At 68.2% G+C, this 56,770-nt stretch carries 52 protein-coding genes and 5 pseudogenes (1 of these 57 cut by a window edge); 32 read left to right on the forward strand and 25 right to left on the reverse strand.

All coding sequences use genetic code 11. The annotated features are described in order from the left end of the window. Positions 1-141 precede the first annotated feature (141 nt). Positions 142-569 (forward strand): annotated as a pseudogene (locus A5709_RS25455) (metallopeptidase family protein). Continuing rightward, complete coding sequence (locus tag A5709_RS25460) at positions 566-757, forward strand: hypothetical protein (protein ID WP_067950205.1); 192 nt, start codon at positions 566-568, stop codon at positions 755-757. The pseudogene A5709_RS25455 and the gene A5709_RS25460 overlap by 4 nt, the downstream one beginning before the upstream one ends. A 7-nt stretch (positions 758-764) precedes the next feature. Here A5709_RS25460 and A5709_RS25465 read toward each other — a convergent pair whose 3' ends face one another. Both A5709_RS25465 and pheA read right to left on the reverse strand, forming a co-directional pair. Next, complete coding sequence (locus tag A5709_RS25465) at positions 765-1,451, reverse strand: histidine phosphatase family protein (protein WP_068123433.1); 687 nt, start codon at positions 1,449-1,451, stop codon at positions 765-767. Then, positions 1,448-2,398: a prephenate dehydratase gene (gene pheA / locus A5709_RS25470; RefSeq protein WP_067950201.1), complete on the reverse strand. Its 951-nt coding sequence runs from the start codon at positions 2,396-2,398 to the stop codon at positions 1,448-1,450. Before pheA ends, A5709_RS25465 begins: the two co-directional genes overlap by 4 nt. A 90-nt stretch (positions 2,399-2,488) precedes the next feature. Between pheA and A5709_RS25475 the strand changes: the two genes are divergently transcribed. Together A5709_RS25475 and A5709_RS25480 are read left to right on the forward strand one after the other, a co-directional pair. Further along, complete coding sequence (locus A5709_RS25475; RefSeq protein WP_068011324.1) at positions 2,489-3,292, forward strand: DUF2470 domain-containing protein; 804 nt, start codon at positions 2,489-2,491, stop codon at positions 3,290-3,292. Between the two features lie 45 nt (positions 3,293-3,337). Then, positions 3,338-4,522 carry an LCP family protein gene (locus A5709_RS25480; protein ID WP_068123436.1) on the forward strand — a complete coding sequence of 395 codons (1,185 nt, stop codon included), beginning with the start codon at positions 3,338-3,340 and terminating at the stop codon, positions 4,520-4,522. Here the strand turns inward: A5709_RS25480 and A5709_RS25485 are convergent. Together A5709_RS25485 and A5709_RS25490 are read right to left on the reverse strand one after the other, a co-directional pair. Then, positions 4,519-5,334 carry a glycerophosphodiester phosphodiesterase gene (locus tag A5709_RS25485; RefSeq protein WP_067944428.1) on the reverse strand — a complete coding sequence of 272 codons (816 nt, stop codon included), beginning with the start codon at positions 5,332-5,334 and terminating at the stop codon, positions 4,519-4,521. The two genes, A5709_RS25480 and A5709_RS25485, sit on opposite strands and share 4 nt — an antisense overlap. Continuing rightward, entirely contained in the window at positions 5,331-6,371 is a 1,041-nt protein-coding gene (locus A5709_RS25490) for a DUF4328 domain-containing protein (RefSeq protein ID WP_082953351.1), read from the reverse strand. Before A5709_RS25490 ends, A5709_RS25485 begins: the two co-directional genes overlap by 4 nt. A gap of 437 nt (positions 6,372-6,808) precedes the next feature. Here A5709_RS25490 and A5709_RS28575 point away from each other — a divergent pair, with 437 nt between their 5' ends. The 9 genes and pseudogenes from A5709_RS28575 to rraA all read left to right on the forward strand — a co-directional run bounded on the left by A5709_RS28575 (position 6,809) and on the right by rraA (position 12,499). Beyond that, positions 6,809-6,964: a hypothetical protein gene (locus tag A5709_RS28575; RefSeq protein WP_167385587.1), complete on the forward strand. Its 156-nt coding sequence runs from the start codon at positions 6,809-6,811 to the stop codon at positions 6,962-6,964. Positions 6,965-7,110: 146 nt separating this feature from the next. Next, on the forward strand, positions 7,111-7,734 hold the full coding sequence (locus tag A5709_RS25495) for a superoxide dismutase (protein WP_067944425.1): 624 nt from the start codon (positions 7,111-7,113) through the stop codon (positions 7,732-7,734). Between the two features lie 194 nt (positions 7,735-7,928). Further along, entirely contained in the window at positions 7,929-8,462 is a 534-nt protein-coding gene (locus A5709_RS25500) for a peptidase (RefSeq protein ID WP_065445986.1), read from the forward strand. A gap of 593 nt (positions 8,463-9,055) precedes the next feature. Then, complete coding sequence (locus A5709_RS25505) at positions 9,056-9,454, forward strand: helix-turn-helix transcriptional regulator (RefSeq protein ID WP_067944423.1); 399 nt, start codon at positions 9,056-9,058, stop codon at positions 9,452-9,454. Positions 9,455-9,590: 136 nt separating this feature from the next. Next, positions 9,591-10,247 carry a DUF6474 family protein gene (locus tag A5709_RS25510; protein WP_068010564.1) on the forward strand — a complete coding sequence of 219 codons (657 nt, stop codon included), beginning with the start codon at positions 9,591-9,593 and terminating at the stop codon, positions 10,245-10,247. A 7-nt stretch (positions 10,248-10,254) separates the two neighbouring features. Then, on the forward strand, positions 10,255-10,947 hold the full coding sequence (locus tag A5709_RS25515; RefSeq protein WP_082953352.1) for a YcnI family protein: 693 nt from the start codon (positions 10,255-10,257) through the stop codon (positions 10,945-10,947). Then, entirely contained in the window at positions 10,944-11,441 is a 498-nt protein-coding gene (locus A5709_RS25520) for a copper resistance CopC family protein (RefSeq protein WP_068123439.1), read from the forward strand. The genes A5709_RS25515 and A5709_RS25520 overlap by 4 nt, the downstream gene beginning before the upstream one ends. Positions 11,442-11,612: 171 nt before the next feature. After that, positions 11,613-11,744: pseudogene (locus tag A5709_RS29315) on the forward strand (hypothetical protein); the annotation flags it as partial. A 275-nt stretch (positions 11,745-12,019) separates the two neighbouring features. Further along, on the forward strand, positions 12,020-12,499 hold the full coding sequence (gene rraA / locus A5709_RS25530; protein ID WP_067944415.1) for a ribonuclease E activity regulator RraA: 480 nt from the start codon (positions 12,020-12,022) through the stop codon (positions 12,497-12,499). Here the strand turns inward: rraA and A5709_RS25535 are convergent. Beyond that, positions 12,496-13,965, reverse strand: a complete 1,470-nt coding sequence (locus A5709_RS25535) for an NAD(P)/FAD-dependent oxidoreductase (RefSeq protein WP_068123446.1) — start codon at positions 13,963-13,965, stop codon at positions 12,496-12,498. The genes rraA and A5709_RS25535 overlap by 4 nt on opposite strands. 76 nt (positions 13,966-14,041) lie before the next feature. Here A5709_RS25535 and A5709_RS25540 point away from each other — a divergent pair, with 76 nt between their 5' ends. The 3 genes from A5709_RS25540 to A5709_RS25550 all read left to right on the forward strand — a co-directional run bounded on the left by A5709_RS25540 (position 14,042) and on the right by A5709_RS25550 (position 16,892). After that, entirely contained in the window at positions 14,042-14,683 is a 642-nt protein-coding gene (locus A5709_RS25540) for a TetR/AcrR family transcriptional regulator (protein ID WP_068010574.1), read from the forward strand. 99 nt (positions 14,684-14,782) lie between these two features. Then, the gene (gene dinB, locus A5709_RS25545; protein ID WP_068123450.1) at positions 14,783-15,982 is read left to right on the forward strand and encodes a DNA polymerase IV; all 1,200 of its coding nucleotides are present in this window, start codon (positions 14,783-14,785) and stop codon (positions 15,980-15,982) included. A 151-nt stretch (positions 15,983-16,133) separates the two neighbouring features. Further along, the gene (locus tag A5709_RS25550; protein WP_068010579.1) at positions 16,134-16,892 is read left to right on the forward strand and encodes a YoaK family protein; all 759 of its coding nucleotides are present in this window, start codon (positions 16,134-16,136) and stop codon (positions 16,890-16,892) included. Positions 16,893-16,901: 9 nt separating this feature from the next. On the opposite strand, the gene A5709_RS25555 is transcribed toward A5709_RS25550, so the two are convergent. Then, the gene (locus A5709_RS25555) at positions 16,902-17,909 is read right to left on the reverse strand and encodes a PHP domain-containing protein (RefSeq protein WP_068123454.1); all 1,008 of its coding nucleotides are present in this window, start codon (positions 17,907-17,909) and stop codon (positions 16,902-16,904) included. Between the two features lie 25 nt (positions 17,910-17,934). Next, positions 17,935-18,363: a hypothetical protein gene (locus A5709_RS25560; RefSeq protein ID WP_068123456.1), complete on the reverse strand. Its 429-nt coding sequence runs from the start codon at positions 18,361-18,363 to the stop codon at positions 17,935-17,937. Between the two features lie 51 nt (positions 18,364-18,414). On the opposite strand from A5709_RS25560, the gene A5709_RS25565 reads away from it, so the two are divergent. After that, entirely contained in the window at positions 18,415-19,263 is an 849-nt protein-coding gene (locus A5709_RS25565) for an LLM class F420-dependent oxidoreductase (protein ID WP_068123460.1), read from the forward strand. Between the two features lie 364 nt (positions 19,264-19,627). On the opposite strand, the gene A5709_RS25570 is transcribed toward A5709_RS25565, so the two are convergent. Next, positions 19,628-21,094: a glutamate synthase subunit beta gene (locus A5709_RS25570; RefSeq protein ID WP_068010586.1), complete on the reverse strand. Its 1,467-nt coding sequence runs from the start codon at positions 21,092-21,094 to the stop codon at positions 19,628-19,630. Further along, positions 21,087-25,682, reverse strand: coding sequence for a glutamate synthase large subunit (gltB, locus tag A5709_RS25575; RefSeq protein WP_068123464.1), 4,596 nt, complete (start codon positions 25,680-25,682; stop codon positions 21,087-21,089). Before gltB ends, A5709_RS25570 begins: the two co-directional genes overlap by 8 nt. A gap of 634 nt (positions 25,683-26,316) precedes the next feature. On the opposite strand from gltB, the gene A5709_RS25580 reads away from it, so the two are divergent. Continuing rightward, the gene (locus A5709_RS25580) at positions 26,317-27,528 is read left to right on the forward strand and encodes a MinD/ParA family protein (RefSeq protein WP_068123468.1); all 1,212 of its coding nucleotides are present in this window, start codon (positions 26,317-26,319) and stop codon (positions 27,526-27,528) included. On the opposite strand, the gene sigI is transcribed toward A5709_RS25580, so the two are convergent. Next, positions 27,525-28,403, reverse strand: a complete 879-nt coding sequence (gene sigI, locus A5709_RS25585) for an RNA polymerase sigma factor SigI (RefSeq protein ID WP_067944396.1) — start codon at positions 28,401-28,403, stop codon at positions 27,525-27,527. The two genes, A5709_RS25580 and sigI, sit on opposite strands and share 4 nt — an antisense overlap. Positions 28,404-28,515: 112 nt before the next feature. On the opposite strand from sigI, the gene A5709_RS25590 reads away from it, so the two are divergent. Both A5709_RS25590 and A5709_RS25595 read left to right on the forward strand, forming a co-directional pair. Further along, positions 28,516-29,358 (forward strand): NAD(P)H-binding protein, encoded by an 843-nt coding sequence (locus tag A5709_RS25590; RefSeq protein WP_067944393.1) that lies wholly within the window; start codon positions 28,516-28,518, stop codon positions 29,356-29,358. Between the two features lie 14 nt (positions 29,359-29,372). Further along, positions 29,373-29,813 carry a nitroreductase family deazaflavin-dependent oxidoreductase gene (locus A5709_RS25595; protein WP_068010595.1) on the forward strand — a complete coding sequence of 147 codons (441 nt, stop codon included), beginning with the start codon at positions 29,373-29,375 and terminating at the stop codon, positions 29,811-29,813. Positions 29,814-29,840: 27 nt separating this feature from the next. On the opposite strand, the gene eccA is transcribed toward A5709_RS25595, so the two are convergent. From eccA to mycP, 3 genes and pseudogenes are all read right to left on the reverse strand, one after another. Continuing rightward, entirely contained in the window at positions 29,841-31,679 is a 1,839-nt protein-coding gene (gene eccA, locus A5709_RS25600; RefSeq protein WP_067944389.1) for a type VII secretion AAA-ATPase EccA, read from the reverse strand. A gap of 28 nt (positions 31,680-31,707) precedes the next feature. Next, positions 31,708-33,267, reverse strand: coding sequence for a type VII secretion protein EccE (eccE, locus tag A5709_RS25605; protein ID WP_068010599.1), 1,560 nt, complete (start codon positions 33,265-33,267; stop codon positions 31,708-31,710). Next, positions 33,264-34,452, reverse strand: a pseudogene (gene mycP / locus A5709_RS25610) (type VII secretion-associated serine protease mycosin); the annotation flags it as partial. The pseudogene mycP and the gene eccE, both read right to left, overlap by 4 nt. On the opposite strand from mycP, the gene eccD (A5709_RS25615) reads away from it, so the two are divergent. Next, on the forward strand, positions 34,349-35,185 hold the full coding sequence (eccD, locus tag A5709_RS25615) for a type VII secretion integral membrane protein EccD (protein ID WP_231987074.1): 837 nt from the start codon (positions 34,349-34,351) through the stop codon (positions 35,183-35,185). The pseudogene mycP and the gene eccD (A5709_RS25615) sit on opposite strands and share 104 nt — an antisense overlap. Beyond that, positions 35,170-35,727, forward strand: a pseudogene (locus A5709_RS27830) (type VII secretion-associated serine protease); the annotation flags it as partial. The gene eccD (A5709_RS25615) and the pseudogene A5709_RS27830, both read left to right, overlap by 16 nt. Here the strand turns inward: A5709_RS27830 and eccD (A5709_RS25625) are convergent. The 8 genes and pseudogenes from eccD (A5709_RS25625) to A5709_RS25660 all read right to left on the reverse strand — a co-directional run. Then, positions 35,681-36,175: pseudogene (gene eccD, locus A5709_RS25625) on the reverse strand (type VII secretion integral membrane protein EccD); the annotation flags it as partial. The pseudogenes A5709_RS27830 and eccD (A5709_RS25625) overlap by 47 nt on opposite strands. Continuing rightward, entirely contained in the window at positions 36,172-37,197 is a 1,026-nt protein-coding gene (locus A5709_RS25630) for a MinD/ParA family protein (RefSeq protein WP_156622511.1), read from the reverse strand. The pseudogene eccD (A5709_RS25625) and the gene A5709_RS25630, both read right to left, overlap by 4 nt. Before the next feature lie 131 nt (positions 37,198-37,328). Further along, positions 37,329-38,159: an ESX secretion-associated protein EspG gene (locus tag A5709_RS25635; protein ID WP_068123477.1), complete on the reverse strand. Its 831-nt coding sequence runs from the start codon at positions 38,157-38,159 to the stop codon at positions 37,329-37,331. 111 nt (positions 38,160-38,270) lie between these two features. Beyond that, the gene (locus tag A5709_RS25640; protein WP_067207998.1) at positions 38,271-38,561 is read right to left on the reverse strand and encodes a WXG100 family type VII secretion target; all 291 of its coding nucleotides are present in this window, start codon (positions 38,559-38,561) and stop codon (positions 38,271-38,273) included. Between the two features lie 52 nt (positions 38,562-38,613). Next, the gene (locus A5709_RS25645; protein WP_066953556.1) at positions 38,614-38,937 is read right to left on the reverse strand and encodes a WXG100 family type VII secretion target; all 324 of its coding nucleotides are present in this window, start codon (positions 38,935-38,937) and stop codon (positions 38,614-38,616) included. Between the two features lie 110 nt (positions 38,938-39,047). Further along, positions 39,048-40,235 (reverse strand): PPE family protein, encoded by a 1,188-nt coding sequence (locus A5709_RS25650; protein ID WP_067946478.1) that lies wholly within the window; start codon positions 40,233-40,235, stop codon positions 39,048-39,050. A gap of 30 nt (positions 40,236-40,265) precedes the next feature. Then, a complete protein-coding gene (locus tag A5709_RS25655; RefSeq protein WP_067946481.1) occupies positions 40,266-40,571 on the reverse strand; it encodes a PE domain-containing protein in 306 nt (101 codons plus the stop codon). Positions 40,572-40,915: 344 nt separating this feature from the next. Further along, positions 40,916-42,244 (reverse strand): sensor histidine kinase KdpD, encoded by a 1,329-nt coding sequence (locus A5709_RS25660; protein WP_067946482.1) that lies wholly within the window; start codon positions 42,242-42,244, stop codon positions 40,916-40,918. Between the two features lie 234 nt (positions 42,245-42,478). On the opposite strand from A5709_RS25660, the gene A5709_RS25665 reads away from it, so the two are divergent. The 5 genes from A5709_RS25665 (at position 42,479) to ctaD (ending at position 48,502) form a co-directional block, all read left to right on the forward strand. Then, on the forward strand, positions 42,479-43,081 hold the full coding sequence (locus tag A5709_RS25665) for a TetR/AcrR family transcriptional regulator (protein WP_067946484.1): 603 nt from the start codon (positions 42,479-42,481) through the stop codon (positions 43,079-43,081). A 27-nt stretch (positions 43,082-43,108) separates the two neighbouring features. After that, the gene (locus A5709_RS25670) at positions 43,109-44,320 is read left to right on the forward strand and encodes an acyl-CoA dehydrogenase family protein (RefSeq protein WP_067946487.1); all 1,212 of its coding nucleotides are present in this window, start codon (positions 43,109-43,111) and stop codon (positions 44,318-44,320) included. 45 nt (positions 44,321-44,365) lie between these two features. Next, on the forward strand, positions 44,366-45,583 hold the full coding sequence (locus tag A5709_RS25675; RefSeq protein ID WP_068123479.1) for a GNAT family N-acetyltransferase: 1,218 nt from the start codon (positions 44,366-44,368) through the stop codon (positions 45,581-45,583). Between the two features lie 21 nt (positions 45,584-45,604). Next, entirely contained in the window at positions 45,605-46,570 is a 966-nt protein-coding gene (locus A5709_RS25680) for an FAD-binding oxidoreductase (RefSeq protein ID WP_068123482.1), read from the forward strand. 195 nt (positions 46,571-46,765) lie between these two features. Then, positions 46,766-48,502, forward strand: a complete 1,737-nt coding sequence (gene ctaD, locus A5709_RS25685) for a cytochrome c oxidase subunit I (protein ID WP_067946493.1) — start codon at positions 46,766-46,768, stop codon at positions 48,500-48,502. 81 nt (positions 48,503-48,583) lie between these two features. Here the strand turns inward: ctaD and A5709_RS25690 are convergent, their stop codons facing one another. Further along, positions 48,584-48,865 carry a hypothetical protein gene (locus A5709_RS25690; protein ID WP_067946495.1) on the reverse strand — a complete coding sequence of 94 codons (282 nt, stop codon included), beginning with the start codon at positions 48,863-48,865 and terminating at the stop codon, positions 48,584-48,586. Positions 48,866-49,116: 251 nt separating this feature from the next. On the opposite strand from A5709_RS25690, the gene A5709_RS25695 reads away from it, so the two are divergent. Further along, positions 49,117-50,289 carry an MFS transporter gene (locus tag A5709_RS25695; protein ID WP_068123485.1) on the forward strand — a complete coding sequence of 391 codons (1,173 nt, stop codon included), beginning with the start codon at positions 49,117-49,119 and terminating at the stop codon, positions 50,287-50,289. A 13-nt stretch (positions 50,290-50,302) separates the two neighbouring features. Here the strand turns inward: A5709_RS25695 and A5709_RS25700 are convergent, their stop codons facing one another. Both A5709_RS25700 and A5709_RS25705 read right to left on the reverse strand, forming a co-directional pair. Then, complete coding sequence (locus A5709_RS25700; RefSeq protein ID WP_067946497.1) at positions 50,303-51,340, reverse strand: LLM class F420-dependent oxidoreductase; 1,038 nt, start codon at positions 51,338-51,340, stop codon at positions 50,303-50,305. Between the two features lie 11 nt (positions 51,341-51,351). Then, positions 51,352-51,774 carry a nuclear transport factor 2 family protein gene (locus A5709_RS25705; RefSeq protein WP_068012120.1) on the reverse strand — a complete coding sequence of 141 codons (423 nt, stop codon included), beginning with the start codon at positions 51,772-51,774 and terminating at the stop codon, positions 51,352-51,354. A 121-nt stretch (positions 51,775-51,895) separates the two neighbouring features. Here A5709_RS25705 and A5709_RS25710 point away from each other — a divergent pair, with 121 nt between their 5' ends. Next, a complete protein-coding gene (locus tag A5709_RS25710) occupies positions 51,896-52,483 on the forward strand; it encodes a PadR family transcriptional regulator (RefSeq protein WP_068123507.1) in 588 nt (195 codons plus the stop codon). Between the two features lie 35 nt (positions 52,484-52,518). On the opposite strand, the gene A5709_RS25715 is transcribed toward A5709_RS25710, so the two are convergent. Further along, entirely contained in the window at positions 52,519-53,238 is a 720-nt protein-coding gene (locus A5709_RS25715) for a CoA pyrophosphatase (protein ID WP_068123490.1), read from the reverse strand. 93 nt (positions 53,239-53,331) lie between these two features. On the opposite strand from A5709_RS25715, the gene A5709_RS25720 reads away from it, so the two are divergent. The 3 genes in view from A5709_RS25720 to A5709_RS25730 are tightly spaced (at most 41 nt apart) and all read left to right on the forward strand, a layout consistent with a single transcriptional unit that may run on beyond the window. Beyond that, positions 53,332-54,375, forward strand: coding sequence for an amidohydrolase family protein (locus tag A5709_RS25720; RefSeq protein WP_068123492.1), 1,044 nt, complete (start codon positions 53,332-53,334; stop codon positions 54,373-54,375). Positions 54,376-54,416: 41 nt separating this feature from the next. Next, positions 54,417-56,639, forward strand: a complete 2,223-nt coding sequence (locus A5709_RS25725; RefSeq protein ID WP_197520236.1) for a xanthine dehydrogenase family protein molybdopterin-binding subunit — start codon at positions 54,417-54,419, stop codon at positions 56,637-56,639. Beyond that, positions 56,636-56,770, forward strand: partial view of a xanthine dehydrogenase family protein subunit M gene (locus A5709_RS25730; RefSeq protein ID WP_067946505.1) — the beginning only. Its footprint extends 723 nt past the window's final position; 135 of the gene's 858 nt are visible here — the first part of the coding sequence; its start codon is at positions 56,636-56,638; its stop codon lies beyond the right edge, outside the window. Before A5709_RS25725 ends, A5709_RS25730 begins: the two co-directional genes overlap by 4 nt.

Here is a 56,770-nt window from a genome sequence, read left to right on the forward strand (position 1 = left end):
GACAAATCCGGGATGCCGCGCCCATAAAACCGGCGCGGCTGACCGGACCTCAGGCCCCGCCCCCCGCGGACGGCGGGGCGCCGCCGCCGGCCAACCCGGGGCCTGAGGTGCCGCCCGCGCCGCCAGCCGGGGGCTAGCCGCGTGCCCGCGCGGATGGATCCCCAGCGGTTCGACGAACTGGTGTCCGACGCGCTCGACCTGATCCCACCTCAGCTGGCGGCGGCGATGGACAACGTCGTCGTGCTGGTCGACGACCGCCACCCCGAGGACGGCGAACTGCTCGGGCTGTACGAGGGGGTCGCCCTCACCGACCGCGACTCCGACTACGCCGGATCGCTGCCGGACGCCATCACCATCTACCGCGAGGCGCTGCTGGACGTCTGCGATTCCGAGGACGACGTCGTCGAGGAGGTGGCGATCACGGTGATCCACGAGGTCGCCCACCACTTCGGCATCGACGACGACCGGCTGGAAGAACTGGGCTGGGCCTGACGGCCGGTCAGCCGCGCCGGTTTTATGGGCGCGGCATCCCGGATTTGTCCGCGGCCGGTGCTATGAACGGGTCATGAGTGCTGACTGCCGCGACTGCCGGGCAGGCTTAGATCACTGTCACGGCACCATCATTCGCCATTCCCTGCGCCGCGCGGAGTGCACGGAGCCGGATTGCTTCAGCCCCGAGCTGTTGCCGCACGCCTTCGTGATCGACTGCGACGCCGTCGGTTGCGAGTGCTTCGAAGCGGTCGCGCTGGCCGTTTGACCGACCGTCAGCCCATCGGGTCGGTGCTCGAGTGCACCGCGTCCCCGACGGGACTGGCCTCGGGCTCGGGGTAGAACGGCGGCGTCAGGGTGCCCCACCGCACGCAGCTCCACCGCCCGTCGGTGATCGGCGCCAGCACCACCGATTCGGCGTTGTCGAGGTGGTTGTCCAGCGCGAAGCCGGCGTCCACACCCGCCAGCACAGCGGCGGCCAGCCGGATCGCCGCACCATGGCTGACGACGACAATGTCGCCCGTCCAGTCGTGGTCGTCGAGGTAGCGCAGGCGCAACTCGGTGAGCACCGGGACATAGCGGTCCAACACGTCGTTGCCGGTTTCTCCGCCCGGCAGCGGGACGTCGAGAGCACCGTGATGCCATTGCTCGTAGATCGCGTTGAATTCCGCGACCGCGTCGTCGTCGCTGCGGTTCTCCAGCGCGCCGACCTGGACCTCGTGAATGCCGTCGACCTCGACGGCGGACATCTCGAGCTCGCCGCCGATGACGCCGGCCGTCTGCGATGCCCGAATCGCCACCGAGTGCGCCAGCAGCCCGGGCCGTCCCGCACCCCGCGCGAAGGCGCGGGCCTGATCGCGACCCAGCGGCGTCAGCTCCGCGCCCGGCGGCCGGGTGTCCAGCCTGCGTTCGACGTTGCCGTACGACTGGCCGTGTCGCACGAGCACCAACCGGCCGGTCACAACTCGATTCCCCCGGTCGCCGTTCCCGGTTTTCCTTCTCGTAGCCGCGCCAGCCAGCGGGCCGCCTCGTCGGCCGGCGGCGGCAGCACCCCGGCGGGCGAGCCCGTCGGCCAAGATCCCAGGTATCGCACATCGGCACAACGACGGTGCAGCGCTTTAAGTGCCTCGGCGACGGCGTCGTCGTCGATGTGGCCCACGCAGTCGGCGAAGAAGACGTAGGTGCCCAGCGCGGTCCGGGTCGGCCGGGACTCGATCCGCGTCAGGTCGATGCCGCGGATCCCGAATTCGGTGAGCGCGCCCAACAAGGCACCGGGGGCGTTTTCGATCCGCAGCACCACCGCCGTCCGGTCGGCCCCGGTGCGGGCCGGCGGCGGGCCCGGCAGGCCCACCAGGAGGAAACGGGTGCATGCGTTGGGCTCGTCGACCACGCCGTCGGCCAGCGCCGCGAGTCCCCAGTGGGTGGCGGCCAGGGGCGAGGTGATCGCGGCGTCCGCCTGTCCCTCGGCGACCTGCCGCGCCGCGTCGGCATTGGAATACGCCGGCCGGGGCTCGGCGTGGGGCAGGTTCGCGGCGACCCACCGCCGCACCTGCGCCGCCGCCACCGGAAAGGCCGCCAGGGTGCGCACGTCGTCGGCGGAGCGGCCGGGTTTGACGACGATCGTGAACGCGACGTCCAGGGTCGTCTCGGCGAAGACTTGCAGCGGCGAACCGATGGCCAGGCTGTCCAGCGTGGGCGTCACGGACCCGTCGATCGAGTTCTCGATCGGGACGCAGGCGTACTCGGCGCCGCCGTCGCGCACGGCGTCCAGCGCCGCGGCGGTGCTGTCGATGGGCAGTCGCCGCACCTCGTCTGACACCCGGCCCGGAACCAGACCGGCGGCCGTGATCTGCAACAGCGCCGCCTCGGTGAATGTCCCTTCCGGGCCGAGATAAGCGATGCGGACCACGCCCCAACCCTAGCGGCGGGAGGCGTCAAACCGCTCTTGCGGCGCCTTGCCATCTAAGTTAACTTAGGCTTACCTAATTTAAGGAGAACGGTGTTACCCCTGACCTGCCCCGCCCCGACGACCGCCGAACGTATCCGCAGCGCGTGTGTCCGAGCCGGCGGCGCGCTCCTGGCACTGGAATCCGCGCCCGCCCGCCAGGGCCCCGTCGTGACGCCCGTGCATCACCTGCTGCCCGACGGGTCCTTCGCGCTGGCGATCCCCAGTCAGCGCGCAGGACGGCCGGAAGGCTCCGTCGCCGGATCGCAGGCGCTCCTGGAGTTGACCGACTATGCACCCCTTCCGCTGCGGGAGCCGGTGCGCTCGCTGGTGTGGGTGCGCGGGCAGCTGCACGAGTTTCACCCGGCCGAGGTCGCCGAGACGGTCGACCTGATCGCCGCCGAGTGGCCGCACCCCGCGCTGCTTCAGGTCGACACCCCGCGATGCGCCCCGTCGGCGGGGCAGGAACCGCGCTACACGCTGGTCCGGCTGGAGGTCGCGTCCGTCGTCGTCACCGACGCCACCGGCGCCGAGCCCGTCAGCGTGGCGGATCTCCTTGCGGCCCGCCCCGATCCGTTCTGCGAGATCGAGTCGAACCTGCTGTGGCATCTGGACACCGCCCACAGCGACGTCGTTGCGCGGCTGGTGTCCCGGTTGCCCGCCCCGTTGCGCCGCGGGCAGGTGCGCCCGCTCGGGCTGGATCGCTACGGCGTGCGGTTCCGCGTCGAAGGAAAGGACCGCGACCATGACGTCCGGCTGCCGTTCCACAAGCCGGTGGACGACATGACCGGGCTGAGCCAGGCCATTCGCGTGCTGATGGGATGCCCGTTCATCAACGGGCTGCGCGCTCGCCACTAGCCGAACCCATCGTGTCGGGCGACCCCGGCCGCGTACGTTAACCAGGTGAACGGCGATCGACCACCGCACCGGCACGAACCGCGCACCGAGCCGTCACAGGTGATTCGCCGCGGCACCCGCCCGCCGGCGCCGGCCGAACAGACCACGCCGCTGCGGCGGCCAACGCCGCCGCCCCCACCCCCGCCGCCTCGCGCGGTCGAACCGCCGCGCCCCCGACAACCACCCGGAGCTCCGCCGCGGCCCACCGCCCCGCGCACGCGCCGCAGCCGTGGCTGGCGCCGCCGGCTACGAGCGCTTGCGTCGGCCCTGGTGATCGGCGTGCTGCTGGCCGGCATCGGCGTCGCCTGCGGGGCCGTCTGGTTCGACAGCCGGCTGCACCGCGACGACATCCTGACCGACTACCCGGGGCGCCCCGGGCACGGCCGCGGGACGAACTGGTTGCTCGTCGGGTCGGATAGCCGCCAGGGTCTCAGCCCCGAGCAGCAGGAGGACCTGGCCACCGGCGGCGACATCGGCAGCAGCCGCACCGACACCATCCTGCTGGTACACCTGCCCGAGCTGTGGTCCGGCGGGCGGGTGACGATGGTGTCGATACCGCGCGACTCCTACGTCCCGATCCCCGGCCACGGTAAGGACAAGATCAACGCCGCCTTCGCGGTGGGCGGGGCGCCCCTGCTCGTGCAGACGGTCGAGCAGGCCACCGGGCTGCGCCTCGACCACTACGCCGAAATCGGATTCGGCGGATTCGCCGGCGTGGTCGACGCGCTGGGCGGGGTGACGGTGTGCCCGACGTCGCCGCTCAGCGACCCGTTGGCCGGCATCGACCTGCCGGCCGGTTGCCAAAAACTCAACGGCCGCAACGCCCTCGGGTACGTCAGGACGCGCGACACCCCCCGGGCGGACCTGGACCGGATGGTCAACCAGCGGCAGTTCGTCGCGGCGCTGCTGCACGCCGCCGCCAGTCCGGCGGTGTGGCTCAACCCCTGGCGCTGGTACTCCGTGCCGCGCGCGCTTGCCGATGCCCTGACCGTTGACCGCGGCGACCACGTGTGGGACCTGGCCCACCTGGGCTGGGGACTGCACGGCTCGCCCACCGCTATGACCGTCCCGATCGGGGAGTTCACCAGCGGTGACGCCGGATCGGTGGTGGTGTGGAACCACGACGAGGCCAGCCGGCTGTTCGAGGCGCTGGCGGCGGACGCCCCGGTGCCCACCACTCCTTCGGACTAACCGCCCGCGCGGCCGTTCTCCAGGTACGCCTTGGTGCGGCCCGGGTGGTGGGTGGCAAGCCAGGCCACCCCGACGTCGCGGCAGAAGTCGAGGTCTTCGTACTCGTCGACGTTCCAGCAGTACACCGCGCGACCCTGGGCGATCGCGCGATCCGCGAGTTGGGGATATTCCTTCAGCGTCGCCAGCGACGGGCCGACGGCGGTGGCGCCGACGGCGGTGGCCGCGCCGCTGGTCAGGTAGCGCGCGGTCCTGCCGAGTAGGACGGTCGGCAGCAGCGGCGCGGCTCGCCGGATGCGCCAGACCGCGGACGCCGAAAACGACATGACCACCGCACGAGACCGGTCGGCGGAGGCGGGCGCGGCGATGCCGAACCTGTGCAACAGCGCGAGCAGCTTCGTCTCCACCAGCGAGCCGTACCGCACCGGGTGCTTGGTCTCGATGAAGAGCTTCACCGGCCGGTGCCAATCCAGAACGAGGGAAACCAGGGCGTCCAGCGTCAACAAACTGGTGTCACCGTGCGTGCCGTCTTCACGCCAGCTGTCATGCCATGCGCCGTACTCGAGCTCACGCAGCTCGGCGAGGGTCATGGTGCTGACCAGGCCGGCCCCGGTCGAGGTCCGGTCGAGCCGGCGATCGTGTACGCACACCAAGTGGCCGTCGCGGGTCAGGCGCACGTCGCATTCGACGCCGTCGGCGCCCTCTTTGAGGGCGAGGTCGTAGGCGGCCAGCGTGTGTTCGGGCCGCGCGGCCGACGCGCCGCGGTGGGCAACCACAAAGGGGTGCCCGGCGAGCACCTCCTCGGCCCACGTCATACGCCTAATGCTGCCGCTTCCTGCCCCTCGAGCTCAACCGGACGTGCTGCCGGCGCGTCGGCGACGACGACCCAGCGGTGCGCGGGCCGTTCGACCGGTTTGCGTTCGAAGCCCTCGAAGACGCGGGCGGCCGCGGCCACCGTGAGCGCCGCGATCAGGTAGGCGAACACCATCGTGATGGTGTTGTTGGCGATGCCTTGAGCGTCCCTGGCGAAGCTGGTGACCATGGCGAATATGGAGACCAGGTAGCTGGCGACCCAGGCGATCCACCACTCGGCGATGGGTCGGCGTATCCGGGCATAGTGCTCTTCCAGGATCGCCAGCTCGATGACGTACACCGGCGCCCACAGCAGGTTCGCCAGCGGCACCACGCACCCGGCCCACAACGCCCGGGTGGACCGTGGCTCCGGCAGGCCGTGATGGGCGAACACGGCGGCGCGCCGCGCGATCAGCCAGCGGATCAGCATCGCCCCGGAGGTGAGCACCGCCACGATCGCGCCCACGCTGGCCAGGATGCCGAGCCAATCCGCCCCGGCGGCCACCCACGAGTTCAGCAGGGTGTTCCGGTTGACGATCAGCAGCACGTATCGCACGACGTAGACCAAGGCGGCGATGCCGAGAACGAGCACGCTCACGAACAGCGTGGTGCGGATCGTCGCTGCCGACGGCGCGGCGTGCGCGGGCTTTTCGACTGCCACCGGCCCTTGCCCAACGCGATCGGCCAGGCCCCAACGCGGCATCACGGCATAACGCGGGGTGGGGCCGAGTGGACGCCTTAGGCGGCGGGTGGGCGGGGCGGCGCCGGGACGCACCGCTATCCAGCGAAAGCCCGGCGGTAGGCGCGGCGGGGTGCGCTGCCAGCCCCGAGAGCCGGATGATCGGTTCGTCGCCGCGGCGTTGGGTGGGCTCCAACTCCCGCCGGGCGCCGGCGCATCCGGCAGGGGCGCCATCAGCGCTCCCTGACAACGGGGACACCACGCGCGTTGCCGCTCGCGCACGTTCCACCGAGTGCCGCACTGGGAGCACACCTGGATCACCGGACTAGCGTAACCGCGCGACGATGCGCGCCGCGGGACGCTCAGCGACGGCCGCAGTAAGGCCGGTCGGCTATTACTCAGCTATCACGACCTATCCACAGTTTCCACAGGTTTATCCACATGGCCTCAGTGGGTAAGGGAAGCATTACTACAGCTTTACCGGCTAGCCGTGGTGCCATTGTGGATAACACCGCGGTATCGGAGACATGCCATCGACAGGTCAAAACCGTCGTTGAGCGAAATGGATTGCCTTGCTAAGCATCCGCGCGGCCGGCTACCGGTCGCGCCCTCGGGCCGGCTTTCGGCCGGGTCGCCCTCAACACGCAGCTCAGAGCGTCATTTTCCAAGCCCGCCCGGAAGCGCTATGATCGCCTTCGCGAAAATAGTTTGTGACTCACCTCACTACCCCGAGGTGAGGAGCGGGTGAAAGGCGATTAATGGCCACGCATTCGTTCGGTCCGGGATCACCGGCCCCCTCGAAGTCGTACTCCGGCTCGCCCGCGTGGAATCACAGTTACAGCGTCGCCGCACTGCGCGCCGGGCTGATCGCACTGGCGTTGCTGGCGGTCCTCGCCCTCATCGTTTTGTCTTGAACCGACGCTGAGCGGGTATCCCTTCGGAGCTCATAGCGGTCTTTCTTGCGGTCCGCGCAGTCATGGAGCAGGGTTGTCTACGGCTGGCCGCCGCGTGGTAGGCCCGCGCGAATGAGCGTAAGAAGACAACCGAAGAAAGGAACGCCGTGGCTGAATACACCCTGCCCGACCTGGACTGGGACTACGCAGCGTTGGAACCGCACATCTCGGGTCAGATCAACGAGATTCATCACACTAAGCACCACGCCACGTACGTCAAGGGCGTGAACGACGCCGTTTCCAAACTGGAAGAGGCACGCGCCAACGACGACCACGCTGCGATCTTCCTGAACGAAAAGAACCTGGCGTTCCACCTCGGCGGCCACGTCAACCACTCGATCTGGTGGAAGAACCTGTCGCCGGACGGCGGCGACAAGCCGACCGGGGAACTGGCGGCCGCGATCGACGACGCGTTCGGATCGTTCGACAAGTTCCGCGCCCAGTTCAGCGCGGCCGCCAACGGCCTCCAGGGTTCGGGCTGGGCAGTGCTGGGCTACGACACGCTCGGCAGCCGGCTGCTCACCTTCCAGCTGTACGACCAGCAGGCCAACGTCCCCCTCGGCATCATTCCGCTGCTGCAGGTCGACATGTGGGAGCACGCTTTCTACCTGCAGTACAAGAACGTCAAGGCGGACTACGTCAAGGCGTTCTGGAACGTCGTCAACTGGGCCGACGTACAGAAGCGCTACGAGGCCGCCACGTCGAAAACGGGCGGGCTGATCTTCGGCTGAGTCCATTTCGGTCGGCAGGGGCGTCGCGCGGTTTGCGCGGCGCCCCTTTCGTTTGCCCGGTCGCGAACCGGGCACTCCGGAAACATGTGCGCCACTGGCCGTGTCGGGTTGCACGGCGCCGAACCCGCGGGCATGCTGAATTATTCGAGCTACCAGTGTGGTTAATCGGACGGAGGCGTCGCGCGGAGGTCGAAATGGAGACTGGGTCTGACCGCCCGATAGGGGTTTCCCCTTTCCATGCTCGTGGTGCCCTGAAAGGGTTTGTGATCTCTGGCCGTTGGCCCGATTCGACCAAAGAGTGGGCCCAGTTGCTGATGGTCGCGGTCAGGGTCGCGTCATTACCCGGATTACTCTCCACCACAACGGTTTTCGGCGCGCGCGAGGAGTTGCCCGAGGAACCCGAGCCGGGGACTGTCGGCCTGGTACTCGCCGAGGGCACGGTCTTCGGTGACTCGGCGATCCAGCCAGGCTATTTCGCCGACCATCAGCCCCCCGCGCTGCTGATGCTGCATCCGCCCTCGGAGACCACCCCGTCGTTGCCGGAATGCAGCGGGGCGGCATCCGGATGCGTCCTGCTTCCAGGTTTGCCGTACCTGGGACTCGAACACCGGGCCGCCTGGGTGGAAGCGGAGGCCGACGGCACCATCACCTCCATGGTGAGCCGCGTCGGCGTCGACCCCATCAGCCATCCTGATACCGCAATCCTGGCGATGCTGCTCGCGGCATGAGCGTTTAGCCCGGCGCCCGCACCGAAAAATCGGACCGCCGAATTCGGTCGCTTTCTCGTCGAGCCCGTCATTGATTCCAGACAGCGACGGGCGGCGCGCTCCCGTCGGTTCCCGGGTTCCGCGCCGGCAGCTCGGCCCATGACGATTGGGCGATAGGCCTGGTTACGGACGGCCTGCCGCGACGGCCAACGGACCGCGTTTCGCATTTCGGATAGCTCCACGAGCGGCGGTTTCCGGCCTCGGAGCGCGTCCGACAGCAAATAAGGCGTTAAGCAATCATAAATTGCTGCCCGGTTGCGGTGCGACCGCCCAGCACGTTTCCATCCTACCCCCCGCCGAACCAAGCGGGGTCGCCCCGCCACTTACGGCGTCGAGCCGAATTCTGCGGATAACCTGTGAGTTTCGCTGATTTAGTGGACACCCCAGCGAATCAGTTAGACGCTCGTCAAGTGTGGCATCGGCAAGCCCCAGCTACGCCTGGACCGAAACCTTGGGGGTTTGCACCTAGTTAGGGGAACCAACCCTCGCTACCATGATCAGCAAATACACCTAGGTAATAGTTCACTTCTACAGCCAAGTGGAGGTCATATCCAATGAGCACGACGTTCGCTGCTCGCCTGAACCGCCTGTTCGACACGGTGTATCCCCCGGGACGCGGGCCGCACACCTCCGCGGAAGTGATCGCGGCGCTCAAGGCGGAAGGCATCACGATGTCGGCTCCGTACCTGTCGCAGTTGCGTTCGGGGAACCGCACCAACCCGTCGTCGGCGACAATGGCCGCACTGGCCAACTTCTTCCGCATCAAGCCGGCCTACTTCACCGACGACGAGTACTACGAGAAGCTCGATCAGGAGTTGTCGATCCTGGCGACGATGCGCGACGACGGTGTGCGCCGCATTGCCGTGCGCGCCTCCGAGTTGTCCCCCGAGGCCCAACACGAGGTCATGCAGCGGGTCAACGAGCTGCGCCGCGCGGAACACCTGGACGTCTAGCGAACGCCCGGGCTGATAACCGGTTGGCCCGGGGCCGACCTGGAGGGCTTGCGCCCGCCCATTCCGATTAGGGTTGGCTCACGGATCGCGCACGCGCGAAAGCGATAGCCACGAGAGACCGGGGAGGCGGCCGGGAATGGCCCTGTTCCGCAAGCGAAAGAGTCGCGCGACGCGTCGCGCCGAAGCCCGTGCGATCAAGGCCCGCGCGAAGCTGGAGGCCAAGCTGGCCGCCCGAAACGAGACTCGCCGATACAAGGCCGCCCACCGCGCGGAGGCCAAAGCGCTCAGGGCGCAGATCAAGGCCCAACGGGACAGCGACCGCAACGCCCTGAAAGTGGCCGAGACCCAACTCAAAGCCGCGCGCGAGGGCAAGGTCTTCTCGCCGACGCGAATCCGCCGGGCGCTCACGGTGTCCCGGCTGCTCGCGCCGATCCTCACTCCAGTCATCTACCGCGCCGCCATCTCGGCCCGCGCGCTGATCGACCAGCGCCGCGCGGACCAGCTCGGGATCCCGCTGGCCCAGATCGGGCAGTTCTCCGGCCACGGCGCGCAGCTGTCCGCCCGGATCGCCGGAGCGGAGAAGTCTCTGCGCACCGTGCAGGAAAAGAAGCCCAAGGACGCCGAGACCAAGCAGTTCGCGTCGGCCATCACCGAGCGGCTCACCGATCTGGCTGCGGCCGTCACCGCCGCCGAGAACATGCCGGCCGCGCGGCGCCGGGCGGCCCACGCCGCGATCTCGTCGCAGCTCGACGGCATCGAGGCGGACCTGATGGCCCGGCTCGGGTTGAGCTGACCAACCAATGGGGTTGCCCGGCATCTCGACCCGCGCGCGGCGGGCGGCGCGCCTCCCGGTCGCGGTGGTGGCTGCCGCCGGCCTCTATCTGGGCTCGGCGGCGCAGCTCCCCGCGGCGTGGGCGCACGTGCACGCCAGCAGCGACAATGCGGCGCGAGGCGCCATGGCGGTCGTCACCTTTCAGGTGCCCAACGAATCGAACACCGGCGCGGTGACCACCGCGCTGAGCGTCGCCCTGCCCGACGTGGCCTCGGCGCGCACCGAGAGCATGCCGGGATGGACGACCAAGCTCGACCGCGACGCGGCGTCGGGCGCGGTGCACTCGGTGACGTGGACGGCCGCGCCGGGCGCAGGCATCGGCGTGGATCAATTCGCCCTGTTCCGGATATCGGTGAAGTTGCCCGACACGGAGACCGTCAGCTTTCCGGCCACACAGACCTATTCCGACGGCACGGTCGTGAAGTGGGACCAGCCGCCGCGGCCCGGCGGCGGTGAGCCGGAATACCCGGTGCCCACGCTGACGCTTGGCGGGGGACCGATAGCGTCCCACGGCCATCAGCCGCCTTCGGCCTCGCCCGCCGACCAGGCCGCGCCGCCACGGCCGAGATCCGCGGACAACACCGCCCGGCTGTTGGGCGGTGCCGCCCTGGTGGTGGCCGCGCTGGGTATCTGCCTGGCGCTGATCCGCCGACGGGCATGATGCGGCTGGCGATCGCCGCGTGCGTCGGTGCCCTCCTGGCGATCGCACCGCTGACCGCTCCGTTGGCGTCGGCGCACGCAGCCCGGGTGGCCACCGATCCGGCGGACAACGCGGTCCTCGCCACCGGTCCCGAACGGGTGAGCGCCACCTTCAACGAACAGCTGCAGAGCACGTTCGCGGCCATGACCGTCGTCGGGCCCGACGGCAACGTGTGGTCCACCGGAGACCCGACCGTGCGTGGCGCGGTGGTCGGCATCGACCTGCGGCCGCTGGGGCCGGCCGGCGTCTACACGGTGAACTACCGGGTCACCTCCGCGGACGGCCACGTGGTCTCCGGATCCTGGTCGTTTCGGCTGACGGTGCCGGGCACCGGCACGCCAGGGCCCCCGGCCGCCGGGGACCGCGGCTCGGATGTCCCGGTCTGGCCGTTCATCGTGGTGGCGGCGGTGCTTGTGGGCGGGGGCGCCCTGTGGGTGGTGCGGCGCAGACCGTGACCGGCGGCCGAGGCGGCCGCGCTCGTGCTGGCATGATGGGTTCGAAGAACCCGCGTGGGCTAGAAACTACTGAAATATTGCTCGAGGAGCGGCCGCATGGCAGACCCGCAGGATCAACCCGACAGCGAACCCGACGGCGCGTCGACCCCGCCGCCGGAGAAGAAGCCCCCGGCCAAGGCCGCGAAGAAGGTCGCGAAAGCACCCGCCAAGCAAGCGCCCGCGAAGAAGGCACCCGCCAAGAAGGCACCCGCCAAAAAGGCACCGGCGAAGAAGGCTCCCGCCAAGGCCGCCAAGCCCCCGGCTCCCCCTGCCAAGGCCGCCGAGCCACCCCTCGAGGTGCGGCAACGAATCGAAACCAACGGCGACCTCGCGGCCGCCGCCAAAGACGTAGCGGCGCAAGCGAAATCCACTGTGGACGCCGCCAATAACCCGGTTTCTCCCAACGCCCCGGCAGCGGCGGCCCTGACCCAGTCTCCGGTCCCGTTGATCGTCGCCCTGGCCGTCAGCCTCCTGGCGATCCTGTTGATCCGGCAGCTGCGCCGCCGCTGATCGCCGCCGTAGCCGCTACCGTGTCAGACGTGACCGTGTCATTCCAGCCGACCGCCGACCTCGTCGACGATATCGGGCCCGACGTACGCAGTTGCGACGTCCAATTCCGCCAGTTCGGTGGCCGCCCCCAATTCGCCGGACCCGTCAGCACGGTCCGCTGCTTCGAAGACAACGCGTTGCTGAAATCGGTTCTCTCGCAGCCGAGTGCGGGCGGGATACTGGTCATCGACGGCGGCGGCTCGCTGCACGCGGCCCTGGTCGGCGACGTCATCGCCGAGCTGGCCCGCTCCAACGGCTGGGCCGGGCTCGTCGTCAACGGCGCGGTGCGCGATGCCGCAGCGCTACGCGGGCTCGACATCGGTATCAAGGCGCTGGGCACCAACCCCCGGAAGAGCACCAAGACGGGCGCCGGGGAGCGCGACGTCGAGGTCACGCTGGGCGGCGTGACGTTCGTCCCCGGCGACATCGCCTACTGCGACGACGACGGCATCGTCGTCGTAAATCCCTAAACCGCTACCGGCGCACGCTTTTTCGCGAAGTGCAGGCCCTCATCGGCAACCTTGCCGCGCCGAATCGTGCGCATGTCGAAGAAGTAGTTCTGCTTCAGCCGCCACGGCGCGCGCGACCCTGACTTGGGCAGCATGTCCATCGCCCGCTGGAAATAGCCGGGGCTGAAGTCCATGAAAGGCAGCTCGTCGACGTCCGGGCCGGGATGCTGCGGCTCCACGAAGTCAAATCCGTTGTCGTCCATGTAGTTCAGCAACCGGCAGACGAATTCGGAGACCAGGTCGGCCTTCAGCGTCCATGACGCGTTGGTGTAGCCGAAGGTGATAGCGAAGTTCGGCACCCCGGAGAACATCAGGCCCTTGTAGGTCATCAACGACGTCAGCTCGATGGGCTGACCGTTCCGGGTGGGTCGCACCCCACCGAGCAACTGCATGTTCAAACCCGTTGCGGTGACGATGATGTCGGCCTGCAGCTCCTCCCCCGAGGTGAGCCTGATGCCGGTCTTGGTGAACCGGTCGATGGTGTCGGTGACCACGTCGGCCTTGCCGTGCCGGATGGTGCGGAAGAAGTCGCCGTCGGGGGCCAGGCACAGCCGCTGATCCCACACGTTGTACCGCGGCCCGAAGTGCTTTTCGACGTCGTAGCCCTGCGGCAGGCGGCGCTTGGCCATCGTCATCAACGTCTTGCGCATGTAGGCCGGACGCTTCCGGGACAGCTGGTACTGGAAGGTGCTGAACGCGATGGCTTTCCAGCGATTGGCGATGTGCGCCAGGCGGTCCGGCAGCAGTTGGTTGGCGCGTTCGGCGAACGGGTCGACCCCGGGCAACGAGCCGATGTAGGTGGGCGAGCGCTGCAGCATCGTGACGTGGCCCGAGCCCGAGTTCACCAGCGCCGGGATCAGCGTGATCGCGGTGGCGCCGGACCCGATGACGACGATCTTCTTGCCCGTGTAGTCGAGGTCCTCCGGCCAGTGCTGCGGATGGATGATGCGGCCCTCGAAGTCGTCGGCGCCGGGGAAGGTGGGCGAATATCCCTCGTCGTAGTTGTAGTAGCCGGTGCACGCGAACAGGAAGGAGCAGGTGAGCTCGCGCTGCTGCCCGTCGGACTCGACGGTCAGGGTCCAGCGGTTGTCGGCGTCCGACCAGTCGGCGGCCAGGACGCGCTGGCGGTAGCGGATGTGCCGGTCGATCTTGTTCTCGACCGCCGCTTCCCTGATGTAGGCCTTGATGTCGGGGCCGTCGGCGATCGATTTCGCCGACCGCCACGGCTTGAACCGGAAGCCGAGGGTGAACATGTCCGAGTCCGACCGGATGCCCGGGTATTTGAACAGGTCCCAGGTGCCGCCCAGGTCCTCGCGGCGTTCGAGGATCGCGTAGCTCTTGGTCGGGCAACGCTCCTGCAGGTGCCACGCCGCGCTGATGCCCGAGATGCCGGCGCCCACGATGATCACGTCAAGGTGCTCAGTCATGGGGCCACGTTATCAACGGCCTGTCGACGTAGTCAACAGGGTGTTGAAACTTTCGACACGGTGTAAAGTAACGGCCGTGACTAGCGCCGGCCAGACCCGTGCCCTGCGTGGCCGCCGTGCCATCCGCCCCTCGGGCGACGACCGTGAGCAGGCAATCCTGGCGACCGCCGAGCGGCTGCTCGAACAGCGCTCGTTCGCCGACATCTCGGTCGACGATCTGGCGAAGGGCGCGGGATTGTCGCGCCCGACGTTCTACTTCTATTTCAAGTCCAAGGACGCGGTGCTGCTGTCACTGCTGGAACCGGTGATCGCGCGGGCCGACTCAGAGTTCGACGGCGCGGTGCAGCGGCTGCCCGCGGATCCGCGGCGGGTGTGGCGCAACGGCATCAGGGCCTTCTTCACGGCCTTCAGCACGCACCGCCGGCTGGCGCGCGCCGCCACCGAAGCGCTGGCGACCAGCTCCGAGTTGCGCGTTGTGTGGTTGGGCTTCATGCAGAAGTGGATCGACCAGACGGCCGCGATGATCGCCGCCGAACGCGCACGCGGGGCCGCGCCGGAGACGATCCCGGCCGTGGACCTGGCCACCTCCCTGAACCAGATGAACGAGCGGACGATGATGGCCGCCCTGTCCGCCGAGACGCCGGCGGTGCACGAGGACCGGGTCGTCGACACCCTCACCCACATCTGGGTCACCAGCATCTACGGCGAATCCAGCTAGTGGCGATCGCAAGCGCGGCGTAGCCGGGCGATGGGGGCACCTCCCGCTTGCGGGGGACGGGTCGCCACCATCAAATCCGTCACCGGCGCGTGCGAACATATGTTCGTGCGGTGCGATGCGTCCATCCTGCACGCGGACCTGGATTCGTTCTACGCGTCCGTCGAACAGCGCGACGACCCGACGTTGCGCGGCCGCCCGGTGATCGTCGGCGGCGGGGTCGTGCTCGCGGCCAGCTACGAGGCGAAGGCCTACGGCGTGCGGACCGCGATGGGCGGGGCGCAGGCGCGCCGGCTGTGCCCGCACGCCGTGGTGGTGCCGCCCCGGATGAGCGCCTACAGCCGCGCCAGTGAGGCCGTGTTCGAGGTATTTCGCGACTGCACGCCGCTCGTGGAGCCGCTCTCGGTGGATGAGGCGTTTCTTGATGTCGGCGGGCTGCGCCGGATTTCCGGGACGCCGGTTGAGATCGCCGGACGGCTGCGGGCCGACGTGCGCGACCGGGTCGGCCTGCCCATCACCGTGGGGATCGCCCGCACGAAGTTTCTCGCCAAGGTCGCCAGCCAGGAGGCCAAGCCGGACGGGCTACTGCTGGTGCAGCCCGACCAGGAGCTGACCTTCCTGCACCCGTTGCCGGTGCGGCGGCTGTGGGGCGTGGGCGCCAAGACGGCCGACAAACTCCACGCCCACGGACTCGTGACCGTCGCCGACGTCGCCGAGCTGAGCGAGTCGACGCTGGCCTCGCTGCTGGGCGGCGCCATGGGTCGCCAACTGTTCGCGCTGTCCCGCAACATCGACCGCCGCCGGGTGACCACCGGTGTGCGCCGTCGGTCGGTGGGCGCGCAACGGGCGCTGGGGCGCGCCGGCAACACCATGTCGGCCGCCGAGATCGACGCGGTGGTGGTCAACCTCATCGACCGGATCACCGGCCGGATGCGCGCCGCCGGGCGCACCGGCCGCACGGTGGTGCTGCGCCTGCGGTTCGACGACTTCGGGCGGGCGACGCGGTCACGGACGCTGCCATGGGCGACGTCCTCGACGCAACCGATCCTGGCCGCCGCGCGGCAGCTGGTTGCGTCGGCGGCACCCCTGATCTCGCAACGCGGGCTGACGCTGGTCGGCTTCGCGGTGTCGGGCATCGACCGCAGCGGCGCTCAGCAGTTGGCATTGCCATTTGACCGGGAATCGCCTGCGGTCGACGCCGCGGTCGACCGGGTTCGCCAGCGTTTCGGCAAATCCGCCCTCACCCGCGGGGTGTTGGTCGGCCGTGAACTGGGTATAGAGATGCCACACCTCCCCGACTGACGGGTTGAGCGTATTTGCCCCAATCATTCTCTGCCACATGACTTTTGGATGATTTGAGGTTGATTTGAATCGGCTTCGCGGCCCGGTTTGTGGACGGCCCGGTTGTTAGGCTGACGAAGAACCCGACCTCGAAAGTGAGCAACTGAATCCGATGCCGCCGCCGCATCAAGCCCGCGACAGCGGCCCGCCCCGCGAGGGCTTCCTGCTCGGTTACAGCGCCCTGCTCGCCCTGTCCGCGGGCTTCGTCAACGCGGTGGCGCTGCTGATCTTGGCGTTGCCCGTCGGCAACCTGACCGCGATCACCACCCAGCTGGGCATGAACACGGCCAACCCGTGGCTTTATGAAGGCCACGTGCTCGGCGCGATCTTTGTGGGCTTCCTGACGGGAGCGACCATCGCCGGGGCGATCCTCGCACCCACCGATTCCCTCGCGGGCCCACGCCACGCCGCCGTGCTCTTCCTCGAGGCGGGGTTGCTTGTGCTCGCCGCCACCGGGGTCGAGGAGACCGTCGTCAAGGCGCAGATCAACGCCCTGGGGATCGAGCAGACCGCGGTGCAGGCGCTGTTCGCCGCCGCAGCACTCGGCCTGCAAAACGGGATGACCTCAAGCTTCCGCGGAATGGCGATCCGCACCACGCACTTCACCGGAACCGTCACCGACCTGGGGCTGATTCTCGGCCGCAGCCGGCTGCATGGCATCAAGAGTTGGAAAGCCGCGATCCTGGCGACCACCCTCCTGCTATTCCTCGGCGGCGGCGTAGCCGGGATCGTGTTCGGCGCCGAATTGGGCGGCTACGCGTTGCTCATCCCCGCGGCGACCTGCGCGACCGTCGCCGCCGCGAACCTCCTACAGGGCGCGGGCCGCACCGAGGAACCGGTTCCCGAGCACGCTGAAGAGGTGCGGGTCTGAGCGACCGGCTCAATTCGAGCCCGTCCACTCCAGCAGCTTCTCGGCCGGCCAGGTGTTGACAATGCGTTCGACGGGCACGCCGTTGTCCAGGGCGCGCTGCGCGCCGTAGCCGAGAAAGTCCAGCTGGCCTGGCGCGTGCGCGTCGGTGTCGATGCTGAAGACGCACCCGATCTCCAGCGCCAGCTGGAGCAGACGGGTCGGCGGGTCCCGGCGTTCGGGGCGCGAGTTGATCTCCACCGCGGTGCCGTGATCGCGACAGGCGGCGAAAACCGCTTCGGCGTCGAACTTGGATTGGGCCCGGACGCCCCGGTTGCCGGAGACCAACCGGCCGGTGCAGTGGCCCAGCACGTCGGCGTGTGGATTGGAGACGGCCCGCACCATGCGCCGCGTCATCGCGGCGGCATCCATCGAGAGCTTCGAATGCACGCTGGCCACGACCACGTCGAGGCGCTCGAGCAGCTCGGGCTCCTGGTCGAGGCTGCCGTCCTCGAGGATGTCGACCTCGATGCCGGTGAGAATGCGCATCGGCGCGAACTGGTCGCGCAGCTTGTCGATGACGTCGAGCTGTGCGCGCAACCGTTCCGGCGAAAGCCCGTTGGCGATCGTCAGCCGCGGCGAGTGGTCGGTCAGCGCGCAGTATTCGTGCCCCAGCGCCGACGCGGTCGCCATCATCTCGTCGATCGGGGCCGACCCGTCCGACCAGTTCGAGTGCAGGTGCAAGTCGCCGCGTAGCGCCGCACGGATGTCGCCGCCACCGAGATCCTCGGCGGCGGAACGCAATTCGATGAGAAGCTCGGGTTCGTGACCGGACCAGGCCTGGTCGATGACCTTTGCGGTTTTCGGGCCGATGCCCGGCAGCGATTGCCAGCTGTTGGCCTGACCGTGGCGCTCGCGCGCCGCGTCGTCGAGGCCCTCGATGATGTCGGCGGCATTGCGGTACGCCATCACGCGCCTGGGATCCTGGCGGCTCCGGTCCTTGTAGTAAGCGATCTGCCGCAAGGCGGTTACCGGGTCCATGACTCCAGTGTGCCTGGCCAGGGTGTCAGAATTGTCCGGCGACGAAACCGGCGAGCAGCACGCTCAAACCCCCGATCTCGCCGGCGATGAGCAAGGTCATGAAGAGTCCGGCTCCGGGCGCGGGATTCTCGAATTGGTTGACGGTGTCGCGTCGCGCCCCGTGTGCGATGTAACTGAGGATGGCGCCGACGAAGAAGAAGACGACCACGCCGGCCGCGGTCAGGTTGATCCACGTCGGCCAGGCGCTGAGCTCGACGAAGACGGCCAGCAGCAGCGTCGCGAAGGAGTAGAGCAACGCGGCCCGGTGCGCGATGTCGACATAGGGATGGGCGCGATGGTCGGCGGCGGCCATGATCTGCCGGTACTTCCACACCCCGAGGACCAGGGCAAGCAGGAAGATCAGCCCGGCCGCCAGCAGGGTGATCTTGGTGTCGACTCCGAGGGAATAGCTCATCGCGGCACCAAGTTTAGTTGCCCTTCATAAACATCGACTAACGTCGATTTCATGCGATTCGCCTTCAAGACCTCTCCCCAAAACACCACCTGGGCAGCCATGCTGGCCGTCTGGCAGGCCGCCGACGATATCGACGTCTACGAGTCCGGGTGGACGTTCGACCACTTCTACCCGATCTTCTCCGACGCCAGCGGGCCCTGCCTCGAGGGATGGACGACGCTGACCGGACTGGCGCAGGCGACCAAGCGGCTGCGGCTGGGAACTCTCGTCACGGGGATCCACTACCGCCACCCCGCCGTGCTGGCCAACATGGCCGCGGCGCTCGACATCATCTCGAACGGACGACTCGAGTTGGGGATCGGCGCGGGCTGGAACGAGGAGGAGTCGGGCGCCTACGGCATCGAGCTAGGCAGCATCCGGGAACGCTTCGATCGCTTCGAGGAGGCGTGCGAGGTCTTGACCAGCCTGCTCAGCCAGGAGACCACCGACTTCCACGGCAAGTACTACCAGCTCAAGGGCGCCCGCAACGAACCCAAGGGTGTGCAGCGTCCCCATCCGCCGATCTGCATCGGGGGCAGCGGGGAGAAACGAACGCTGCCGATCACCGCGCGCTACGCGCAGCACTGGAACTTCGTCGGCGGTCCTCCCGAGGAGTTCGCCCGCAAGCGCGACGTGCTGGCCGCGGAGTGCGAGAAGATCGGGCGCGACCCGAAGGAGATCACGCTGTCCGCCCATCTGCGCCTGGACGAGCAGCGCAACTACCAGAAGGTCATCGAAGAGGCCGCCGGCCTCGAAGCCGAAGGACTCGACCTGGGCATCGTGTACATCAACCCGCCGCATGACCCCGCCGTCTTGGAACCGCTCGCCGAGGCCATCCGCGATTCGGGGTTGCTCGATTGACGCGCCGGGTTCCCCGTTAGTCGCCCTGAGCAAACCTTTCCGACGCGCCAGACGGCGCGCGGCAGGGCCGTTATGCCCCGAAGATCAGCAAATCGTCAGCGGTTACCAGGCGCTCGTGTTTAGCGGGGAACTCGCGGCTTTTGACGGGGTGACGAAACCAGGACCAGGCGATTCGCCCCATCCGTGATCGGGGTACGGGATTGATGTGCACAGTGATCACTCCTGCGATCGTTCCGTTCAGCCGGGGCCCCAATCCGATGCCCGTGTGACCGAGCCCACAACAGGCTATTAGACACCACGGTCTGGCAAACGGGAGGCGACTCGCCGACAGTTGGTGCTTCTGTTTCTGGTGTGACTCCTGTGACTACTGGAGCGGGACGGCGGTCGGCTTGACCGGCGCCGGCAGCGCGGTCGCACCCATCAGGTAGCGGTCGACGGCCGCGGCGGCGGCCCGGCCTTCGGCAATCGCCCAGACGATCAGCGACTGGCCGCGGCCCATGTCCCCGGCGACGAACACACCGGGGACCGACGTGTCGAAGTCGGCACCGCGCGCGACGTTGCCGCGGTCGGTGAGCTTGACTTCGAGGTCGGTGAGCAGGCCCTCCTTTTCCGGCCCGACGAATCCCATGGCCAGCAGCACCAGGTCGACGTCGAGCTCGAAGTCGGAGCCGTCCACCTTGACGAACTTGCCGTCCTGCATGGTGACCTCATGCGCTTTCAGCGCCGTCACCCGGCCGTCTTCGCCGATGAACTTCTCGGTGTTCACCGAGAACACCCGCTCGCCGCCCTCTTCGTGCGCCGATGACACCCGGTACATGAGCGGGTAGGTCGGCCACGGAGTCGATTCGGCGCGTGTGTCCGGTGGTCGCGGCATGATCTCGAACTGGTGCACGACGGTCGCGCCCTGCCGGTGCGCGGTACCCAGGCAGTCCGCCCCGGTGTCACCGCCGCCGATGATGACGACCTTCTTGCCCTTCGCGGTGATGGGGGGTTCCCCGTCGGGCCCTAGGACGTCGTCGCCCTCCTGCACCCGGTTGCCCCACGGCAGGTACTCCATCGCCTGGTGGATCCCGTCCAGGTCCCGACCGGGAATGGGCAGGTCCCGCCCCGCGGTGGCGCCGCCGGCCAGAACCACCGCGTCGAAGTCGGCGCGCAGCTGTTCGGCGGTGATGTCGACCCCGACGTTGACGCCGGCGCGGAATTCGGTTCCTTCGGAACGCATTTGGTCCAGGCGCCGGTCGAGAACGCGCTTCTCCATCTTGAATTCCGGAATGCCGTAGCGCAGCAGCCCGCCGATCCGATCCGCCCGCTCGAAAACGGTGACCGTGTGGCCGGCCCGGGTCAGCTGCTGAGCCGCCGCCAAACCGGCCGGGCCCGAACCCACCACGGCGACCTTTTTCCCGGTCAGCTTGTCCGGGGGCAGCGGCACCACGAAGCCTTCCTCGAAGGCGTGGTCGATGATCTCGAGCTCGATCTGCTTGATGGTCACCGGATCCTGGTTGATGCCAAGCACACACGCCGGTTCACACGGCGCCGGACACAGCCGCCCGGTGAAGTCCGGGAAGTTGTTGGTGGCGTGCAGCCGCTCGATCGCGTCGCGCCAGCGACCCCTGCGCACCAGGTCGTTCCATTCCGGGATCAGGTTGCCCAACGGACACCCGTTGTGGCAGAACGGGATACCGCAATCCATGCAGCGGGTCGCCTGCTCACGCAGGGTTCCTTCGTCGAAGTCCTCGTAGACCTCGTGCCAGTCCTTCAACCGCAGTGGGACAGGCCGGCGCTTCGGCAGTTCGCGGTGCGTGTACTTCAGGAAGCCGCTCGGATCAGCCATGTGCGGCCGCCATGATCGCCTTGTCCACATCGACGCCGTCGCGCTCGGCTTCGGCGATCGCTTGCAGCACCTTCTTGTAGTCGCGTGGCATCACCTTGACGAAGTGGCGTTGTTGCCCGCGCCAGTCCGCCAGGATCCGCTGGCCGACCGCGGAATCGGTCGCGTCCACGTGGGCCTGGATGATGCCGTGCAGGAATTCGGCATCGTCTTCGTCCAACGTCTCCACGTCGACCATCTCGATGTTGAGATTGTCCGGAAGTTCCTCGTCCGGGTCGTACACGTAAGCCACACCGCCTGACATTCCCGCCGCGAAGTTGCGGCCAGTCCGGCCAAGGATCACAACCCGGCCACCCGTCATGTATTCGCATCCGTGGTCACCCACGCCCTCGACGACGGCGTGGGCGCCGGAGTTGCGGACCGCGAACCGCTCGCCGACCACCCCGCGCAGGAAGGCCTCGCCGCTGGTCGCGCCGAACAGGATCACGTTGCCGCCGATGATGTTGTCCTCGGCCACGTAGTCCTGCGGGGCGTTGTCCGATGGGCGCACCACGATCCGGCCGCCGGACAATCCCTTGCCGACGTAGTCGTTGGCGTCGCCGTAGACCCGCAAGGTTATTCCCTTGGGCACGAAGGCACCGAAGCTGTTGCCCGCGGATCCGTCGAACGTGATGTCGATAGTGCCATCCGGAAGCCCTTGCCCGCCATACGCTTTCGTCACCTCGTGGCCGAGCATGGTGCCCACCGTGCGGTTGACGTTGCTGATGGTGGTGGAGAAGCGCACCGGCTTGCCGGAATCGAGCGCCTCCCGGCTCATCACGATCAACTGCTGATCGAGCGCCTTGTCCAGGCCGTGGTCCTGCCGGGAACTGCAGTACAGGTCCTGGTTCATGAACGCCGACTCCGGCTCGTGCAGCACCGGCGCGAGGTCGAGCTTGTGCGCCTTCCAGTGCGCGCGGGCCAGCGTGGTGTCCAGCGCGCCGACCTGGCCGACGGCCTCATTGAGGGTGCGGAAACCCAACTGCGCCATGTATTCCCGGACCTCTTCGGCAATGAACATGAAGAAGTTCTCGATGAACTCGGGCTTACCGGTGAACCGCTCCCGCAGCACCGGGTTCTGGGTGGCCACGCCGACCGGGCAGGTGTCCAGGTGGCACACTCGCATCATGATGCAGCCGGCCACCACCAGCGGAGCGGTGGCGAAGCCGAATTCCTCGGCGCCGAGCAGCGCGGCGATCATCACGTCGCGGCCCGTCTTGAGCTGACCGTCCACCTGCACGACGATCCGGTCACGTAACCCGTTGAGCAACAGGGTCTGCTGCGTCTCGGCCAGGCCCAGTTCCCACGGCGCCCCGGCGTGCTTCATCGACGTCAGCGGGGTGGCGCCGGTGCCACCGTCGTGGCCGGAGATCAACACCACGTCGGCGTGCGCCTTGGAAACGCCGGCCGCAACCGTGCCCACCCCGTTCTCGGAGACCAGCTTGACGTGCACCCGCGCGGACGGGTTGGCGTTTTTCAGGTCGTGGATCAGCTGCGCGAGATCCTCGATGGAGTAGATGTCGTGGTGCGGCGGCGGGGAGATGAGCCCGACGCCCGGTGTGGAGTGGCGCACCTCGGCGACCCACGGGTACACCTTGTGTCCCGGAAGCTGGCCCCCCTCACCGGGTTTCGCGCCCTGCGCCATCTTGATCTGGATGTCGGTGCAGTTCGTCAGGTAGTGCGACGTGACGCCGAAACGCGCCGAAGCGACCTGTTTGATGGCGCTGCGGCGCCAATCCCCATTGGGGTCGCGGTCGAAGCGCTTGACGTTCTCGCCGCCTTCCCCGCTGTTGGAGCGCCCGCCCAGGCGGTTCATCGCGATGGCGAGCGTCTCGTGCGCCTCGGCCGAGATCGAGCCGTAGCTCATCGCCCCGGTGGAGAATCGCTTGACGATCTCGCTGGCGGGTTCGACCTCTTCCAGCGGAACCGGGGGACGCACACCGCCGCGGAACTTCAGCAGGCCGCGCAGCGACGCCATCCGCTCGCTCTGGTCGTCGACCAGGCGGGTGTAGTCCTTGAAGATCTTGTACTGCCCGGTGCGAGTCGAGTGCTGCAGCTTGAATACGGTCTCCGGGTTGAACAGGTGGTACTCACCTTCCCGGCGCCACTGGTACTCGCCGCCCACCTCGAGTTCGCGGTGCGCGCGCTCGTCGCGGCGGTCCAGGTAGGCCAGCCGGTGGCGAGCCGCGACGTCGGCGGCGATGTCCTCCAGCGTGATCCCGCCGATCGGGCAGCTCAACCCGGTGAAGTACTCGTCGAGCACGTCCTCTGAAACGCCGACCGCCTGGAACAGCTGCGCGCCGGTGTAGGAGGCCAGCGTCGAAATGCCCATCTTGGACATCACTTTGAGCACGCCCTTGCCGGCGGCCTTGACGTAGTTGTTCAGCGCCTTCTCGCGTTCTTGCCGATCCGAGAAGCCGTCGATCGCACCGCGGTCGAGCATGTCCTCGATCGACTCGAACACCAGATAGGGGTTGATCGCCGCCGCCCCACACCCGATCAGCATCGCCATGTGGTGCACCTCGCGGGCGTCACCGGTCTCCACGACCAGACCCACGTGGGTGCGCGTCCGGTCGCGCACCAGATGATGGTGCACTCCGGAAACGGCGAGCAGCGACGGGATGGGCGCCATCTGCTCGTCGGACTCGCGGTCCGACAAGATGATGACCCGCGCACCGTCCTCGATCGCGGCAGACGCCTGTGCGCGTACGTCATCGAGCGCCGCCGCCAATCCGGCGCCCCCCTCGGCGACCGGGTACAGGCAACGAATCACCTTGGACCGCATGCCATGCGGGCGCCCGTTGACCTCGTCGTCGGGATTGAGGTTGACGAGCTTGGCCAGCTCGTGGTTGCGCAGAATCGGCTGCTGCAATGCGATCTGGTGGCAGGACTGCTCGGTCGGCGTGAGCAGGTCGCGCTCGCCGCCGGTGGTGCCCTGCAAGCTGGTGACCACCTCTTCGCGGATCGCGTCCAGCGGCGGGTTGGTCACCTGCGCGAACAGCTGCTGGAAGTAGTCGTAGAGCATCCGGGGCCGCTGCGAGAGCACCGCGACCGGGGTGTCGGTGCCCATCGAGCCGATCGGCTCGGCGCCCGTGCGCACCATAGGCGACACCAACAGGTTGAGCTCTTCATAGGTGTAGCCGAATGTCAGCTGCCGCTTGACGAGTCGATCATGGGGCATCCGCACGTAGTCGCCCTGCGGCAGCTTGTCGAGGGGAACCAGGTTGCGGTCCAGCCATTCCTGGTACGGGTGCTCGGCGGCGAGTTCGGCCTTGATCTCCTCGTCGGAGACGATGCGCCCTTGTGTGGTGTCCACCAAGAACATCCGGCCCGGCTGCAACCGCATCCGGCGGACCACCTTGGCGGGGTCCAGGTCCAGGACACCGGCCTCGGAAGCCATCACCACCAAGCCGTCTTCGGTGACCCAGATCCGGGAGGGGCGCAAGCCGTTTCGGTCCAGTACAGCGCCCACGATGGTGCCGTCGGTGAACGTGATCGACGCGGGGCCGTCCCAGGGCTCCATCAAGGACGCGTGGAATTCGTAGAACGCCCGCCGCGCCGGGTCCATGGACTCGTTGCGTTCCCACGCTTCGGGAATCATCATCAGCACCGCGTGGGCCAGGCTGCGGCCACCCAGGTGCAGCAGTTCGAGCGCCTCGTCGAAACGCGCGGTGTCCGAGGCGCCCGGGGTACAGATCGGGAACAGCTTCTCCACATCGGCTTCCGTGCCGAAGACATCGGTCTTGATCAACGCCTCGCGGGCACGCATCCAGTTCTCATTGCCGGTGACGGTGTTGATCTCGCCGTTGTGGGCCACCCGACGGAACGGATGGGCCAGCGGCCACGACGGGAAGGTGTTGGTGGAGAAGCGCGAATGCACGATGCCCAGCGCGCTGGTCATCCGATCGTCTTGCAGGTCAAGGTAGAACGCCTTGAGCTGCGGCGTGGTCAGCATGCCCTTGTAGACCATCGTCTGACCGGAAAGGCTTGGGAAATAGACGGTTTCGCGGCCGGGCCCGTCCTGCCCGGGACCCTTGGTGCCGAGTTCGTGCTCGGCGCGCTTGCGGACCAGATAGCAGCGGCGCTCCAGCGTCATGTCCGACGCACCGGCCATGAACACCTGCCGGAATGTGGGCATCGCGTCGCGGGACAGCGCGCCCAGTGACGAGTCGTCGATGGGCACGTTCCGCCAGCCGAGCACCGTCAGGCCCTCGGCTTCGGCGATCTTCTCCACCGCGTCGCAGGCGGCCGCGGCGTCCTTGGACGACTGCGGCAGGAAAGCGATACCGGTGGCATAACTGCCCGCCGGGGGCAACTCGAAATCCACGACCTCGCGCAGGAAGGCGTCCGGGACCTGGATCAGGATGCCGGCACCATCACCGCTGCGCGGCTCGGCGCCCTGCGCACCGCGGTGTTCGAGGTTGAGCAGCGCGGTGATGGCCTTGTCGACAATGTCGCGGGTACGACGGCCGTGCATATCGACGACCATGGCTACCCCGCACGAGTCGTGCTCGAACGCGGGGTTGTATAACCCGACGCGCTTGGGCGTCATATGCACCTGACCCTTCACCTGAACGTTGAGCTGCCGTTAACAGCTGCTCCGACGGAGTCGCACCCGGAGGTTGCGGGCTTAAGACCCCTCGGTCTTGTCTCGATAGGCTGTCCCCCAGGTGGAGATGATCCTGTTAGGGATGCGTCCGTGCAGCGCTGAACGGTGGCCTGGAAACCGGTCTCGACAAGTCGTAAAACGATATGACAATACCCGCCTGACATGCCAACTTCGTCAAGTCTAACCGCCAGCTGGCAGCACCGTAAATTTCTCGGCGGCCGTAGGGCGACACCCCGGCGGACGTGCACTTTTGGCGCTGGAGTTTTCGTCACGGCCGCGCCACATCCGGCGGTCCGATGTGCCGGATCCACCGCGGATCAATGTTTGCTGACGCCGCCCGCGTGCTTGCCCACAGCCTCGGAATCGGCGCGCATGATCGTGCTCAGCGGGCGGCACATGCCGTCGCGGGCGCGCGAAACCGAGCGCTGCTAAGTTTGCACGGTAGCGATGGGCGGCACGGAGGAGATACTGGACGGGCACTGGTCCGCATCCGGCGCCGACGGTTTGCCGTGGCGCTTATCACTAGCCCAGGACGCACCCACCAGCGCCGACCGATCGCCTGGCATCCGAGGAGCCCATGAACGAGCCCGACGAATTCCTGCGGGACCGTCTGCAGCCGCCGCCCGCTACGCCGGCGACGCGCCCGCCCGGGCCCGAGCCCAGGAGTGTGCCGCCGCCGCCTGCGGTCGGCCAGCGCCTCGCACCGCGGCCACCATCGGCGCCTCCAGCGCGGCCACCGGCGCCTCCGCAGCGTCCGCCCGCGCCACCTCCACAGCCCGCCGCCCCGCCTGTTTTCCCGCGACCGCCCGCGATGTCGGCTCCCCAGGAGGCCCCCGCACCCGCCACTGCGGCGCCGCCGACCGCGGCCGCTCCGGCGCGGTCCACCACGGCCGTCGACGCAACACCCGACCGCGGTTGGCGACGCGTGGTCCGGCTGATCACTTTCGGCCTCGTCAGGCTCGGTCCGTCACCCGCGCAGCTACAGGACGCCCAATTCGAGGCGGCGATCCGGGCCCGCTTGGTCGGCAACTACAAGGTCGGCGTCCTGGGCAAGGGCGGGGTCGGAAAAACGTCGGTGGCCGCCAGTGTCGGTTCGCTGTTCGCCGAACTCCGGCGGCAGGATCACGTTGTCGCGATCGACGCCGACACCGCCTTCGGCCGACTCAGCAGCCGAATCGACCCGGGGTCGTCCGGATCGTTCTGGGAACTCACGGCCGACAAGAACCTGCAGTCTTTCACCGATGTCGTCGCCCGGGTGGGGCGCAACTCCGCCGGCCTGCACGTGCTCGGCGGTGAACCGGCGTCCGGCCCGCGCCGGGTGCTCGATCCCGCGATCTACCGGGAGGCCGCGTTACGCCTCGACCGCCATTTCGCGATCTCGGTGATCGACTGTGGTTCAACGATGGACGCGCCGGTCACCCAGGAGGTGCTGCGCGATCTGGACGCGCTGATCGTGGTCTCCTCGCCGTGGGCGGACGGGGCGAACGCTGCCGCCAGGACCCTGGAGTGGCTGGCCGATCAGGGCTTCGACACACTGCTGCAGAAGAGCGTCGTCGTGCTCAACGATTCGGACGGCCACGCCGACAAACGCACCCGGGCGTTGCTGGCCCGCGAATTCATCGACCACGGCCGGCCGGTGATCGAGGTGCCCTTCGACCCCCACCTGCGGCCCGGCGGTGTGATCGATGTGAGCCGCGAAATGGCGTCGGCGACGCGGCGGAAATTCCTGGAGGTCACGGCGACGATCGCGGGCTATTTCGCGGCGCGGCACGACGACCGGCCGGGCTAACCCCGTTCGGCCGCCGGTCCCATCCGCGCGGCCGGGTCGGCGATGGCCTCGATCTTGGCCACGCGGGACCCGCTGATCGTCAGCACGATGACGGCGAAGAGCCGGCGATCGGTGAACGCCAACAGCACCGGTTGCCCGACGGGGCCGCTGACCAACGTCACGTCCGGCCATAGGTAGCGCAGCAGGTTGGTGGCCACCGCATCCGGCCCGTGGTTGATCTGCGGCGGTGGCGGCGGATCGGCGAGGATCGTGCCCACGCCCCACACCGTCGGGTCCAGCACGGCGGCCAACGCGGCGACGTCGCCGTTGGCGCATGCGGTGATGAACTTCTCGGTGACGAGCTGGTGTTCGGCCGAGGCCACCTCATTGGTCTTGGGTTGCGCGGCAACGAATTTCGCCCGCGCCCTGCGCGCCAGCTGGCGGCAGGTGCCCACCGGGCGGCCCACGGTTTCGGAGATCGATTCGAACGGGACGCCGAACACGTCGTGCAGCACGAAGGCGACCCGTTCCCCGGGACTGAGCCTGCGCAGCACTTCCAGCAAGGCGGCGCGGATCTCGTCGTCGAGGGTGACCCGGTCGGCCGGGTCGGCGCGGTGCGGCGTCGGCCGCTCCTGGACCTCGCCCGGTCGTTCGTAGCGGGCGCGCGCCGAGCGCACCTGGTCGAGGCAGAGCCGGCTCGCCACCACCGTCAGCCAGCCTCGGACGTCCTCGATCTCGTCGACGTCCGCCCGAGAGAGCCGCAGAAACGCCTCCTGCGCAACGTCTTCCGCCTCGCCGACGTCGCCGAGCATTTGGTAGGCGAGGTTGACCAGATACGGGCGGTGACGACGCCAGGCCTCGGCGACCTGGTCGCCCGCTGACTGCGACTGGTTCATGACTCTTCGACGATCCGCTGCGGTGAAAAGTTACAGGTTTCCCGGTGTAACTTTCGCACCCTTCGCCCCGTCCTTGGAACACCGCAAAAAATTACGAGAAAGGGGCCTTCCCATGACCATTGTGGTAACCGGGGCGACCGGCAACGTCGGACGCCCTCTCGTCGCCGCCCTCGCCGCCGCGGGCGCGCCGGTGCGCGCGGTGACCCGCACGCCGGAGACGGCCGGGTTTCCGCCCGGCGTCGAACCGGTCGGGTCGGCGGCCGGGGCGCTGCCCGGCGCGTCGGCGGTGTTCCTCAATTCCCGGGCGCTGGGAGAGGACCTGCAGAAGGTGGTGACCGAGTGCGTGCGCGCCGGGGTGAAGAAGCTGGTGGCGCTCTCGGCGATCAACGCCGACGACGACTTCGCCCGGCAGCCGTCCCGCTTCCGCGGGGACCGCAACAAGGAGGTCGAGCAGCTCGCCGTCGACTCCGGCCTGACCTGGGTGAGCCTGCGGCCGACCGTGTTCGCGACGAACTTCGCCGGCATGTGGTCCCCGCAAATCCGTTCGGGCGATGTGGTTTTCGGGCCGTACGCCGCGGCCTCGACGGCACCGATCGTCGAGACCGACATCGCGGCGGTGGCGGCGCGGGCGTTGCTCACCGATGAGCTTGTCGGGCAGCGGATCCCGCTGACCGGTCCGCGAGCCTTCACCAACTCAGAGCTGGTCGAGGTCATCGGCGCAGTCCTGGGTCGGCCGCTGCAGTACCGCGAGATACCGAATGCCGCGGTGCGCGAACGCTTCCTCGCGTTGGGCTTCACCCCCGAGTTCGCGGACGCCTACATCGCCATGCTGGCCGCGACGCTCGATGCACCCGCGCTCGTCACCCACGACGTGGAGAGGATCCTCGGCCGGCCGGCGTCGCCCTTCAGCCAATGGGTCGCCGGGCACCGCGACGTCTTCGCCCGGGCGAGTTAGCAAAGGAACCGCGAATGTCCGAACCGCGTCCGCCGCGCTTCCTCAAGCCGATGAACAGGGTGATGATGGCGGTCCAACGCCTCGGGATTCCCACCGGACCCGCCATGGTGCTGACGGTCCCCGGCCGCAAGTCGGGTCGGCCTCGCAGCACTCCGATGACGCCATTCGAGTTTCAGGGTGGCCTTTACGTCGTGGCGGGCTATCCGGGTGCCGACTGGGCGGCCAACGCCCGGGCGGCCGGCACCGGCACGCTCAGCCGGGGACGACGGTCCCGGCAGGTCCGGATCGTCGAACTCTCCGTCGGGGAGGCGCGGCCTGTGCTCCGGGCGTTTCCGGCCCGGGTGCCCGTCGGCGTGGCGTTCGCGAAACGATCGGGGGTGGTGCGTGATGGGACGGCCGACGAATTCGAAGCGTTGGCGGGGCGGCTGGCCGTCTTCCGCTTCGAGCCGGCCTGACACCCGACGAGGCTTGGCGGCCGGGGCTTACCAGACGATGGCCGCCATGTCGCGATTGTCCGAGCACACGCTGCGCACCGCGGCCTCGATGTCGGGGGCGGTGATGATCTGCAGATCCTCGACCGTCACCGTTTGGCCAGCGCGCTTTTGCGCGACCACGCGGGTGTCCCGAAATCCCTCGGCACGTTCGATGACGTTGCGGGCGAACCGGCCGTTCTGCATGGCGTCGATGCCGTGCCGACCGCCCGGCGTCGTGTAATTGCGGATGGTCGTCGCCGCGTCCAGGAATGCCTCCCGCGCGGCGTCGTCGAGCTTGCTGGCGCGCGGCGCCGCGTAACGGTGACCGATCTCGACGATCTCGGCCGGCGAATACGACTCGAAGCGCAGCTTGCGGTTGAACCGGCCGGCCAAACCCGGATTCACGGTGAGGAATTCGTCCACCTGATCCTCATAACCGGCACCGATGAAACAGAAGTCGAAGCGGTGTGTTTCCAGCGCCACCAGGAGCTGGTTGACGGCCTCCATGCCGATCATGTCGGGTGTGCCGTCCTGATGCCGCTCGATCAGGGTATAGAACTCGTCCATGAAAATGATTTGGCCGAGCGACTTTTCGATCAACGCGTTGGTCTTGGGCCCCGACTCCCCGATGTAGTGGCCGCAGAAGTCCGACCGCCGGACCTCCCGGATTTCGGGGTTGCGGACGATGCCCATGCCGGCGTAGATCTTGCCGAGCGCTTCGGCGGTGGTCGTCTTGCCGGTACCGGGCGGACCAACCAGCAGCATGTGGTTGGTCTGTCCCTCCACCGGCAGGCCATGCTCGAGGCGCATCATCCGCACTTCGAGCTGATCTTCGAGCGCCGACACGGCCTGCTTGACCGCGGCCAGCCCGACCTGCTTGGCCAGCAATGCCCGGCCCTCGGCGAGCAATTCGGCGCGCCGTTCCGAGGTAGCGTCGTCGTCCAGCTCGTCACGGCTCTTGGCGGTCGACACATCCCACCGATCGGTCCGGCTGGCGATGGTTTCCTCGTCGGTCACGACCAGGTGCAGGTTCGGGTCGGCCAAAGCCGCCTTCGCGGCCTCGGTCAGAACGCCGTTGATGGTGGCCTTCGACAGCCAGACCTGGGCCTTGTCTTCCTCGCGCAGCTGGCGATGCACCATCCCGCGCACATACGCCAAATCGGCGACCAGCAGCGGGATATCGGCCGGCCCGATCGATGCGGTCAGCACGTCGGCGTCGAAGCGGCCCGACGCATTGGTCTGCCCGATCACGTCGACGCGGTCGAGCCAGTCAAGCGCGACCCGGCCCTGCCCGAGATGTGCCGCGGCGTGGGCCGCCAGCGCGCAGATCGACGCCGTCACGGCCGACATGATGATCGCCTGCGGCGGAAGTTCCTCGGCGGCGGCCAACAACACGTCCGGCCAGCGCTGCGTCGTGTACATCAAGAACGCGCGGGCCAGCTGGTGCCACTGATAGTTGGTCCAAGAATCGAGCAGGTCGCGATTGGACAGCAGCCTGTCGGCCTCGGCGTATTCGCCGGCGATGGTCAGCGCCGACGACAGCGCCAACCCCACTTGGGATGCGTCGGTCACCGTGATTCCGATGTAGGGCCCCAGCTGGATCTCCGCGGCGAGCGTCCGTCCGATGCGGGTCGTTTCGCGGTGCAGCCATTCGCTGGTGGCATAGAGCCGCTTCAGCGAGGCGAGGTCGTTGTCACCGCAGGCGATGCGGCCCAGCCACGCGTCGGCCATCGACGAATCGGCGTCGGTGGCCGCGACGAACTCCGGCAGCGCCGCCGCCCGGCCCTGCCTGCTCATCACCGCCATGGCCCGATCGAAATGCCTACGGGCAGTTTGTAAATCACCCATTGCGTGTGCCCTTTGGATCCTTGACGTTCTACGTGACCGACATGGTGACCGGGTCGAGACTCACGTAGCGGTGCTCGGCGCGGAACATGTCCATCTCGACCAGCCAATCCTTCCCCGCCGCGCTGACCCGCACCATCGCCGGGCCGACCTGTTCGATGATCACCTCGAAGTTGTGCCGGTGTCCCTCGGGCAGCCGCGTGCCCGACGGGGCGATGGTGATCACGGTCGCGGGTCGCGGGGTGGGTGAGATCGGGGCAACGTGCTCCACGACGCTGACGGTGGTGCGCGGCGCGGGCCGCGCCGTGCTGACGACGCCGATCTCCGGCATCCGCACGCTGGCCCAGCGCGTCATGTCGCGGGTATGCACGCACACCCGCTCGCCGGCACCGGCGGTGCGGATCACGATCCGCTTGGCGACCGGATCGTCGGCGGCCACGAAAACCCTTGACAGCTCGCCGGCATCGGTGACGGGGATCAGCAGGCGGTCCCCGTTGCTCAGTTTCCCGATCAGCACGCCCGAAGGGCCGATCTCGGTGAGCAGTTGCTCGGGCAGCGGGCTGGGCCGCAACGCCCGCAGAAAGGGGCGCGGGCCGCACATGTTGGCCGCGGCGGCCGCGGCCTGTTCCCCGTTTAGCCGGCGCAGGATCACACTCGGCGGGGTGGGAGCCGGCGTGGGCGTGCGCACGGTGATGGTCGCGGTGCAGGTCGCATCCGGATACACGGTCACGTTCTGGATGACCTCGTCGGCGCGCAGCGTCCACGCCTGCGACAGCACGCGCGAGGCGATCGCGTCGGGCGGATACGCGTAGGTCGTCATCCAGCCGGCCTCACCGCGGATGGCCTTCCATCTCTGCGTCTCCCCCTCGATGGCGTCGCACCCCAGCCGCCGATCGAGCTCGGCCAGATCGGTGGCGTTGGCCACCTTCGCCCGCAGCCCCTGGCAGCGCAGCAGGCCCGCGATGCGCTGCGCCGCCGAAATGGCCGCGGCGCCAACCGTGGTGCGCCAGCGGAGCGCTTGGGTGTTGTCGATGATGGACAGCCGCATGATCAGCCAGGTCTCGCGCCGGCCCGCATACGGCGGCGTGCCGATCTCCGAGTCATACACCCGCGGGTAATCGCCGATGTTGCCGTGCCGGGAACCGAGTGAGACGACGCTGATCGAGTCGAGCCGCAGCCCCAGCGCCTGGTGCATCATCGGCACCAATTCGACGACATCGATGACGTTGTCGGTTTCGACGGTCACCGAACCCGTCACCAAGGTCGCTTGGTGTGCCCGACCGAGCAGCTGCACGGCCACCACCGCAACACCGTCTTGCACCCGGACCCCGCCGCCGGATCGGTTGTTGGCCACGGTGATTGGGGCGTCCCAGCGGATCGGGCGCCGCCCCCGCCGCCATAACACCAGCCATGACCACGCCGGCTGACCCCACCAGCGGACGAACACCGTCGCGACGCCGACCGCCGCGGCGATCGCCGCACCGATGTAGCCGGCCACCGCCCAACTCGCGGCCGCGAGCAAGAACACCACCCACACCCCGAGGACCCGCCGATTGCTGCCCCGGCTGAAGCCGGTCAGCGTGGAGCTCACCGCGCCCTCCTCAGCCGCGCCGCGATCGCGGCCACGAGCACACCGGCGGCCACCGCGCCGATGAACCCGATGGCGATGTTGCGCGCCCGGTGGTCCGCCGGCGGAGGCGGCGGGGCCGGCCTGATCACCCGGCTCTGCGCACCCGGGGGCATCCGGTCACCAGGCGGAATGTTGAACGTCAGTGCCGCAACGGGATCGACCAACCCGTACCCGACCTTGTTGTCCACTCCCGAAGGCGGATTGTGCGCTGACTGCACGATCCTGTTGATCACCTGATGGGCGCTCAGGTCCGGGTACTTCGCCCGGACCAGCGCCGCGACGCCGCTGACGTAGGCGGCCGAGAAGCTGGTGCCCCAGAACGGCATGTTCTTCTCACCCGGCCTCGACGGCGGGTACGCGTTGACCGGCCCGCCACCCTGGGGCGAGAGACCCATGATGTGGGTGCCCGGCGCCGCCACACTCACCCACGGGCCCGACATGCTCTTGTCGAGCGCGGCGCCGGTGGCATCGACCGCACCGACCGACAGGACGTAGTCGGAGAACCACGAGGGTGACGAAACCACCTTGACCTGATGCCAGTCCCGCGGATCCGACGGGTCGAGCGGGTCGTACATCGGGTTGTTGTTGCAGCCCGCTTCCCCGTCGTTTCCGGCGGCGGCCACCACCACCGCGTCCTTCACGGTGGCCGCGTACCACAGCGCGGCGCCCAATGCCCGCTGGTCGGCGGGGGCCACCGCCGGCAGGCAGGCGGTGACGGAAATGTTGATCACCTTGGCACCCATGTTGGCCGCGTGGACCACCGCGCGCGCCACCGTGTTGAGCGTGCCGGCTTTGACCTTCTCGTCGGAGTTGGGATCCCCCGGGCCAGGGTTGACCGGCTCAAAAGCCCTGGAAGACTGGCGGATTGAGATGATGGTCGCGTGCGGGGCCACGCCCACCACCCCGTCGGGCGCTCCGGGCGGAAGCGGGGGCACCGCGGGTTCGTCCTCGGTCTGCGGGTCCGGCGGCCCGTTGGAGGCGGCCGTGGCGCCCCCTCCCTCGGGCGGCGGGGGCGGCGCACGGGGTGATCGGCCTCGTGATCGTGATCCTGGGTGCCATCGCCATCGGCGTGATGACACGCAAGCGGTGGCAGACCGCCGTCGTCACCGCGGTGGTGACGGTGAGCGGGATCCTCGCCGCCGTTGCCGTCGTACGGATGTTCCGCCCGGCGTCGGCTCAGGTGCTGGCCATCTGCGTGCTGGTTGGATCGCTGATCCTGGTCAGGATGACCCCGCTGATCGCGCTGTGGGTCGCCCGGGTGCGGCCACCTCACTTCGGATCGATCACCGGCCGCGACCTATTCGCGCGCCGCGAGGGCATGCCCGTCGACACGGTCTCTCCCGTCAGCGAGGACGAATCCGAGGACGAGGACAACGAATTGACCGACATCACCGCGCGCGGCGCGGCGATCGCCGCGTCGGCGCGGCTGGTCAACGCGGTCCAGGTCGGTGTGTGCGTCGGGGTGTCGATCGTCCTGCCCGGCGCCGTGTGGGGGGTGCTGACGCCGGGGCGTCCCTGGGCGTGGCTGGCGCTGGTGGTCGCCGGGCTGGTGGTGGGCATCTTCATCACCCAGGGCCGGGGATTCGCCGCCAAGTACCAGGCCGTCGCACTCGCCTGCGGGGCCGCGGCCGCGGTATGCGCCGGAGTGGTCAAATACGCCATCTACGAACCGAAAGACGTTGTGAGCGGCCTGCTTTGGCCGGCGGTGGCCATCGCCGCCTTCGCGGCGTGCGGGCTGGCCGCGGCGCTTCTGGTGCCGACGGTGCGGTTCAGGCCCTTCATCCGGTTGACCGTGGAATGGGTGGAAGTGTTGGCGTTCATCGTCCTGCTGCCAGCGGCGGCGGCCCTGGGAGGGCTGTTCACGTGGATTCGCCACTAAAGAGGGCGGCGGCGGTGACTGCCGCCCTGACCCTGGTCGCGCTGTCCGCGAATATCCCTGCCGCGCAAGCGATTACACCCCCACAGGTGGATCCGGGATTGGTGCCCCCGGACGGGCCGCCCAGGCCAGACCAACCGATGCGGCGCGCCAACAGCTGCTCGTCGCCCATCACCGTGCGCAATCCCGACGTGGCGCAGCTGGCGCCGGGCTTCAACCTGCTCAACATCAGCAAGGCTTGGCAATACAGCACCGGCAACGGCGTACCGGTGGCGGTCATCGACACCGGCATTTCGCCCAACCCGCGGCTGCCGGCCGTGCCCGGCGGTGACTACATCATGGGTGAGGACGGCCTGTCGGATTGCGACGCGCACGGCACCATCGTGGGCTCGATCATCGCCGCTGCGCCGCAAGGGACTTTGCCGATGCCGCGGCCCATGCCGCCGAACCCGGCGTTCCCTCCGCCGGCCGGACCGCCGCCGGCCAACGGCGCCCCGCCGCCGCCGGTCGAGGTCCTCGCCGCACCGGTGGCGCCACCACCACCGCGGCCGCCATCGCGATGATCGCGACGGCGGTGTGCGCGGCCGTCAGCGGCGTCACCGGGGCGAACATCCGGTCCCCGCCGTCGCGGCCGAGCCACTTGCCCATGGCCGCCAAGCCGGTCGACAACGACTCGTACTGCGGTTCAAAGGATTCGCCGGCGACCCGGGGCACCAGCACCAGGGTGTCCCCGTCCTGCACGCCCAGCTCGTCCAGGCTCTTGTTGATGTCCAGCCGGACACCGTTGATCTTGTGCAGTTCGTAGCTGCCCGCAGGCAACGTAATGCCGTCAAAACCTTTGCGCTTCAGATCGGCGTCGAAGAGCTCGACCATTCCCTCGAAGAATCCCTCCACCGGAATTCCGGCCGGGAACACTTGGGAGCAGAGATGCTTCTCGTAGGAAATGTTGACCGCGCAGCGCGCCGGGAAAGCGACCTTATGCGCCGATGTCACGGCGCCGTCCGCTCCGCATCCGGAATGTATTTGTCGGCCAGGCCGGCGGTGATTTCAAAAAGCCGCAACCGCGTCTTTTTCTTTAATTCATGAACCGTGTCGATGAGCCCGCCTTTGGCCAGGTGCGGATCGAACGGCATCTCTTCGACGGTCGCGCCGACCTTGCTGAACCGCTCGGTCAAGTACGCCAGCGCATCTTTGTCGGCGATCTGATCGGTGTGGTTGATGATCACGGTGCTGCGCGAGACCAGCTCGTGGTAGCCCTGCGACCGCAGGTAGTCCACGGCCCGCAGCACCGGCCGGGAGCGGTCCGCGGTTATCCCGGAAACGAACACGAGCGTGTCGGTGTTCTCCAAAACCGGCTTCATCACCTCGTGTTCCAAATCCGGCGAGGTGTCGACGATCATCACCGTGTGGGTTCGCCGCAGCCGCGACAGGACACCCGAGAACATCGCCGGCACCAGCGGTCGGGGCTGATCCGACGTGCGGTTTCCGGCCAGCACGTCGAGTCCGATCGGGTTCTGCCCCAAGTGTTCACGGATGTCCGCGTAGCCCTGGACGTCGGTGTCGTTGATGATGGCGGTGTAGTCGCCCGGCGGCGACTCGTCGATGCGATCGGCCAGCGTGCCGAAACCCGGGACCGCGTCAATCGCAATCACGTTCTGCGGGCGGCATTCTCGGAACACGCCACCGATGCAGGCGACCATCGTCGAAACGCCGACGCCGCCCTTGCCGGACACCACCGTGATCACGTACTGGCGCCGGATGTGCCGCCGGATACGGTTCTGCAAGTCCCGGTAGTGCCGCTCACTGGGTGATTCACCCGGGTTTATTTTCTTAAAAGAGATGACGTAGATGAATTTCCGCCAACCCGAGCCCGGAGGAATCTTTCGAGGCGCGGCCAGATCGGTAATGCGCATGGTGTCCGACACCGAATCCGGGAAGTTGCGGCCCCCTGACGGATCCCCCCGTCTGAGCGCCCCTTCGTCCGACATATTCGGGTCATTCCAAGGGCTCGTCACGTCGCGATGCTAACACGCTCGGCGATACCGCGTTTACCGATCAAGAAACCCTTCAAGAACGTAAGGGGTTGCTATTCCACGGCATTGGTTAACTGACTTATCTTGCGTCAGTTGAGAAATCGTCCCCCTCCTCAGACCACCCGCCGATACGAGTACCACTCGTCGCCCGCGGGCAAGCGGCGGATGAGCCGCTGCACGGCGCCACTGATGTCGCTGCGCGAACCCGGCGAGACGATCTGGTAGCGCCGCTGCCCCGAGATGACGCACTCGATGCAGACGCGTCCGGACGGGGTGTCGACGATGGACACGGACGAATCGCCGACCGCCACCCGCGCAAGTTCGTCCGGCCCGACCCCGGCCTGCAGCGCGACGATGGACGCGCGCGCCGAGCGCGCCGGGTCGGCGGCAGCGAGCACGAGCTGCAATTGATCGGCGTCGAGGCGCTGGGCGAGCAGAAAGGTCCGCAGGCTGGCGGAGTCGCGCACCGACGCGAGCAATTGTTCGGTGTCCAGGGTGACCGGCCGCAACGGCGCCGCCTCCGCCACACCGCACAACCGCTCGACTTGCCCCACGACGAGTTCGCTGGCCCCACCCTCGTCGTTGGCGGTGCCGGCCGGATACAGGCGAATGAGCTCGCCGTGGCGTTCCAGCACCACCCACCAGCTGGCAAAGCGGCAGATGGACACCCGGGTCGGTTCGCGCCCCGGCACGTCGATGCTGACCATCAGCGCCAAGTCCCGCCGCAACAGCACGGTGAGCCACTCGCGGATCATCGGGTCGACATTGTCGGCCTCGTCGAGGGCGCCGGCAGTCCTCAACTCGTCCGCGATCGGGTGGCTCAGCGCCCGCTCGGCGGTGTCGAGCCTCGGCAGCAACGGGCGCAACCCCAACTCGGGGCACGTCTGCTCCACCCCTGCAACCGCCTGCAACACCCACAGGCCATCGACCGTCGTCGTCAGCATCTCACTTCGCTTTCAGGGCAGCGCGCCCATCGAACCGGCGGGCCAGACGCCGAAGGGGGGCACATGCGCTCACGCATCTGCCCCACCTTCAATCGCGGTGGTTAGCCGATCTCAGCCGAACAAGTGGCCGATGTTCTGGTCGGTCGCGAGCGCGTTGTCCAGCACGTGCGAGGTCGTCGTCCCGTGCTGGCTCACGGTGTCGATCAGCCCCTGCAGACCGGACAGCATCTGCGCTTGCGCCTCGAAGAATTGCTTCGCACCATGGCCGGCGAAGAATTCCGTCAGCTGGTTGGTCCGGTTCGAGGTGTCGTCATAAATTCCCTGCAGCTGGCCGGCGCGGGAGCCGATGTCGGAGGCGAAATCGGCGACGGCGCCCGGGTTATAAGTGATCGGGTTGGACATTTGCGAGCTTCCTTTCAAAGACCAATAGTGAAATTACGAGCGAGTGGGGCGGTTAGGAGCCGTGGCCGCCGAATAGCGCGCTGAAGGCGTGTGTGGAATCCGCCTCGTGGTGTTCCATCAAGGCCGCCGCCTGCTTGAGGCCCTCGGCCAGGCGGGTTCCGCCGGACAGGACCTTGTTCAGGTCGTTCTGAATTTCGATAGCCGTCGCGTGGGACGCGGTCACCGCTTCACCAGACCAGGTCGAAGGGTTCATCACGTTTTCGTGATTTGCGATGTAGCCCTGAGCGATTGCGATCGCGTGCTCCATGTTCGCCTGAATGTGGTTGGAAGCGTCGCGAAGCACCTGCGACGATACTTGGATTGTTGAACTGTCCACTTGCGGTTTCTCCTAACTACTGCTGCCCTCCCCCGGGAATTACCTGGGGCATGAAACGAAGTGTATGAGGGCTATTTGGACCTGTCGATTCACCCTTGGCCGGGCCGGCTTCACACTCTGGTGTCGACAACCCGCACCGTCGCGGGCTGTTCCGATTTGTCTCGGGATCCGCGCTCTCCTCCCGCCCCATGCCCCACCGGCATGCCGCCCATTGGTGTGCCGCCGCCGACCGTGGTGGTCTGCGGACGGATGGCCTCGGCCCCCAACGCCCCACTCGGCCGCAACCCGACCGGCCGCCCGCTGCTGACGGGCTCGAACGCGCTGACGGGACGGGTGAAGCTGGTCGCGGGCATACCCGCACCGCCCAGGGATGCGGCCCCGCCGCCGCCCGAGGCGCCTACGGCCGACATCTCCGTCGCCGAGACGGCCGAAACTCCCGGCGCCGCCCCTGCCATGGCGCCGGGGTTGGCGAACATGCCCATCATCGATTGCAGCGGCGACATCATCTGCATCGGCGCCTGCATCATCTGCATGGGCGCCTGCATCGCCTGCGGGACCGCGCCCATCATCGATTGCACCGGCTCCATGAACGATCCGGCCTGGCTCATGAAGTCCTGGCCGCCCGATGCCGCCTGGCCCGCGCCCTGCGTGCCCGTCTGCGCGCCCTGAAGAGCGGAGCGCATGCCGTCTCCGGCCGCGACCTGGGCGGCGGACTGACCGATCGCCGAGGCCGCCTCCGCCGGTGCCGCCGGCGACGCACCCATGGTTGCCAGCGGCGGCGGAATGGCGAGGCTTTGGGTCAGCGCGGTGAGAATCGCCCCGTAGCTGGCGCCGACGGCGGAGTTGTTCGGCCACATCGATCCGAAGTACTCGAGTTCCAGCGACGTGATGCGGGGCGTCAAAGCCCCGAGGACGAGGGGGTTGATGCCGTAGTCGGTGGCGCATTCGGTGCGGTTCTCGATGCATTCGGGCGCGGGGCGCATCGAACCGTACGCCATCTGATACGCCGAGACCGCCGTGGAAACCACGGCCGGCTTGACGTCCACCCACCCGGCCAGCCCGTGCAGCGACGCGTTCAGCGCGGTGGCGTTGGCCGCGGAGGCCAGGGAGCCGGTGCCCACCCAGCTCGCCGACGTGGCCACGGTGTTGATCGTCGAGGCGATGCTCGAGCCGTGATGGGTGGCCGCGAGCGCCGTCCACGCAGCCTGGTTGGCCAGATGGGTGATGACGCCGGCGCCCGCCTTGAGCAACAAATCATTGTCCTCAGGCGTACGCGCGGCCCACCCCGGATCGGCCATGCGTACTTCCCCCTTTGTGCGTCGCTGGTCTCAGGCGCCGATCGCCAACGCCAAGCTACGCATGAGCTCGGTGACGACGTACGTTCCCGACGCGAGGCTCTGCGCGCCGGAGAACAGGCCGCGCTGAGCGGCGTGCTCGGAAACCACTCCGAGATAGCTTCCGCCACATGCGTTCAGCGCCGCCGCAAACATCGCCGAGTCGGGGTCCCCGCCCATCGGCAGGACTCCCAACAGCACCGGCGCGGCCGCCGACGCCGCCGCCTGAGTTTCCGCGCTGATGGCCGCCTCCGCGGACGACGACGCCAGCACTGCTTCCGATTGCACCTGCAGCACCATGATTTCCCTCCGATTGCTCAGCGTCTAAAAGACGGGCTTGGCGCATCAGTCTAGTGGGGTTCGACCGTTCGTGTATTCACTAGCTTTACCTCCGGCCACGGGCAGGAAATTACGCGATTGTTCTGACCGCCGGTATTCCCCTTATAAGTCATCCGTCAAACAACCTCGTATGCCACTGCAGACACAGTGGTCACGAAGTCACCGCCGAAAGCTTCAGTGCGAGCGGGTCATGCGAATGCGTGGCAGGAATGGCGGCGCCTAAAAACGGCCGAATTGTCGTCGACTTAACGAAGAATCGGCCAACTGTTTCCACCCGTTCCCGGGGCCGGAAATTGCGACGGACGTTACGCGGGGCCGCGCCCATCGCCGGCCAGGTTGAGCAACAGCCGGGTCCCCCCGAGCGGGCTGGTTTGCAACGCCGCCGTGCCCCCGTGCAATTCGGCCTGCTGGGCGACCAGCGCCAGACCCAAACCGGATCCCGAACGCGAGGCCGTCGAACCGCGCGCGAAGCGTTCGAACACCGTGGCGCGCTCCGATTCCGGCACACCGGTGCCGTCGTCGTCGATCGCTATTTCCACGCCCTCGCTGGAGCTGCTCACCGTGAGCTGGATCTTGCCGGCGTTGCCGTGCTTGACGGCGTTGGCGATGGCGTTGTCGATCACCAGCCGCAGCCCCGTGGGCAACCCCACCATCAACACGGTCGGCGACGGCACCAGCGACACCTCCACTTCGGGGTAGATGCGCAGGGCGTCGTGTGCGGCCCGGTCCAAGAGTTCGGTGATGTCGAACGGGACGAAATCGTCGACGGTGGTGAGCTCGCCCTGCGCCAGCCGTTCCAGCGCCGTCAGGGTGCCCTCGATGCGGCTCTGGGTCCGAATGACGTCACCGATGACCTCCTGGCGCTGTTCACGCGGCAGGTCGAGGGTGGACAGCACCTCCAGGTTGGTGCGCATCGCCGTCAACGGGGTCCGCAACTCGTGCGAGGCGACTGCCGCGAAGTCGCGGGCCGACTCAAGGGCGGCCTTGGTCCGCTGTTGCTCCTTGCCGATGCGCGCGAGCATCCCCTCGACGGCTTCGGCGATCTCCACGGCCTCGCGCACCCCGCGCACCTGGACCTCGTCGGGGCTGGACTGGGCGTTGATGGCGCGGGCCTGCTGGGCCAGCAGCAGGAACGGGTTGACCATGATCAACGAGATCACCCAGCCGACGACCACCGTGCCGCCAATGACGCTGGCACAGATCAACAGCACCCGCAGGTGCAGCTCGTTGATCCGGTGTTGGGCCTCGGCCAACGGCGCGGCCAGCGCGATCGAGGCGGGCCCCGCAGAGAAGGTACGGACGCGGTATTGCACCCCGTTGATGGTGGTGTTCGCGTACCCGTTGGGCAGCTTGGGCAGCACGATATTGCCGGGCGCCGAGACGGTCTCGTCTCCGATCCGTGCGGTGCGCACCAGGTTGCCGTCCGGCATGGGCTGGTCGGGGCTGGCGTGCTCCACGTTGTGCAGCAGTGAATTGATGTCGCCGAGGCTGCTGACCGAGTCGAGCCGGCGGTCGAGCTGGCTGTATTGATCGTTGGTGACACCGACCCACACCCAGGTGCCCAGCAGCACCACGAGGGTGATCACCGACACCGCCGCGACGACGACGATGGTGCGCAGCGACAACACTCGCATCGGCAGATCTACGTGCGGTAACACGCGAATGTCAGGCTCCTCTTGTGCAGCTCGCCGCGCCGGGACGGCGACGGTGTCGACCACCTGACCACAACCTTCACACCGAGATCGATTCGCCGCGCTCAGGCCTCGTGGCGTTTCGCAGAGAATCTAGCGCCAATCTTCGGCCCGGCGTCCCGCGGCTGCGACTGGGGTCATTTTGCCCCTGGAGTAGTGAGTGAGTACTCTCTCACCATGCTCGCCTCCGGACGCGATCGGCTGCTGGCCGAGGCGCTGAAGCTCTTCGCCGCCAAGGGCTACGCGGCGACGTCGGTGGCCGACATCCAGCGGGCATCGGGTCTGGCGCCGGGATCGGGTGCGTTGTACAAGCACTTCGGCTCCAAGCGCGAGCTGCTCGAGGCCGCCGTCGCGCACCGGATCGACAGCATCGTGGCGGCACGCGAGCAGTACGACGCCGGGCAGCCCGGCGGCGTCGAGCAGGCGGTGCGCACAGCCGGCCAGCTGATCTGGAGCAACCTCAAGGAAAGCGAGGACCTGCTCAAGGTCATGTTGCGGGAACCCGACGAGCTCGGCGATCTCGACGAGAAGACCTGGCAGGTCATCACCGACAACGCCTATCAGCGCTTCGCCGACGAACTGGCCGCGTCGAACCGGTCGGGCCGCACCCGCATCCCCGATCCGGAGGCGGCCGCCGCCGTCGCCATCGGGTCGTTGTCCTATGCCGCAACGCTGCAGGCGCTGACCGGCCGCCTGCCGGGAAACATCGACGAGGAGCGGTACTTCGAGGCGTGGGTCAGCCAGACCGTCAGCGTCCTCGCCCAATACGGAAACCGTTGAGAGCACAGATAATTCAGGAGTGAAGCCGTGACTTTTTCATTGCAGCTGACCGACGACGTGATCGAGGTGCGCGACTGGGTGCACAAGTTCGCCGCCGACGTCATCCGCCCCGCCGCCTCGGAGTGGGACGAACGGGAGGAAACCCCGTGGCCGGTGATCCAGGAGGCCGCGAAGGTGGGCCTGTACTCTCCCGACTTCTTCGCGCAGCAGGCGGCCGAGCCCACCGGGCTGGGCATGCTCACCGCATTCGAGGAGATGTTCTGGGGCGACGCCGGCATCGCGCTGTCCATCATGGGCACCGGCCTGGCCGCGGCGGCCCTGGCGGGCAACGGAACTCCCGAACAGCTGGGCCGCTGGCTGCCCGAGATGTTCGGTACGGCCGACGAGCCGAAGCTGGGCGCGTTCTGCTCGTCCGAGCCCGACGCGGGTTCCGACGTCGGCGCCATTCGCACCCGGGCCCGCTACGACGAGGCCGCCGGGGAGTGGGTCCTCAACGGCACCAAGACGTGGGCGACCAACGGCGGCATCGCCAACGTGCACATCGTCGTGGCATCGGTCTACCCCGAGCTCGGCACCCGCGGCCAGGCCACCTTCGTCGTCCCCGCGGGGGTCAACGGGCTGGCGCAGGGACAGAAGTTCAAGAAGCACGGGATTCGGGCGTCCCACACCGCCGAGGTGGTGCTGGACAACGTGCGGCTTCCCGAAGACCACATCCTCGGTGGGCGGGAGAAGTTCGAGGCGCGGATCGCCCGCGTCAAGTCGGGCGCCTCGGCGCGGAGCCAGGCGGCGATGAAGACCTTCGAGCGCACCCGGCCCACGGTCGGCGCGATGGCGGTCGGCGTCGCCCGGGCCGCGTACGAGTACGCCCTCGACTATGCCTGCCAGCGTGAGCAATTCGGCCGCAAGATCGGTGAATTCCAGGCGGTGGCGTTCAAGCTGGCCGACATGAAGAGCCGCATCGACGCCGCCCGTCTGCTGGTATGGCGGGCCGGGTGGATGGCGCGCAACAACCAATCGTTCGACGCGGCGGAGGGGTCGATGGCCAAACTGGTGGCCAGTGAAACGGCCGTCTACGTCACCGACGAGGCGATCCAGATCCTGGGCGGCAACGGCTACACCCGCGACTATCCCGTCGAGCGGATGCACCGCGACGCCAAGATCTTCACCATCTTCGAGGGCACCAGCGAGATCCAGCGCCTGGTGATCTCGCGGGCATTGACCGGCTTGCAGATTCGTTAGCGGCCCGCGGTCCAGGCCGCGGCGCGCACGCGACATGATGGCCGGATGACCACCGAGATCCGGGTCCTCGACAGCGAGGACGAGCTTCTGGCGGCCGCCAACGTGTTTCGCGTCGCCATGATCGGCTTCCCGCCGCTGCCGGACCTGCCACCCGGCCGCATCGCCGGGCTGCTCGAACCCGGCCGCACCGTCGGCGCTTTCGCCGACGGTCAACTGGTCGGCACCGCGGACGCGGTGACGAGTCGGATGACGCTCCCGGGCGGCGCGCTGGTGGGGCACGCCGCCGTCACGCATATCGGGGTGCTGCCGTCATTCACCCGGCGGGGGATCGCCACGGAGCTGATCCGTCATCAGTTGGGGGACTTCGCGGCCCGCGGTGAAGTGGTCGCGTCGCTGCGGGCGTCGGAGGCGACGATCTATGGCCGGTACGGATACGGTGTCGCCAGTACGTCGCAGACCGTCGAGGTGCACACCGCACGGGCGGCGCTGCGGCGCGACGTCGGGGGCGGCGGTCCGGTTCGGTTGATCGACGCCGCGCAAGCATGGGAGCTGTTGCCCCGCATCTATGCCGAGCATCGCCCGTCGCGTCCGGGGACCATCGACCGGCCGGACGTCTGGTGGCAAAGCCTGCGGCTGCGCACCGAGTCGTCACCACAGCCCTCGTACGTCGCGGTGCACGGTGCGCCGGGAGCCGAATCGGGGTTCGCCCGCTACCGTCCCATCGACACCGAGCGGTGGTTCGTCAGCGACCAGCGCACCATCGCCGTCGAGGACTTCTTCGCGCCCACCCCGCAGGCCTACCTCGGACTGCTGCGGTTCCTGCTCGGCCTGGACCTCATTGACCGCGTGGTGTTTTGGATGCTGCCGCTCGACGACCCGCTGCCCTGGCTACTGACCGACCGGCGGGCAGCGCGGGTCACCGCGGTGCACGACGAGACGTGGCTGCGGGTCCTCGATGCGCCGCGGGCGCTGGCGGCACGCCACTACAGCGGCGACGGTGCCGTCAACATCGCGGTGAAAGACCCCATGGTGCCGGACAATTCGCGTTGTTTCAGCGTGACCAGCGGCGGCGCCGAACCGACCGAACGGCGGGCGCAGCTGGAGGTCGACGTCGAGGGGCTGGCCGGCGTCCTGCTCGGCGGCACGAGCTGGCGCGACCTCGCCATCGCCGGTTTGGCCCGTGCCGACGACCCGTCGGCAATTGCGGTGGCCGACCGGCTGTTCGCGGTGCCGGACGCGCCCCACGCCGGGTTCTTCTTCTAGCCGCGTGGGTATGCCGATCGCGTGATCGTCATCGTCGGCGCGGGGGTCTGCGGGCTGGCCGCCGCCTACGAGCTGGCGCGGCGTGGCGAGCGGGCGCTCGTGCTGGAGCGCGGCCGGCCGTTCGGCGAGCAGTCCACGGGACTTGCCCGCATCTTCCGGACCGCCCACCGGCGCCCCGAGCTGTGCCGCCTCGCCTTGCAAGCCCGCACCGGTTGGCAGCGCTGGGAAGCCGAGCTCGGCGCGGGCCGGCTGCTGGGCCCGGAGGGGTTCATCGCCGCCGGCTCCTGCGACGAGATCGCGGTCGCGATGACTGAGGCCGGCGCGAAGTTCCGCTGGGCGGACGCCGCCGAGATCGCCACGCGGATCCCATTCGCAGCCCCGCCGTGGGAGGCCGGTGTGCTCGATCCGCTCGGCGGCAGCCTGCGTGTCCGCCGCGCACTGTCCGCGTTGGCGCGGCGGGTCGAAATCCGGCGCGGAGACGTCGTGTCGGTCGCCGACGACGGCAAGGTGATCCTCGCCGACGGGACGGTGCTGCGGGCCGAGCGGGTGCTGATCTGCGCCGGGGTGCGGACGGCGGAACTCTTCGGCCCGCTCGGCATGCACTTCGTCCCGCACACTCGGTTCTCCTACGAGGGCGCCGATGCGACCGGCTCGGCGTGCCTGTCGGCGCCCGAGGGTTACGGTCTGCCGCTGGGCAGGACCGGCCGGTGGGCTTTCGGGCAGGAGGTGCCGGACCCTGCGACGGTGCGCGCGCTGTTCCCGGCGCTTTACCCGGTGGGCCGCGTGGACTGCGTGACGATCCGCGCGCCGTGGCTCGACTCGGGCGGCGACGGCTGGACCGTGGCGCGCCGCGGCCGCGTCGTCGCGTTCGTCGGCGCCAACCTGATGAAATTCGGTCCGCTGCTGGGTGAACTGCTCGCTCAGGCCGTCCGGCAGGACGAGCTGCCCAATTCGCTGCAGAGCGTGTCGGATTGGCGCGCCGATTGATGTTCGCCGCTCATCGGTCGGCGGACAACACCCCCCTTCGGGTCGCGACGGTGCCGCAGACCTTGGAAAGGCTCCCCTTCCCGCGCCGCGTCGCACGAAATCCGCGCGAATTTAGGGACGTTTGACCCTAGGTCGGCTCGCCGCTGCCTCGAAATACTTGGGCGGCTTGATCGCTGGGCCCCGTGGAGGTAATCGATGACGGCTGAAGCACCGCCGGTCAGCGGCCTGGAAGCCCGCCGGCCGTTTCCCGCGCGAACGGGCCCCAAGGGCAACCTGATCTACAAAATCATCAGCACCACCGACCACAAGATGATCGGCATCATGTACATGGTCGCCTGTTTCATCTTCTTCTTCATCGGCGGCCTGATGGCACTGCTCTTGCGCCTCGAGCTGGCACGGCCCGGGCTGCAATTCCTCTCCAACGAGCAGTACAACCAGCTGTTCACCATGCACGGCACGGCGATGTTGCTGTTCTACGCGACTCCCATCGTTTTCGGATTCGCCAACCTCGTGCTGCCCTTGCAGATCGGCGCGCCCGACGTCGCATTCCCACGGCTGAACGCGCTGTCGTTCTGGCTCTTCATCTGCGGAGCGCTGATCGCGTTGGGCGGCTTCATCGTTCCCGGCGGTGCGGCCGATTTCGGCTGGACCGCCTACACGCCGCTCTCCGATGCCGTGCACAGCCCCGGCGTGGGCGGCGACTTGTGGATTCTGGGGGTGGGTGTCGGGGGTCTGGGCACCATTCTGGGCGCGGTCAACATGATCACCACCGTGGTGTGCCTGCGGGCCCCGGGCATGACGATGTTCCGGATGCCCATCTTCACTTGGAACATTCTGGTGACCAGTGTTCTTGTCCTGGTGGTCTTCCCGCTCCTGACCGCCGCACTGTTCGGATTGGAGGCCGACCGCCGCATCGGCGCGCACATCTACGACGCGTCCAACGGCGGGGTCATCCTGTTTCAGCATTTGTTCTGGTTCTTCGGGCACCCCGAGGTGTACGTCATCGCGCTGCCGTTCTTCGGCATCATCTCCGAGATCATCCCGGTCTTCTCGCGCAAGCCGCTGTTCGGTTACACGACACTGGTTTACGCGACGCTGGCCATCGCGGCATTGTCGGTCGCGGTATGGGCCCACCACATGTACGCCACCGGAGCCGTTCTGCTGCCCTTCTTCTCATTCATGACGTTCCTGATCGCCGTCCCCACCGGCATCAAGTTCTTCAACTGGATCGGCACGATGTGGAAGGGGCAACTCACCTTTGAGACCCCGATGCTGTTCTCCGTGGGCTTCCTGGTGACCTTCCTGCTGGGCGGCCTGACGGGGGTGATGCTGGCCAGCCCGCCGCTGGACTTCCACATCAGTGACACCTACTTCGTTGTGGCGCACTTTCATTACACACTCTTCGGCACCATCGTGTTCGCCACGTACGCCGGCATCTACTTCTGGTTCCCCAAGATGACGGGCCGGCTGCTCGACGAGCGGCTGGGCAAGCTGCAATTCTGGTTGACCTTCATCGGCTTCCACACCACGTTCCTGGTCCAGCATTGGCTGGGCACTTCGGGTATGCCGCGCCGCTACGCCGACTACCTGCCCACCGACGGGTTCGCGACGCTCAACTTCGTCTCCACCATCGGGGCGTTCATCCTTGCCGTCTCGGTTCTGCCGTTCGTGTGGAACGTGTTCAAGAGCTGGCGCTACGGCGAACCGGTCCTGGTGGACGACCCCTGGGGCCACGGCAACTCGCTGGAGTGGGCGACCAGTTGCCCGCCGCCGCGGCACAACTTCACCGAACTGCCCCGGATCCGTTCGGAGCGACCGGCTTTCGAGCTGCACTACCCGCACATGGTGGAGCGGATGCGGGCCGAGGCACACGCGGGACGCCGAGAACTCGTGAGTGCGGCGGCCGACGCAGACGCCGCCGACAAACACTAGTTTCGCCGGCGCCACCTGCGCTTCCCCATCGCGCCAGTGCGGCGCGCGTTCCGAAGGTGCGGCTCACCGCCGCAGTGACCGTCAGCCGTGGGGCGCGTCGGAGATCTTGGTGTCCGGCTTGCCCAACGTCTGGCAGTACGTCAGCGCCGACAGTCGGGTGGCCGAGATCTCAGCGTTGGCGGGGTCCGTGCCGTTCTTGTCCTTCAGCATCTTGCTGACCTCGTCGTTCTGCTTCTTCTCGTCCTGAGAGGTGAAGTCCTTGCACTTGGTGTCGCCGCCGGTGTTGATGACCTGTGAGGCCGAACACGCGCTGGACAGCAGCACGGCGGCGATCGCGAACGTGGCGGCCGCAATTTGCTTCATCGTTTGCCTTCCTGGAGCCGAGTAGTGGTATCAGTACACCAAATCGACCGATTTGAAACCCCGCCGTGCGATTGCGCCGGTGAATCAGCCGTTTGCGCAGCGTGCATCTCGCTGCCGAACGGGAATAACTGCCACGTCCGCGTCGTCGTTTAGGTTTCGTCGGTCCCCACCGCGCCGGGACCCGAGGGGAGGAACGTCCGGTGTCCGGGTCCAACGGGTCAACTCCGCCGTCGGCTTTGGCCACGCTGGACATGGGTGACGGCCCGGCTCCGGTCCGGAGCGCGTTCGCCGCCGTCCTGGTGTTGTTGCTGTCCATCGGCTGGGTGGCCAACCACTTCGTCGCGTTGATGCCCTTGCTCAGCGTTCGGCAGCACCTCAGCTCGGCCACCCTGGATGCGATCTTCGGCATCTACGCGCTGGGCTTGCTGCCCGGTCTGATTGTCGGCGGACGCGCCTCGGATGCCTTCGGGCGTCGGTCGGTGGCACTGGCGGGGACGGCTACCGCCGTGGCGGGGACGGTGGCCATGTTCTATTCGCAGCAGTACGACGTTCTGCTGCTGGGACGCCTGGTAGTCGGGCTCGGGGTCGGGCTGGCCATGAGTTCCTGCACCGCGTGGGCCTCGGACCTGAAAGGCCCCGCCGGCGCGGCCGCCGCGGGCGCGGCGTTGATGGCCGGCTTCGCGATCGGCCCGTTCGCGGGAGCGTTGATCGCCGGCGCGGGTCCGGTCGGCGTCCGGCTGTCGTTCGGGATCGCGGCCGCCGTCGGAGTGGCCGCGATGGCCGTCGCGATCGTCGTCGCGGGGCGAGGGGGGACCACGGAGCCGGAAACCACCCAGGTTTGGGAGCCGTCGAGCGGCGGCGGGCGGGGTGCGGCGCGGGCGTTGAGTTGGGCGATGCCGCTGGCGCCGTGGGTATTCGCTTCGGCGACACTCGGATTCATCGCGATCCCCAGCCGCGTGCACACCGGGCTCGCGGCTCCGATGGCCGCCGGCCTGGCCACGCTGCTGGTCAACGGGGTCAGCGGGCTTATCCAAGTGCTCGCCCGCGCGCGCCGGTGGGGGCCGCAGGCCGGCACCGCCGGTGCGGTGCTCGCCGCGCTCGGCTACGCGGTCACCGCGCTGGCCCCGCCGGCCATGTCGCCGGCGCTCGGTCTGCCACTGTTCCTGGTGCTGGGCAGCGCCTCCGGTCTGTGTCTGCGCGAGGGCTTGATCGACCTGGAGGCCGCGGCGCCAAAACGCTTGCGCGGCGCGCTCGTTGGCGCGTTCTACGTGGTGACGTACATCGGTTTCGGCCTGCCGCTGATTCTGACGACGGTCGGGTCGACTGTTTCGACGGCCATCCTCGCCGTGATGGCGGCGCTGGCGCTGCTGACGGCCGTGACTCGAGCGGTTCGACTCCGCCGAGGCGCCCACCGCCAGGGCTGACGAGGCCCGACGGTCAGACGAGTTCGCGCAGCGTCTCGATCAGCTTGATCCGCTCGGCGGTTGTGGACGCGATGGGCGAGACATTGAGCGTGGTAACCCCGGCCTCCCGGAACGCGGCCACGCGGTCCTTGACGAATTCGCGGCTGCCGATGAGGTTCACGTCCCGCACGAGTTCGTCGGGGACGACCTTGGCGGCGCCGTCCTTGTCCCCGGCGAGGTAGAGCTCTTGAATCCGATCGGCCTGCGGGCCGTAGCCGTACTTGGTCGCCAGGGCGTGGTAGAAGTTCTTGCCCTTGGCGCCCATTCCGCCGATGTAGAGGGCGAGGTGGGGTTTGACGAATTCCCTTAGCGGTTCCACGTTTTCGCCGATGGCCAGCACCGGTCCGGCGTAGATGTCTAGGTCACCCAGACTGGGGTCGCGCTTGGCCCGGCCGGCGGCCAGCGCCTCTCCCCACACCTGCGACGCCTTCTCGGGCAGGTAGAAGATCGGCTGCCAGCCCTCGGCGATCTCGGCCGCCAGCTCGACGTTCTTGGGTCCCAGCGCCGCCACCAGGATCGGAATACGTTCCCGCACGGGCTTATTGATCAGCTTGAGCGGCTTGCCAAGCCCAGTGCCCTGCCCGGCGGGCAGCGGGATCGTGTAGTACCTGCCCTGGTGTGTGAGCGTCTCGCGCCGCCACACCTGGCGGCAGATGTCGATCACCTCGCGGGTCCGGGCGATCGGCGCGTCGTACGGGACACCGTGGAAGCCCTCGATGACCTGTGGGCCCGAAGCTCCCAGGCCCAGCGTGAACCGACCGTCGGAGACGTAGTCCAGGCCGGCCGCGGTCATCGCGGTCAGCGTCGGCGTTCTGGTGTAGAGCTGCAGGATCCCCGAGGCCAGCCCGACCCGGTCGGTGCTGGCGGCCAGGTAGCCCAGCGCGCTCACCGCGTCGAACGAATACGCCTCGGGGACAAAGACAATGTCGAGTCCGGCGCGCTCGAGGTCGGCCACTTCGGCCGCCACGTCCTTGAAACCGCCCGCGTAGTTGATGCCCAATCCGATTCGCATGCTCGCTACTCCTACGCGGTGGTGAACTCGTCGGCCAGCTCGAGCGCCTCCTGCTGGATTCGGTCGAACTGGGCGCCCATCGCCTCCGACAGCGCCTTCGCGCCGGATAGCGGTCGCACCATCACCACGAAATCGTCGATGAGGCCGTCGTCGTTGAAGTGCAGGAAGTCGCAACCGGTGATCTTGACCCCCGGCGCTCCGGCGATCCCGGTCTCGAACACGAACGCATGGTCGCGACCGCCCCCGTCGTGGATCTCACGGACGTAGCGGAAGTCCTCGAAGACACGCATGACGCCGCGCAGGATCGCGGCGGTGATCGGCTTGCCGACGTACGGCTTGAACGCCACCGGGCTGGTGAACACCACGTCGTCGGCAAGCAGGGCCTGGATGCCCTTCTCGTCGCGTTCTTCGACCGCCTTGCGGAACGGATGCATCCGACACCTCGCCTAGTGAATTCGTTTCAGGAGTGCCGTTGACGCTATGCCGAAGGCCCCGGCATGTCCATAGTGCGATTAATCACTTTGTTGATTACTCATCGCGTTGTAGCCTGTGTCGATGTCGCTGCGGGATGCGGTATTGGCGGCCCTCCTCGAGGGGGAGTCATCCGGATACGACCTGGCCAAAGAATTCGACGCCTCGGTCGCGAACTTCTGGATGGCCACGCCGCAGCAGCTGTACCGCGAGCTCGACCGGCTCGCCGAGCAAGGTCTCATCGCGGCGCGGGTGGTGCACCAGGAGCGGCGGCCCAACAAGCGCCTGTTCTCGCTGACCGGTGCCGGCCGCGAGGCGATCCAGGAGTTCACCGCGCGGCCGCCCAAGCCGTCGGTGATCCGCGATGAACTGCTCATCAAGGTCCAAGCCGCAGACGCCGGCGACACGCGGGCGGTGCGTGAGTCCATCGTCGAACGACTGCAATGGGCGACGGCCAAACTGCAACGCTACGAACGGTTGCGCGCGCGCATGCTCGACGGCTGCGACGAGGAGGACTTCCTGGCCCATGCCCAGCGAATCGGTCCCTACTTGACGCTGCTGCGCGGAATCGCGTTCGAGGAGGAGAACATTCGGTGGGCCGAGCGCGCGCTGTCCGCCGTCGACCGCCGCCTGTCGGCGCCGGCGAGGAAGACGAGAACCCGCCGTCGGTGAGCCGGCACGCTTGCCCGGGGGTCGTCCACCGACCGCTACCGCCAGGCGAAGACCGGTTGTTCGAGCCCGCCCACCGGGTCGTGACGGCCTTCCAGACACCACCACCGCAGCTGCAGCAGCACGGCGCCGGTCGGGGCGTGAATCAGGTCGTTTCCCAGCGGAATCTGCACCACCGGGCGGGGGCTCTCCGGGATCGTGATGAACCGCGGAGAATCGTCGCGTTGCAACTGGTGTAGACCCACCCGGTACACCGCCACCACCTCGTCGGGCGCCGGCCGGGGATCGAGCCGGCCGCCGCCCCAGATCACCACCGGGGTGATCACGTACCCGGACCGGGTGGGGTAGTCGTCCAGGAGCCCCAGCACGGCCGACTCGGGCAGGCTGATGCCGACTTCCTCGTGCAGTTCCCGCAATGCCGCGTCGACGGCGGTCTCTCCCGGGTCGAGCCGCCCGCCGGGCAGCGCCCACTGCGCAGCGTGCGAGGTGAGGCGGGATGCCCTGCGGCACAACAGGAATGCCGCGCCCCCGGAAACATCGACCATCCGGCCGTCGAGGCCGGCCCCGGGCAAGGGACGGTCACCGTTCCACTCGTCCACGGGCGCCGGGTCGACCCGGTCCTCGCCCAGGGCCGAGTCGACCAGCACCACGGCGACCGCCGCGTGCCGCTTTGTCGGGTCGGTCACCTCGCGACGCTCATGGTCCGCCAGGTGGCCCCGAATCCGCTCACACAGCGCATCGTCGTACGGGATGGTCACGGATTCGAGACTATGCGGGGGCCGCCCGCGCCGGGTACCCGGTGAACGCCGAGCGCCCCGGTCTCGTGGGTGTCCATGGATGGGAGGAGACGGATGAAGGTCATCGGTATCGAGGAGCACTACAGGTTTGCGGCCATAGCCGAAGAGCACCACAACCAGGGGCTGGATCCGGCGACCGAACTGCTGATGCACGCGGGCTACGGCTCCCCCGGAGCGGACGGGGAGTGGCCGCCGGGAATCAACGACCTGGGCGAAGGCCGGCTCGCCGCGATGGACGCCGCGGGCATCGACGTGCAGATCCTCTCGCACTCCGTCCCGGGCCCCGAGACGCTGGAACCAGCGGTGGCGGCCGAGTTGGCGCGGCGGGCCAACGAGGAGGTGGCGGCCGCGATCGCCAGGCACCCGGATCGGTTCCGCGGTTTCGCCACCCTGCCGATGCGCGACCCGGCGGCGGCCGCCGCCGAGCTCGAACGCACCGTCCGCGACCACGGCTTCGTGGGCGCCCTGATCAACGGTCACGTCAACGGCCGCTACCTCGACGACACCTTCTTCTGGCCGGTCTTCGAATCCGCCGAATCACTCGGCGTGCCAATCTTTTTGCATCCCACCCTGCCGCCCCTGCCGGTCATCGACGCCTACTACGCCGGCTTCGATCGGAAAATAACGGCACGGTTGGCGGCCGCCGGGGTCGGCTGGCACATCGACACCGGGTTGCATTGCCTACGACTGATCCTCGGCGGCGTGTTCGACCGGTTCCCCCAGTTGCAGGTCATTGTGGGTCACCACTTCGAGGCGCTGAGCTGGATGGGATGGCGGACCGACTATTCATTTCCGCCGGCCGAGACGGGCCTCAAGCGCACCGTGAAGGAGTACCTGCGGGAGAACTTCTACGGCGGCATCCTCGCCGGCGACTTCTTCAGCCAGCGGCCCGGCGCGATGGATCCCAGTTGGAGCCTGTCGTTCAACGCCTACCTGGCGATGGTCAACGTCATCGGGATCGACCGCGTCGTCTTCACCGCCGACTATCCCTATGGAAACATCAAGGCGTGCCGGGAGTTTCTCGATCGGATGCCGATCAGCCAGGCCGATCGAGAGAAGATCGCCCACCGCAACGCCGAGCGCCTGCTGAGGCTTTGAGCCCCGGGGTGATTCGTTTGTCACGCCCGGTACATGGGTAAATGGGCCGGATGATTGGTGCGCGGCTGCAACGCCGTGAGGATTCGCGGCTGGTGCGCGGAGCGGGTGGCTACGTCGGTGACCTGCGCCTCCCCGGATGCCTGGATGCCGCCTTCGTGCGCAGCGGCGTCGCCCACGGGGAGCTGCGCGCGGTGGACGTGGTGACGGCCCGGTCGTTGCCGGGGGTGGCCGCCGCGTGGTCGCACACCGACCTTCCGTTCCTGCCCGACACCCCCCCGATGCTGGACCCGGGGTCCGTGGAGGGCCGGCCATGGCCGGCGCTGGCCACCGAGCGGGTGCGCTACGTCGGGGAGCCGGTGGCGATCGTCGTCGCCGACGATCGGTATCTGGCCGAGGACGCCCGAGACGCGGTGCGTGTCGACATCGCGCCGCTGCCCGTCCTGCTCGACCCGACCGAGGCGGCCGCCAGCGACGTGCAGTTGTTCCCGGGCAAGGGAAATGCCGCCACCGACAAGGAGTTTGGCGATCGCATCGACGAGTCTGTTTGGCGGAACGCGGCCGTGGTGGTGACCGCCGGTTATCGCCAACAACTGGTCTCGCACATGTTCATGGAGCCACGGGCGATTGTGGTGCGCCCGGAGCCGGGCGGCGGGCTGACGGTTTGGGTTTCGCATCAGACGCCGCACCGTCTGCGCCGCGACCTGGCCGCCGGGTTCGGGCTGCGGCCGGAGCAGGTCCGTGTCATCGTGCCGGACGTCGGCGGCGCGTTCGGCGGCAAAAGTGAGACGTGGCCCGAGTACCTGGCGGTGGTCGCGGCGGCCCGGCGGCTGGGCCGGCCGGTGCGCTGGCTGGAGGACCGTGCCGAGTCGCTGACGGGTGCGCCGCACGGGCGGGGGCAGAACCAGCGGGTCCGCATGGCGGCCAGCGCCGAAGGGCGCATCCTCGCCTACGAGCTGCACGTCGACGCCGACGTGGGCGGCTACCCGCACACCGGCTCGTTCGTACCGACGGCGACGGCGCTGATGGCCACCGGCGCCTACGCGATTCCGCACGTGCACGTGCGGGCCCGCGCCGTGGTCACCAACACCGCGCCCACCAGCCCGTACCGCGGCGCCGGCCGCCCCGAGGCGGCGTCGGCGATCGAGCGGACGGTCGAGTTGCTGGCCCGGCGGCTCGGCATGGATCCGGTCGAGCTGCGGCGGTGCAATTTCATTGCCCCCGAGGCGTTTCCGTATGCCGCCCCGACCGGGTACACCTACGACAGCGGTGACTACGCCGCCGCCCTGGACCTGGCCGTGCGCGAGGTCGACTACCACGGGTGGCGCGCCGAGCAGGCCCGCCGCCGCGCCGCCGGTGAGCCGCCGATCGGCATCGGGCTGTGCACTTACGTCGAACGTTCCGGGGCGGGTGACGAATTCGGCGCGGTCGAAGCTTGCCCGGACGGCACGTTTGTGGCGCTGTCCGGCTGCTGCTCGACGGGCCAGGGCCATGAAACCTCCTTCCCGCAGGTGGTCGCCGCGGTGCTCGACGTGGACGCGGAGCGGGTGCGGCTGGTCGAGGGGGACACCGCCGTGATCCCCCAGGGCATCGGCTCATTCGCCAGCCGGTCGATGCAGACGGGCGGCGCCGCGTTGCACCGGGCGGCCGGCAAGTTGATCGAGACCGCCCGGCAGCGCATGGCGGAAATCCGCGCCGTCCCGGCCGCCGACGTGGAATACCGCAAGGGCGAGGTGCACGCCGGCGGCCACGCGATGAGTCTGGCCGACCTGGCCGCGGAGGGACAATTGCGCGCCGACGAGATATTCGCGCCGCCGGAAGGGTTTCCGTTCGGCGCGTACATCGCCGTGGTCGAGGTCGACACCGAGCTTTGGGAGATCGCCGTGCTGAAGGTCGTCGCCGTGGACGACTACGGCGTCGTGGTGAATCCGTTGATCGTCGACGGGCAGGGTTACGGCTCGACGGTGCAGGGGCTCGGGCAGGCCATGTGCGAGGAAGTGCGCTACGACCCGGACGGTCGCCCGGCCACGGTCAGCCTGCTCGACTACCTGATCCCGACCATCTCGGAGCTGCCGCCGCTGCGGTTCGCGGAGACCTGCACGCCCAACCCGAACACACCGCTGGGCGCGAAGGGCGCCGGCGAGGCGGGCTGCATCGGAACGCCCCCCGCAATCGTCAACGCCGTCGTCGACGCGCTCGGAATCGACGACCCCTCCCGACTGCAGATGCCGCTCACCGCGTACAACTGCTGGCGGGCCACCCGATGAAACCCGCGCCGTTCGACTACGTCGCCGCGCGCAGCGTAGACGAAGCCGTGGCCGCGCTCGCCGACGGCGATGCGCACGTTTTGGCCGGCGGGCAAAGCCTGGTGCTGGAGATGAATTTCCGCGCCATCCGG

This window comes from Mycobacterium sp. E1386, from assembly GCF_001672745.1.
In the GTDB taxonomy this organism is placed as follows: domain Bacteria; phylum Actinomycetota; class Actinomycetes; order Mycobacteriales; family Mycobacteriaceae; genus Mycobacterium.

Bases quoted from the DNA above. Each gene is read 5' to 3' on its own strand.
- A5709_RS25460 (WP_067950205.1), top strand. From the start codon at position 566: ATGAGTGCTGACTGCCGCGACTGCCGGGCAGGCTTAGATCACTGTCAC.
- A5709_RS25485 (WP_067944428.1), bottom strand. From the start codon at position 5,334: ATGACGTGGGCCGAGGAGGTGCTCGCCGGGCACCCCTTTGTGGTTGCC.
- A5709_RS28575 (WP_167385587.1), top strand. From the start codon at position 6,809: ATGGCCACGCATTCGTTCGGTCCGGGATCACCGGCCCCCTCGAAGTCG.
- A5709_RS25500 (WP_065445986.1), top strand. From the start codon at position 7,929: ATGGAGACTGGGTCTGACCGCCCGATAGGGGTTTCCCCTTTCCATGCT.
- A5709_RS25505 (WP_067944423.1), top strand. From the start codon at position 9,056: ATGAGCACGACGTTCGCTGCTCGCCTGAACCGCCTGTTCGACACGGTG.
- A5709_RS25510 (WP_068010564.1), top strand. From the start codon at position 9,591: ATGGCCCTGTTCCGCAAGCGAAAGAGTCGCGCGACGCGTCGCGCCGAA.
- A5709_RS25515 (WP_082953352.1), top strand. From the start codon at position 10,255: ATGGGGTTGCCCGGCATCTCGACCCGCGCGCGGCGGGCGGCGCGCCTC.
- A5709_RS25520 (WP_068123439.1), top strand. From the start codon at position 10,944: ATGATGCGGCTGGCGATCGCCGCGTGCGTCGGTGCCCTCCTGGCGATC.
- A5709_RS25535 (WP_068123446.1), bottom strand. From the start codon at position 13,965: ATGACTGAGCACCTTGACGTGATCATCGTGGGCGCCGGCATCTCGGGC.
- dinB (WP_068123450.1), top strand. From the start codon at position 14,783: ATGTTCGTGCGGTGCGATGCGTCCATCCTGCACGCGGACCTGGATTCG.
- A5709_RS25550 (WP_068010579.1), top strand. From the start codon at position 16,134: ATGCCGCCGCCGCATCAAGCCCGCGACAGCGGCCCGCCCCGCGAGGGC.
- A5709_RS25555 (WP_068123454.1), bottom strand. From the start codon at position 17,909: ATGGACCCGGTAACCGCCTTGCGGCAGATCGCTTACTACAAGGACCGG.
- A5709_RS25560 (WP_068123456.1), bottom strand. From the start codon at position 18,363: ATGAGCTATTCCCTCGGAGTCGACACCAAGATCACCCTGCTGGCGGCC.
- A5709_RS25565 (WP_068123460.1), top strand. From the start codon at position 18,415: ATGCGATTCGCCTTCAAGACCTCTCCCCAAAACACCACCTGGGCAGCC.
- A5709_RS25570 (WP_068010586.1), bottom strand. From the start codon at position 21,094: ATGGCTGATCCGAGCGGCTTCCTGAAGTACACGCACCGCGAACTGCCG.
- gltB (WP_068123464.1), bottom strand. From the start codon at position 25,682: ATGACGCCCAAGCGCGTCGGGTTATACAACCCCGCGTTCGAGCACGAC.
- A5709_RS25580 (WP_068123468.1), top strand. From the start codon at position 26,317: ATGAACGAGCCCGACGAATTCCTGCGGGACCGTCTGCAGCCGCCGCCC.
- sigI (WP_067944396.1), bottom strand. From the start codon at position 28,403: ATGAACCAGTCGCAGTCAGCGGGCGACCAGGTCGCCGAGGCCTGGCGT.
- A5709_RS25590 (WP_067944393.1), top strand. From the start codon at position 28,516: ATGACCATTGTGGTAACCGGGGCGACCGGCAACGTCGGACGCCCTCTC.
- A5709_RS25595 (WP_068010595.1), top strand. From the start codon at position 29,373: ATGTCCGAACCGCGTCCGCCGCGCTTCCTCAAGCCGATGAACAGGGTG.
- eccA (WP_067944389.1), bottom strand. From the start codon at position 31,679: ATGGGTGATTTACAAACTGCCCGTAGGCATTTCGATCGGGCCATGGCG.
- A5709_RS25635 (WP_068123477.1), bottom strand. From the start codon at position 38,159: ATGCTGACGACGACGGTCGATGGCCTGTGGGTGTTGCAGGCGGTTGCA.
- A5709_RS25640 (WP_067207998.1), bottom strand. From the start codon at position 38,561: ATGTCCAACCCGATCACTTATAACCCGGGCGCCGTCGCCGATTTCGCC.
- A5709_RS25650 (WP_067946478.1), bottom strand. From the start codon at position 40,235: ATGGCCGATCCGGGGTGGGCCGCGCGTACGCCTGAGGACAATGATTTG.
- A5709_RS25655 (WP_067946481.1), bottom strand. From the start codon at position 40,571: ATGGTGCTGCAGGTGCAATCGGAAGCAGTGCTGGCGTCGTCGTCCGCG.
- A5709_RS25660 (WP_067946482.1), bottom strand. From the start codon at position 42,244: ATGCGAGTGTTGTCGCTGCGCACCATCGTCGTCGTCGCGGCGGTGTCG.
- A5709_RS25665 (WP_067946484.1), top strand. From the start codon at position 42,479: ATGCTCGCCTCCGGACGCGATCGGCTGCTGGCCGAGGCGCTGAAGCTC.
- A5709_RS25675 (WP_068123479.1), top strand. From the start codon at position 44,366: ATGACCACCGAGATCCGGGTCCTCGACAGCGAGGACGAGCTTCTGGCG.
- ctaD (WP_067946493.1), top strand. From the start codon at position 46,766: ATGACGGCTGAAGCACCGCCGGTCAGCGGCCTGGAAGCCCGCCGGCCG.
- A5709_RS25690 (WP_067946495.1), bottom strand. From the start codon at position 48,865: ATGAAGCAAATTGCGGCCGCCACGTTCGCGATCGCCGCCGTGCTGCTG.
- A5709_RS25695 (WP_068123485.1), top strand. From the start codon at position 49,117: ATGGGTGACGGCCCGGCTCCGGTCCGGAGCGCGTTCGCCGCCGTCCTG.
- A5709_RS25700 (WP_067946497.1), bottom strand. From the start codon at position 51,340: ATGCGAATCGGATTGGGCATCAACTACGCGGGCGGTTTCAAGGACGTG.
- A5709_RS25705 (WP_068012120.1), bottom strand. From the start codon at position 51,774: ATGCATCCGTTCCGCAAGGCGGTCGAAGAACGCGACGAGAAGGGCATC.
- A5709_RS25710 (WP_068123507.1), top strand. From the start codon at position 51,896: ATGTCGCTGCGGGATGCGGTATTGGCGGCCCTCCTCGAGGGGGAGTCA.
- A5709_RS25720 (WP_068123492.1), top strand. From the start codon at position 53,332: ATGAAGGTCATCGGTATCGAGGAGCACTACAGGTTTGCGGCCATAGCC.
- A5709_RS25725 (WP_197520236.1), top strand. From the start codon at position 54,417: ATGGGCCGGATGATTGGTGCGCGGCTGCAACGCCGTGAGGATTCGCGG.